At 53.7% G+C, this 41,617-nt stretch carries 36 protein-coding genes and 2 pseudogenes; 18 read left to right on the forward strand and 20 right to left on the reverse strand.

The window, feature by feature from the left end; genetic code table 11:
* Nucleotides 1-34: 34 nt before the first annotated feature.
* The 5 genes and pseudogenes from INT21_RS04495 to INT21_RS04515 form a co-directional block, all read left to right on the forward strand.
* Nucleotides 35-733 (forward strand): annotated as a pseudogene (locus tag INT21_RS04495) (BCCT family transporter); the annotation flags it as partial.
* 47 nt (nucleotides 734-780) lie between these two features.
* Entirely contained in the window at nucleotides 781-927 is a 147-nt protein-coding gene (locus INT21_RS04500) for a hypothetical protein (RefSeq protein WP_193061890.1), read from the forward strand.
* A gap of 192 nt (nucleotides 928-1,119) precedes the next feature.
* Complete coding sequence (locus INT21_RS04505; protein ID WP_193061891.1) at nucleotides 1,120-2,469, forward strand: MFS transporter; 1,350 nt, start codon at nucleotides 1,120-1,122, stop codon at nucleotides 2,467-2,469.
* Between the two features lie 14 nt (nucleotides 2,470-2,483).
* A complete protein-coding gene (locus tag INT21_RS04510; RefSeq protein ID WP_193061892.1) occupies nucleotides 2,484-2,999 on the forward strand; it encodes a retropepsin-like aspartic protease family protein in 516 nt (171 codons plus the stop codon).
* Nucleotides 3,000-3,070: 71 nt separating this feature from the next.
* Nucleotides 3,071-3,250 (forward strand): PLDc N-terminal domain-containing protein, encoded by a 180-nt coding sequence (locus tag INT21_RS04515; RefSeq protein WP_089039806.1) that lies wholly within the window; start codon nucleotides 3,071-3,073, stop codon nucleotides 3,248-3,250.
* A 118-nt stretch (nucleotides 3,251-3,368) separates the two neighbouring features.
* On the opposite strand, the gene INT21_RS20560 is transcribed toward INT21_RS04515, so the two are convergent.
* A complete protein-coding gene (locus INT21_RS20560) occupies nucleotides 3,369-3,491 on the reverse strand; it encodes a hypothetical protein (RefSeq protein ID WP_264298822.1) in 123 nt (40 codons plus the stop codon).
* A gap of 228 nt (nucleotides 3,492-3,719) precedes the next feature.
* Here INT21_RS20560 and INT21_RS04520 point away from each other — a divergent pair, with 228 nt between their 5' ends.
* Together INT21_RS04520 and INT21_RS04525 are read left to right on the forward strand one after the other, a co-directional pair.
* A complete protein-coding gene (locus tag INT21_RS04520; protein WP_038478158.1) occupies nucleotides 3,720-4,478 on the forward strand; it encodes a winged helix-turn-helix domain-containing protein in 759 nt (252 codons plus the stop codon).
* Between the two features lie 18 nt (nucleotides 4,479-4,496).
* The gene (locus INT21_RS04525; protein WP_193068052.1) at nucleotides 4,497-6,092 is read left to right on the forward strand and encodes an ATP-binding protein; all 1,596 of its coding nucleotides are present in this window, start codon (nucleotides 4,497-4,499) and stop codon (nucleotides 6,090-6,092) included.
* Here INT21_RS04525 and INT21_RS04530 read toward each other — a convergent pair.
* Entirely contained in the window at nucleotides 6,055-6,993 is a 939-nt protein-coding gene (locus INT21_RS04530) for a LysR family transcriptional regulator (RefSeq protein ID WP_193061894.1), read from the reverse strand. The two genes, INT21_RS04525 and INT21_RS04530, sit on opposite strands and share 38 nt — an antisense overlap.
* 99 nt (nucleotides 6,994-7,092) lie before the next feature.
* Between INT21_RS04530 and metE the strand changes: the two genes are divergently transcribed.
* Complete coding sequence (metE, locus tag INT21_RS04535) at nucleotides 7,093-9,390, forward strand: 5-methyltetrahydropteroyltriglutamate--homocysteine S-methyltransferase (protein WP_193084881.1); 2,298 nt, start codon at nucleotides 7,093-7,095, stop codon at nucleotides 9,388-9,390.
* Between the two features lie 155 nt (nucleotides 9,391-9,545).
* On the opposite strand, the gene ppk1 is transcribed toward metE, so the two are convergent.
* Together ppk1 and hemB are read right to left on the reverse strand one after the other, a co-directional pair.
* On the reverse strand, nucleotides 9,546-11,759 hold the full coding sequence (ppk1, locus tag INT21_RS04540) for a polyphosphate kinase 1 (protein WP_089039802.1): 2,214 nt from the start codon (nucleotides 11,757-11,759) through the stop codon (nucleotides 9,546-9,548).
* Between the two features lie 125 nt (nucleotides 11,760-11,884).
* Entirely contained in the window at nucleotides 11,885-12,892 is a 1,008-nt protein-coding gene (gene hemB, locus INT21_RS04545) for a porphobilinogen synthase (protein WP_193061896.1), read from the reverse strand.
* A gap of 208 nt (nucleotides 12,893-13,100) precedes the next feature.
* Here hemB and elbB point away from each other — a divergent pair, with 208 nt between their 5' ends.
* A complete protein-coding gene (gene elbB, locus INT21_RS04550) occupies nucleotides 13,101-13,760 on the forward strand; it encodes an isoprenoid biosynthesis glyoxalase ElbB (protein WP_089039800.1) in 660 nt (219 codons plus the stop codon).
* A 126-nt stretch (nucleotides 13,761-13,886) separates the two neighbouring features.
* On the opposite strand, the gene tatC is transcribed toward elbB, so the two are convergent.
* The 14 genes and pseudogenes from tatC to INT21_RS04615 form a co-directional block, all read right to left on the reverse strand.
* Nucleotides 13,887-14,669 carry a twin-arginine translocase subunit TatC gene (gene tatC / locus INT21_RS04555; RefSeq protein ID WP_193061897.1) on the reverse strand — a complete coding sequence of 261 codons (783 nt, stop codon included), beginning with the start codon at nucleotides 14,667-14,669 and terminating at the stop codon, nucleotides 13,887-13,889.
* Nucleotides 14,666-14,803 carry a pentapeptide repeat-containing protein gene (locus INT21_RS20715; protein ID WP_442311382.1) on the reverse strand — a complete coding sequence of 46 codons (138 nt, stop codon included), beginning with the start codon at nucleotides 14,801-14,803 and terminating at the stop codon, nucleotides 14,666-14,668. The genes tatC and INT21_RS20715 overlap by 4 nt, the downstream gene beginning before the upstream one ends.
* Nucleotides 14,804-14,839: 36 nt before the next feature.
* Nucleotides 14,840-15,229 (reverse strand): annotated as a pseudogene (tatB, locus tag INT21_RS04560) (Sec-independent protein translocase protein TatB); the annotation flags it as partial.
* A 3-nt stretch (nucleotides 15,230-15,232) separates the two neighbouring features.
* Nucleotides 15,233-15,517, reverse strand: a complete 285-nt coding sequence (gene tatA / locus INT21_RS04565; RefSeq protein ID WP_089039797.1) for a Sec-independent protein translocase subunit TatA — start codon at nucleotides 15,515-15,517, stop codon at nucleotides 15,233-15,235.
* 23 nt (nucleotides 15,518-15,540) lie between these two features.
* Nucleotides 15,541-15,897 carry a phosphoribosyl-ATP diphosphatase gene (locus INT21_RS04570; protein WP_038486243.1) on the reverse strand — a complete coding sequence of 119 codons (357 nt, stop codon included), beginning with the start codon at nucleotides 15,895-15,897 and terminating at the stop codon, nucleotides 15,541-15,543.
* 96 nt (nucleotides 15,898-15,993) lie between these two features.
* Nucleotides 15,994-17,616, reverse strand: coding sequence for a ubiquinone biosynthesis regulatory protein kinase UbiB (gene ubiB, locus INT21_RS04575; RefSeq protein ID WP_193061899.1), 1,623 nt, complete (start codon nucleotides 17,614-17,616; stop codon nucleotides 15,994-15,996).
* Complete coding sequence (locus INT21_RS04580) at nucleotides 17,616-18,293, reverse strand: ubiquinone biosynthesis accessory factor UbiJ (RefSeq protein ID WP_193061900.1); 678 nt, start codon at nucleotides 18,291-18,293, stop codon at nucleotides 17,616-17,618. Before INT21_RS04580 ends, ubiB begins: the two co-directional genes overlap by 1 nt.
* 22 nt (nucleotides 18,294-18,315) lie before the next feature.
* On the reverse strand, nucleotides 18,316-19,071 hold the full coding sequence (gene ubiE, locus INT21_RS04585) for a bifunctional demethylmenaquinone methyltransferase/2-methoxy-6-polyprenyl-1,4-benzoquinol methylase UbiE (RefSeq protein WP_193061901.1): 756 nt from the start codon (nucleotides 19,069-19,071) through the stop codon (nucleotides 18,316-18,318).
* A 121-nt stretch (nucleotides 19,072-19,192) separates the two neighbouring features.
* Nucleotides 19,193-19,594, reverse strand: coding sequence for a gamma-butyrobetaine hydroxylase-like domain-containing protein (locus tag INT21_RS04590; RefSeq protein WP_193061902.1), 402 nt, complete (start codon nucleotides 19,592-19,594; stop codon nucleotides 19,193-19,195).
* Nucleotides 19,595-19,831: 237 nt separating this feature from the next.
* Nucleotides 19,832-21,154: an ATP-dependent protease ATPase subunit HslU gene (hslU, locus tag INT21_RS04595; RefSeq protein WP_172421953.1), complete on the reverse strand. Its 1,323-nt coding sequence runs from the start codon at nucleotides 21,152-21,154 to the stop codon at nucleotides 19,832-19,834.
* 10 nt (nucleotides 21,155-21,164) lie between these two features.
* Nucleotides 21,165-21,698, reverse strand: coding sequence for an ATP-dependent protease subunit HslV (gene hslV, locus INT21_RS04600; RefSeq protein WP_193061903.1), 534 nt, complete (start codon nucleotides 21,696-21,698; stop codon nucleotides 21,165-21,167).
* Nucleotides 21,699-21,908: 210 nt separating this feature from the next.
* Nucleotides 21,909-22,658 (reverse strand): SPOR domain-containing protein, encoded by a 750-nt coding sequence (locus tag INT21_RS04605; protein ID WP_193061904.1) that lies wholly within the window; start codon nucleotides 22,656-22,658, stop codon nucleotides 21,909-21,911.
* A gap of 3 nt (nucleotides 22,659-22,661) precedes the next feature.
* Nucleotides 22,662-24,347, reverse strand: coding sequence for an arginine--tRNA ligase (argS, locus tag INT21_RS04610; RefSeq protein WP_193061905.1), 1,686 nt, complete (start codon nucleotides 24,345-24,347; stop codon nucleotides 22,662-22,664).
* Between the two features lie 144 nt (nucleotides 24,348-24,491).
* The gene (locus INT21_RS04615) at nucleotides 24,492-26,876 is read right to left on the reverse strand and encodes a primosomal protein N' (RefSeq protein ID WP_193084882.1); all 2,385 of its coding nucleotides are present in this window, start codon (nucleotides 26,874-26,876) and stop codon (nucleotides 24,492-24,494) included.
* Nucleotides 26,877-26,895: 19 nt separating this feature from the next.
* Between INT21_RS04615 and rpmE the strand changes: the two genes are divergently transcribed.
* On the forward strand, nucleotides 26,896-27,111 hold the full coding sequence (rpmE, locus tag INT21_RS04620; RefSeq protein WP_009724828.1) for a 50S ribosomal protein L31: 216 nt from the start codon (nucleotides 26,896-26,898) through the stop codon (nucleotides 27,109-27,111).
* Between the two features lie 483 nt (nucleotides 27,112-27,594).
* Nucleotides 27,595-28,866, forward strand: coding sequence for a malic enzyme-like NAD(P)-binding protein (locus tag INT21_RS04625; protein WP_089039788.1), 1,272 nt, complete (start codon nucleotides 27,595-27,597; stop codon nucleotides 28,864-28,866).
* A gap of 84 nt (nucleotides 28,867-28,950) precedes the next feature.
* On the opposite strand, the gene INT21_RS04630 is transcribed toward INT21_RS04625, so the two are convergent.
* The gene (locus INT21_RS04630) at nucleotides 28,951-29,775 is read right to left on the reverse strand and encodes an acyl-CoA thioesterase (protein ID WP_089039787.1); all 825 of its coding nucleotides are present in this window, start codon (nucleotides 29,773-29,775) and stop codon (nucleotides 28,951-28,953) included.
* Between the two features lie 110 nt (nucleotides 29,776-29,885).
* On the opposite strand from INT21_RS04630, the gene tadA reads away from it, so the two are divergent.
* Nucleotides 29,886-30,338 (forward strand): tRNA adenosine(34) deaminase TadA, encoded by a 453-nt coding sequence (gene tadA / locus INT21_RS04635; RefSeq protein WP_319022096.1) that lies wholly within the window; start codon nucleotides 29,886-29,888, stop codon nucleotides 30,336-30,338.
* Between the two features lie 46 nt (nucleotides 30,339-30,384).
* Here tadA and mltF read toward each other — a convergent pair whose 3' ends face one another.
* On the reverse strand, nucleotides 30,385-31,851 hold the full coding sequence (gene mltF, locus INT21_RS04640; protein WP_193061908.1) for a membrane-bound lytic murein transglycosylase MltF: 1,467 nt from the start codon (nucleotides 31,849-31,851) through the stop codon (nucleotides 30,385-30,387).
* A 165-nt stretch (nucleotides 31,852-32,016) separates the two neighbouring features.
* Between mltF and purL the strand changes: the two genes are divergently transcribed.
* From purL to rluB, 6 genes are all read left to right on the forward strand, one after another.
* On the forward strand, nucleotides 32,017-35,943 hold the full coding sequence (gene purL, locus INT21_RS04645) for a phosphoribosylformylglycinamidine synthase (RefSeq protein WP_193084883.1): 3,927 nt from the start codon (nucleotides 32,017-32,019) through the stop codon (nucleotides 35,941-35,943).
* A gap of 226 nt (nucleotides 35,944-36,169) precedes the next feature.
* The gene (locus INT21_RS04650) at nucleotides 36,170-36,961 is read left to right on the forward strand and encodes a crotonase/enoyl-CoA hydratase family protein (RefSeq protein ID WP_193061910.1); all 792 of its coding nucleotides are present in this window, start codon (nucleotides 36,170-36,172) and stop codon (nucleotides 36,959-36,961) included.
* Between the two features lies 1 nt (nucleotide 36,962).
* Nucleotides 36,963-38,792 carry a DEAD/DEAH box helicase gene (locus tag INT21_RS04655; protein WP_193061919.1) on the forward strand — a complete coding sequence of 610 codons (1,830 nt, stop codon included), beginning with the start codon at nucleotides 36,963-36,965 and terminating at the stop codon, nucleotides 38,790-38,792.
* 111 nt (nucleotides 38,793-38,903) lie between these two features.
* Nucleotides 38,904-39,878, forward strand: a complete 975-nt coding sequence (locus tag INT21_RS04660) for a segregation and condensation protein A (RefSeq protein ID WP_193061911.1) — start codon at nucleotides 38,904-38,906, stop codon at nucleotides 39,876-39,878.
* Nucleotides 39,875-40,675, forward strand: a complete 801-nt coding sequence (gene scpB / locus INT21_RS04665) for an SMC-Scp complex subunit ScpB (RefSeq protein WP_193084884.1) — start codon at nucleotides 39,875-39,877, stop codon at nucleotides 40,673-40,675. Before INT21_RS04660 ends, scpB begins: the two co-directional genes overlap by 4 nt.
* Nucleotides 40,662-41,534 (forward strand): 23S rRNA pseudouridine(2605) synthase RluB, encoded by an 873-nt coding sequence (gene rluB, locus INT21_RS04670; protein WP_089039779.1) that lies wholly within the window; start codon nucleotides 40,662-40,664, stop codon nucleotides 41,532-41,534. The genes scpB and rluB overlap by 14 nt, the downstream gene beginning before the upstream one ends.
* Nucleotides 41,535-41,617 lie beyond the last annotated feature (83 nt).

Consider the following 41,617-nt stretch of genomic DNA (forward strand, 5'->3'; position numbering starts at 1 on the left):
CCTACATACATTATGCACGAAAACTTTCGGTTAGGCACTTAGCTGGACCATTTTTTATTGGGCATGGGTCATTGCCTGGTCGCCGTTTGTGGGTACCTTTGTGGCGCGTGTTTCCCGCGGCCGCACGATCAAAGAGTATGTTTTTGGCGTACTGTTTGTGCCGCCACTATTAGCCTGTTTATGGATAGGTGTTTTTGGCGGTGCTGCGCTTAATTTGGAAATGTCGAGCAGTGATGCTGGATTGGCTGCCGCCACTGAAGCCAATATTACCGTGGCGTTGTTTGAGATGTTCGAGCTAATGCCCTTTACCGGTGCATTATCGGTAGTCGCCATGATGCTTATCTTCATTTTCCTGGTGACGTCGGCAGATTCTGCTTCCTACATCGTGGCGCAAATGACCGACAATGGCTCCATCAATCCGCCACTTTATAAGCGTATTATTTGGGGTGTCTTGATCGCCGCTATTTGTTTAACACTGATTGTGGCGGGTGGACTTTCTGGCCTGCAGTCAGCGGCGGTGCTTTCGGCATTACCGTTTACCTTTATTTTGTATATGATGATTGTAGTGCTGGTTCGTGAGCTGCGTGCTGATCGCAAGGCGATGCTAACGCAGCTATATCGTCGCCACGGGGAAACGCCGGTTGGTGCTGATGCGTTTGAAGCTGAGCAGTTAGGCGAGGAAGAACGCCTACGCCGTGCTCCAAGTGTCGTCAATCGCCGCATTAATAGTTAAATTATTCGCTGATTTATGGGGAATGCACACATGGATAAGGCGTGCTGATGGCCCGGCAAGGACACCACGGTGCCACGCGAAAACAGCCCAAAAGGGAGGTTTTTGATCGCTGGCTGGATCGAATCGTCACTGTTGCTGTTATAACAGCGATGGTGGTGGGTATTGCGGCCGTGGTAGCGCACTGGTTGCTATGATCCAGAAGGCCAAGGATGGCAAAAGCAACAATGTTCAGCGTATTACGCTCGGCTATGCCGAGCGTTTGCTTTTTTAAGGCCCCGTCCGCGGTTAAGCCGCTTTACTGAATAATCACCTGCCCTATTATCGTTATGAATTAGCTGTCGTTAATAGGGTAATGACGCTACTACACACTTTTTGAGAGAGCCTGCATGCTGACTGCTAACCCCGCCAAGGTTGCTCCCACCTACGCATCGCGACGTGAAATATTTGGTTGGGCAATGTTTGACTTTGCCAACCAGGCTTACACCTTGCTCATCATCACGGTCGTGTTTGGAGAACTGTTTACGACGGTAATCGTAGGTGATCGAGGCGATGGCTTTCGTCTAGCCAATTTTTTGTGGAGTCTCGCGCTAGCGTTGAGCTATCTAATGGTCGTATTAACTGCCCCGCTCTGCGGTGCCGTGATGGATTATCGAGCAGAAAAAAAACGCTTTTTATTAATCAGTTATCTCGCCACTGTGGCGACAACTGCCATGCTTTACTTTGTCGAGCCTGGTTACGTAGTCGTGGGGCTGCTGTTAATTATACTTTCAAACTATGCTTACTCGATGGGCGAGTCGTTTATTGCCGCTTTTCTACCGGAGCTAGGCCCTCCTGATGCGCTGGGTAAAATTTCTGGGTTTGGCTGGGCGCTTGGCTATATTGGTGGCCTTTTTGCCGCTGGTTTTACGCTGATGGTGCTAGGGGAGGCGACCGCCGATAACTTTGAACGCATACGTTGGGTAGGTCCTTTTGCAGCTGGCTTTTTCTTAGTAGCGGCGATTCCCACCTTCCTATGGATGAAAGAGCGAGGTGTGCCTCAACCCCATGCCGTTTCCTATCAACGTATTGCGTTACAGCGTGTTCGCTCAACATTTACTGAGCTGCGCTACTTTAAAGACTTAACTGTCTTTTTGGTGTCGCTGTTATTCTCAATGGCAGGTGTCTACATCATTATTGCGTTTGCTTTTATTTATGGTGCTCAGGTGATTGGCTGGGATGAGGGAGTGCGCAATATTATGTTTATTATTGTTCAAATAACGGCAGCGGCAGGCGCACTGGGATTTGGTTTTTTACAGGATAAATTGGGCGCCAAGCGCACGTATCAAATGACACTAGCGCTGTGGGTCATCGCTATTTTATCGATATGGGCGACGCCAGAGCTGACCGACTGGGTTAACAGCCGTTACGCCGTACAGTGGCAAGCACAGTACGTTTTTCTGGTGGTCGGTTGTCTGGCGGGTCTTAGTCTGGGGTCTAGCCAATCAGCTAGCCGGGCGCTGGTCGGCGTTTTTTCACCACTGGAGAAGTCTGCTGAGTTTTTTGGCTTCTGGGGGCTCGCTAATAAATTGGCCGGCGTGTTCGGGATTGTCATGCTGGGTGTTTTGCAAACGTTAATTGGTTTGCAAGCGTCTATCCTATTATGTGTAGGACTGTTTGTTATCGCGATGTTGATATGCGCTGGCGTGAATGAACAGCGTGGACGTGAGGCTGCACTTGCCTGGAAAAGGAGCGCTTAGTCTGGAGGTGGCGTATGAAAACCCTCGCTATGCAACGAGGTGGTATCGTCACAATGCTACTCTTTTGGGTGCTGCTATTGGCTGCTGGCACATGGCTATTAGATGGTGGTTTCGAGAAAGTAATGACGCCGAATGCCCATGTGATGTACGCCTCCGCCGATGACGGACCTGTCAATTTGACGCGTAATCGTGCTGGCCATTTTGAAGCGCCTGGGAAAATTAACGGGAAGCCGGTGACCTTCCTATTAGATACCGGGGCGACTTATGTTGCAGTGCCGCGCAACTTGGCTAGCGAGTTGGGGCTAAAGCCGGGACGCAGTGCTTGGTTTAATACCGCGAATGGTCGCGCAGAGGGCGCGCTGACACAGCTAGATGAGGTGGTGTTGGGCAACATACGTATGAATGGCGTACAAGGGTCTATAAGCCCTGGTATGGAAAACGATACCGTACTACTTGGCATGAGTTTTCTTAATTTATTGGTGATTGAAATACGTGGCGGGGAAATGGTGCTAAGCCTGCCTGCGGAGTGAATGTTACTTGTCTGTATCGAAACGGTGTGCTTAGCTAAAATTGATGGAAGCAAACCTGCTCAGGAGCAGTTATGGGCATTGAAGTAGGTGGATTACTAGGACTTATCTGGCTCATCATTGTTGTATGGGCCATTGTTAAAGTTGCTAAGAGTGCAGCAGGTGGGCTGGCAAAGCTGCTATGGATCTTGGCGCTATTGTTTTTTCCGTTAGTTGGACTGATCGCGTGGTTTCTATTTGGCCCCAAAGGGTAGCGAGCAACACGCTTTTTCTAAAAAATAAAGAGCGGACCACCTCTGTGGTCTGCCTTTTTAGTAACCTAGCGATCAGGCTACCTAACGGATCGTGAAACGGCTTATCACGCAAGCCGTTTTAGTCACTTGGTGGCGCTTTATAATGCCCCGGAATCGTCAGCTTCTCTCCATTAGGCAAATCGCGCACTTGAGTGGGTACGTAAACGCGCTTGATGACACTTTTTGTTTTGCTGATTCCCATAATGTCCTCCTTCTGCCAGATTATCGACAGTTAGCAACGCCACATTAGCGTTTGGCGGTGTAAGAATCAAGGTGTCTAGCAGGCGAACCATTACATAGGGTATGGGGAAAGAAGTAAGGGGGCAGGCGTTTGAACGGTTTTGAGGTATCCTGGAAGATATTGCAACCTGCGGTTACATAGGGTGAGCGGGTGATAACACAAACTGCCTAAGCGGAGTGAATATAAAGGATGGTAGACCACTTGGAACAGCAATTTCAGGCGCTTGGGGCTCAAGACGCCGCCACACTTGGCTATCCCGATCAAGATCACGTGTTGATTATTGAAGATGACCAGCGCTTGGCAGAGCTGACCCGCGAATATCTGGAGGCAAATGGCTTTCAAGTGACGCTAGAGGCGGATGGTGCAAAAGGCGTGGATCGTATTTTAACACTTCAGCCTGACTTGGTGATTTTGGACTTAATGTTACCGGGCGAAGATGGTTTGGCTATCTGCCGTCGTGTTAGGCCCAACTTTGCTGGTCCTATCATGATGCTAACGGCCCGCACGGATGATCTTGACCAGGTGCTGGGTTTGGAAATGGGGGCTGATGACTATGTTCCAAAACCGGTTCAACCCCGCGTCCTATTAGCACGTATGCGTGCGTTACTGCGTCGTGCCGATGCACCAGCGCCTGGTGGTGAGATGCGCCTGCGCTTCGAAAATCTAGAGATAGATAACGCAACGCGTGAAGCCTGGCTTTCCGGCGAGCGTATAGATCTTACCAGCGCGGAATTTGATCTGCTGTGGCTGTTGGCGAGCAACGCAGGGCGTGTATTAACCCGAGAAGAAATTTTCAATGAGCTGCGTGGCATTAAATACGATGGGCAGGATCGTTCAATTGACGTGCGGGTTTCACGTATTCGTCCCAAAGTAGGCGACGACCCTAACCAACCGCACCGGATCAAAACAGTGCGGAGCAAAGGCTATCTTTTTGTCAAAGACAGTTAACTAACAGAGGTTAACCGCATGCGGCGAGTGCTGGGCCACGGTTCTTTTTTAAGGTTTTATCTTCTGCTGGGGTTAGCACTATGCGTGGTATTTTTTATTGCATTGGGCGGGCGTTCTTTTATCGAGCAGATTCGTCGAGAAGATTATCGTGAACAGCTCGCCGCATTGCCGATGTCGTTAATGACGCAGCAGTTAGCGTCAAGTCCGGTGGCTGAAAGAGAAACCATGCTTGCCCGCTTTTCGGAACGGCTGGGTATGCAGCTCTCACTTAAGCGTATTGAAAGTGTGGGGCTTAACTACTTTGAACAAGCTCGCGTCGAGCGAGGCACGGTATTAGTTGCTGAAGAGCCCTGGCGGTTACGGCAACGCATACCCAACGATGAGTGGATGCTGGAAGCAACGTTTGCTGCCTGGAGCGAGCGCCAGTGGCAGGGCTGCATGATACTGCTCGGAGAGTGGCTTTCTAGCATGCCTCATGAGGCGAGGGCCGACGCCATCGCTTCGCTAGACGCGGGTGGCTGGCCACTTGTCCTGCTTTCAACGCCGCCCTCAGACCTTACTCCAGAACAGCAGTTTCAACTCGCTCAGGGAGGCGTGCTGACGCGGCTGGTGTCGGATAAGCTCTCGCTGATCCTGCTTTACCGGGTGCCTGGTGATAATCAGTGGTTGCAAGCGGGGCCGACCTCTCGTGGTGATACGCTGCCGGTCAATTTGCACTTACCTTTGTTGGTAGGCTTGATGGTCGTGCTTAGCCTGATTATTTACTTAATTATGCGCAGCATTGAATCGCGTATGGCGCGTTTAGAGCTTGCTGCGACTAGAATCGCTAGCGGGCGCTTAGAAACCCGGGTGAAAGTGGAAAGCGGAGACTTTTTAGGCCGCTTGGGTATGGCATTCAATGGGATGGCGAATCAAGTTCAGAGCTTGTTAAGAGGCCAGCAAGAGATGATTCGTGCGGTCTCTCATGAATTACGCACGCCGGTGGCCCGTATACGGTTTGCGGTGCAAATGGTCGAAGATATGACCGACCAACCTGCGATTCGCCGTCAGCTTCAGGGGATTGATGCTGATATTGCCGAACTAGACGAATTGGTAGACGAAATTCTCACCTATGCTCGCCTGGGGGGGGAGTCGAACAATGGCGTTGAATTAGAAATGGCGTTGGTTGAGTGCCGGGCAATGGCTGAGCGAGTCATCGACACGCTGTCACCTTTGCACCAAAGCTTATCGTTAACGCTGGATGGTAGTGCTGAAGTTGAGTTATACGCCGAACCTCGCTATTTACAACGAGCGTTGCAGAACCTTGTCAGCAATGCCTGTCGCTATGGCAAGTCGCAAGTAGTGATTCGCCTATGGGATGAGCCTCACCTTGTACGTATTGATATTGAGGATGATGGGCCCGGCATACCACCCGAAGCGCGTAGCGATATCTTCAAGCCGTTTGCCAGACTTGACGACAGTCGAGCCCGTAGCTCTGGGGGCTACGGGCTAGGTTTATCTATTGTGCAAAAAATTATCGCAGGCCATGGCGGTAGCGTCACTGTTGATACCAGCCCTACACTGGGCGGCGCGCGCTTTACGTTGCTGATTCCTCGTCGCGAGTTGCCGGTTTAATACCTGACAGCACCGCAAATGACGTCTCTTTAGCGGTGCGCAAAAAATCCTGCATCCAAGGCGCTTCTATATTTTCCTCCCGAATGGCAGCATAAAGTGTGCTCCAAATGCCGTTCTCGCCCAGTTTTACGGCGCTAACGTAATCCCGCTCTAAATACTCGGTGAGCGCCCAGTTGGGTAGCGCGCAGACGCCTCTACCGCTGGCAACAAGCTGCATCATCATGATGGTGAGCTCTGCGGTGCGAATTTCCTGTGGTCGTACATTGGCGGGAGACAAAAACTGGGTAAACACATCTAGCCGGGAGTGTTCGACTGGGTAGGTGATTAGCGTCTCCTCGGCTAACGCTTGTGGTTCGATAAATGGTCGGCCGGCAAAGGCATGCTGTCGAGCAACCGCTAGTAGTCCCTCATAACGAAACAGCGGCACGTAGTGAACCCCTTCCAGTGGCTGAGGATCGGCGGTAATCACCAAGTCTAACTGCTCTCTAGCAAGGGCAGGGAGTGGGTCGAAGTGGTGACCGCTGGGGATATCGATTTCCACCTCTGGCCAATGGTCGCGAAAATAATCCACCGTTGGCATCAGCCACTGGAAACAGCTGTGGCACTCGATCGCCATGTGTAATCGTCCCTGTTCGGTACCTGCTAAGCGAGCTAAGTCGCGCTCAGCTTTACGCACCTCAGGCAAAATCTCATCCGCCAGGGCCAATAGGCGAAGACCCGCCCGAGTGAATTCTACTGGGCGCGTTTTACGTACAAACAGCGCGCTGTCAACGCGACCTTCCAAGTCTTTTAGCTGATGGGAAAGTGCCGACTGCGTTAGGTGAACCCGCTCAGCAGCCTCCACTAAAGAACCGGTTTCCCGGAGGGCAAGCAGCGTGCGCAGGTGGCGTAATTCAATCATTGTGAGTATTTTTCATGATTAATATTAAAAACTTTAGTTTGATTCATCTTTGTAGGGTGAGCAGACTGTGCGAAATCATTCACGTTGAAAGGTTTCATCATGACAGTTTCTCATATTCTCGGCTATCCCCGAATTGGCGCTCAGCGCGAACTTAAAAAAGCCACCGAAGCCTATTGGAAAGGAGACATCACACGGGGAGACCTTGAAGCAACAGGTCAGGCGCTCAGGCTTTCTCATTGGCAGACCCAACAAAACGCGGGCCTCGACTTTATCAGTGTTGGCGATTTTGCATTTTACGACCAGGTACTTAATGTTTCCGTCATGCTGGGAGCGGTGCCCGCGCGTTTTAATGCCCAGCACGAAGTTAGCGCAGGCAACGTTGATTTGGATACCGCGTTTCGCATGGCCCGTGGCCGTGCCCCTAGCGGGACACCCGCAGCTGCTTGCGAAATGACCAAGTACTTTGATACCAACTACCACTACTTAGTACCTGAGCTGCATGAGGGGCAGACGTTTACGCTAGCGTCTGACCGCTTATTTAATGAAGTAGATGAAGCTTTACAGGCGGGCTTTACGCCGAAAGTGACGCTAACCGGCCCGCTTACTTGGCTATGGCTGGGTAAGACTAAAGGTAGTGAGTTTGACCGGCTGAGCCTGTTAGACAGCGTACTGGATGTGTATAGCGAAATTCTGGCACGCTTAGCCACTCAAGGTATTGAGTGGGTGCAGCTTGACGAGCCTGCTCTGGTGCAAGACTTGCCGTTGGCGTGGCAGCAAGCGTATGAGCGCGCCTATCATCGCCTGCAATCGGCGCCGCTGAAGCTACTCGTTGCCAGTTACTTTGGTGCGCTGGGTGATAACCTTTCGCTAACCACTCGCCTGCCAGTGGCTGGGTTGCATATTGATGCTGTGCGTGCGCCGGGCCAGGTAGAGAGCGTGATTGATCGTTTAAGCCCTCATCAAGTGCTCTCAATTGGCTTAGTCGATGGCCGTAATATCTGGCGTGCTGATTTGGCAGCCCTACGTGAGCGTTTGCTGCCCTTAAAAGTGCGTTTAGGGCAGCGGTTATGGCTGGCGCCCAGCTGCTCGTTGCTGCACGTGCCGGTAGACTTATCCCAAGAAACCGAGCTAGAGAGCGAGCTGGTCGGCTGGTTAGCATTTGCCCGGCAAAAACTGGATGAGGTGGTGACCCTCGCTCGGCTCATTGATAATCGCACAACGCCTGTCGATGAACAGCGGGTGAGCGAAGCAACGTATGCTTTGGATAAGCGTCGGGAATCAACCCGAATTCATCAGCCTGCTGTCAGCTCACGTCTAGCAGCAATAACGGCTCAAGATAGCCAACGCCAATCACCTTATGTTGCCCGCGCAGCAGCACAGCGCAGAGCGCTTGCGTTACCGCTGTTTCCCACCACCACCATTGGTTCTTTTCCGCAAACAGGTGAGATACGCGCTGCTCGTCGGGCATTTAAAGCCGGTGAACTGGGCCAAACGGATTATGAAGCCCGCATGCGAGAAGAAATTGCCTTCGTCGTAGAGCGCCAGCAAGCACTAGGTCTTGATGTGCCTGTCCATGGTGAGGCTGAACGTAATGACATGGTGGAGTACTTTGGTGAGCAGTTAGAAGGCTTTGCCTTTACGCGCTTTGGCTGGGTACAAAGTTATGGCTCTCGTTGTGTGAAACCGCCGATTATTTTTGGTGATGTCACCCGCCCAGAGCCAATGACAGTGAAGTGGAGCGAATATGCCCAATCGCTCACGGATAAGCCCATGAAAGGCATGCTGACAGGGCCTGTGACGATTTTGCAGTGGTCGTTTGTGCGTGATGATCAACCCCGCGCAACCACCTGCCGCCAGATCGCCCTGGCGCTGCGTGACGAAGTATTAGATTTGGAAAAAGCCGGTATTCGGATCATTCAAATTGATGAGCCCGCGCTACGTGAAGGCTTACCGCTGCGTCAGCACGAGTGGCAGTCCTATTTAGATTGGGCGGTAGAAAGCTACCAGCTAAGCGCTGCTGGCGTTAAGGATAGCACCCAAATTCATACCCATATGTGCTATTCGGAGTTCAACGACATCATTGGTGCCATCGCTGCACTAGACGCGGATGTGATTACTATTGAAACGTCGCGTTCCGATATGGAGTTGCTGGACGCTTTCCAGGATTTTGCATACCCGAACGAAATTGGGCCAGGGGTTTATGATATCCACACGCCCAATATTCCGGATGTTGCGTGGATGGTGGCGCTGATGGAAAAAGCGCTGGAGAAAATCCCTGCCGAGCGGCTGTGGGTGAACCCAGACTGTGGTCTAAAAACCCGTGGTTGGGCAGAAGTAGAGCCTGCATTGGCGAATATGGTGGAAGCGGCCAATCAACTACGTCAGCGTTATGCGTAATTAACGGATCACCCGCTAGACAAGTAAGTAAGGGTGATAAAAGTTAATTCTGAGCATAGGTAGTTCTAAATATAGGTAGTTCTGAACACAGCTATTTGTCATTTAAGCCCCGCTGCAACAGGCAGCGGGGCTTACTGTTTCTCTAGCGGTGATAGCTAGCTTTTAGAGGCGTAGGCATAGAGCAGTGTTTCCTGGGCGCTGATCGGGTCGCCATTGCCAGGGCTCTGCAGTTGATAGCTGCCGTCGCTTTGTAGTAGCCAGCTTTGGCAGTTATCGACCAGATAGGTTTCCAAATCTTTACGTACTCGGGTGGCCAGCTTTTTATCCAATAGCGGGAAACAGGTTTCTACGCGATGGAACATATTGCGTGACATAAAATCAGCGCTTGAACACCACGTTTCTGGCTTGCCGTCATTGTGGAAGTGGAAAACACGGGTATGTTCTAAAAAGCGCCCAATAATCGACCGCACGCGGATATTCTCTGAAACACCCTCGATACCGGGTTTCAAACAGCACATGCCGCGAATGATTAGGTCGCACTCTACGCCTGCTTGCGAGGCGCGATAAAGCGCTTTGATAAGCTTGGGCTCTGTTAACGAATTACACTTAATAATGATATGCCCACGCTTACCTTTAAGCGCCACCTGAGCTTCACGGTCAATCATTTCGACTAAGCGCTCGTGAAGCGTAAAGGGGGCGTGGAGCAGGGTATCGATCTTGCGCGCGCGGCCCATGCCAGAAAGCTGCTGGAACACTTTATGCACGTCCGCGCATAGCGCTGTATTGGCAGTCAGCAAGCTGTAATCGGTATATAGTTTGGCGGTTTTAGAGTGGTAGTTGCCGGTACCTAAATGTGCGTAGTGGCGCAGCTCGCCCTTCTCACGTCGCACGATATGCAGCATTTTGGCGTGGGTTTTATAGGCCATGATGCCGTAAATCACGATGGCACCGGCTTCTTGCAGGCGTGATGCTAACTGAAGATTGTCGGCCTCATCGAAACGCGCCCGCAGCTCGATAACAACGGTAACTTCTTTGCCTTGGCTAGCGGCATCGACCAGAGCACTCACTATCGTTGAGTCTGCGCCTGTACGGTACAGCGTCTGCTTGATTGCCAGTACGTCCGGATCACGTGCAGCCTCGCGCAGTAAATCTTCGATAGGTGAAAAGGACTGGAACGGGTGGTGAAGCAGAATATCGCTTTTGGCAATAGCGCTAAACAGGCTGCCACCTTTTAATGCTTTTGGCACGCTAGGTGAGTAAGGGCGGTAGAGTAGCTCTGGTCGGTCGACATCGCCGAGAACCGCCATCATGCGGGTCAAATTTACCGGCCCTTGAACACGGTATAAATCGCTGCTTTCTAGCTCAAACTGGCGCAGCAAGAAACTGATCAAGTCATCTGGACAATTATCAGCGACTTCAAGGCGAACACCGCTGCCATAGCGACGGGCTAATAGCTCGCCACGTAGCGCTGAGGCCAAGTCTGAGACCTCTTCTGGGTCGACGGTCATATCGGCATTGCGGGTCAGCCGGAACTGATAACAACCGCGCACACGCATGCCGGGGAAGAGTTCCTCTGCATGTGCGTGAATCATCGACGATAAGAAAATATACTCGGAGAAGCCTTCTGCACATAGCGCTTTAGGCAGCGCCATCAAACGAGGCAGTGAGCGGGGTGCTGGCAGTATTGCCATACCGCCAGCCCGGCCAAAGGCGTCCTTTCCCTCTAGCTCAACAATGAAGTTGAGGCTTTTATTAACCAAACGCGGGAACGGGTGGGAAGGATCTAAGCCAATGGGGCTGATGACCGGCATGATCTCGTTATCAAAAAAATCTTTCACCCAGGCTTTTTGCTCGTCGGTCCACTGATCGCGACGACGAAAGCGTAATCCCTGAGCTTCCAGCGCGGGCAGCAGTGTTTCGTTCAATATTTGATATTGGCGGGCAATTTGCTGATGCGCGATATCCGAAATTTCTGCCAACACAGCCTTGGGTAAGCGGCCATCAGCGGCGGTGGTATCGTCGCCTAGTGCCATTTGGTGTTTAAGCCCGGCGACTCTTATCTCAAAAAACTCATCCATGTTGGATGAAAAGATCAGCAGAAACATCAGCCGGTTAAGTAGCGGATGCGCATCGTCCAGGGCTTGTTCAAGCACCCGGATATTGAATTGCAGATGAGAAAGCTCGCGATTGAAGTAGAGCTGCGGATCGTCAAGATCCGCCTCCAAATGAGACTCTTTCGCGTGAACTCCGGTGGGGGTACGATTGATGCGCAATGGCAAAGCTTCTCCCTCGCCACTTACTGTCTCGTTTGCAGCGTTCGTTGACTCGCTAGAAAATACTGGCGTGGAATCTGCTGATTGATCGTCCATGGTTGCCCCCCCGGTGGTGGTTCATACTCATCATAGCGTGATAATTGCTGTTGATAGGAGTATGCCGGGAAAAGATGACAAACTAGTGTCACTGGTTTGTCATCTTTACGGACTGATCTACTAAACTAACGCTGCAATAAGCGTGCTGCTTCTAACGCAAAATAGGTTAAAATTCCATCAGCTCCTGCGCGCTTGAAGCACATCAGTGACTCAAGAATCACCGGTTCGGCCTCAAGCCAGCCGTTATCGAAAGCAGCGCGATGCATGGCGTATTCACCGCTGACTTGGTAGGCAAATGTCGGTACTTGGAGTTCGCTTTTTACACGGCGTACGATATCCAAGTAAGGCATACCGGGTTTCACCATCACCATATCGGCGCCTTCGGCGATATCCATAGCCACTTCATGCAGCGCTTCATCGCTATTGGCAGGATCCATCTGATAGGTGCGTTTATCTGCTTTGCCAAGGTTAGTGGCAGACCCGACTGCATCACGGAAGGGGCCGTAATACTTAGAGGCATACTTAGCGCTATACGCCATAATACGCACATTATGCAGGTGTTCTTGCTCTAACACTTGGCGGATGGCGCCGATGCGGCCATCCATCATATCGGAGGGGGCTACGACATCGGCGCCTGCTTCGGCGTGAGAGAGCGCTTGTTTGAGCAGCGTATCCACTGTGCGGTCATTTTGCACATAGCCGTGCTCATCAAGAATGCCGTCCTGCCCGTGGCTAGTATAGGGGTCAAGGGCGACATCGGTAATAATGCCAAGCTCTGGTAGTGCTTCTTTTAGCGCCCGCACACTACGCTGGACAAGACCATTCGAGTTGTAAGCCTCTTCTGCTAACTCGCTTTTTTGCTCAGCGCCGACAACGGGGAAGAGAGCTAAGGCAGGAATACCCAGCGCGTAGGCCTCACGTGCCTGCTCTATCAGCAGGTCGATGGAAAGACGCTCAACACCGGGCATTGAGGCAATTGCTTCGCGTTGATTTTCGCCTTCCAGTACAAAAACCGGCAAAATCAAATCACTGGGTGTTAGCGTCGACTCCTGCATTAAGCGACGGGAGAAATCGTCGCGACGCATACGGCGAAGTCGGGTAGCAGGGAAGTGACGGGGAGCAGAGGTGTTCAACGGCTTTCTCCAAACAATCGCATAGTCAATCGAATAGTAGGTGCCTTAAAAGGCCTAACGTGAGTATATCAGTCCTGCACTGCAGCGAAAGCAGGCTTGTGGTAGCTGGCTTGTAGTGGCTTTATAGACTGACTAAAGTGAGCCACTCAGCGACGCTAAGTGGCGACGATTTAACAGCGATAATAAGCGCTACGATAAGGAGATAAGCATGACCAAACAGGTAGCAATCGTATTAGCAGGCTGCGGCGTTTTTGATGGTTCTGAAATCTATGAAACAACGCTAACGCTGCTGCGCCTTGATCAGTTGGGGATTGGCTATCGCTGCTTTGCGCCAGATGTCGCTCAGCATCATGTGATTAACCACTTAACCCAAGAGCCTGTTGAGGGTGAGCAGCGCAATGTGTTGCAGGAGTCTGCGCGCCTTGCCCGGGGTGATATTAGCCCGATTACTGAGCTAGATGCTGACGACTTTGATGCGGTCATTGTTCCTGGTGGCTTTGGTGTCGCTAAAAACCTGTCTGATTTTGCCGACAAGGGCGACAGTATGCAGGTACTTGAGAGCGTAAAAGAGGCGCTGGTAGGCTTTAAGGAAGAGGCAAAACCCATTGGCCTGATGTGTATTTCTCCTGTTTTGGTCCCGCGCCTACTTGGCGAAGGGGTGGCCGTGACCATTGGTCATGATCCGAGTGTTTCTGGCGCCATTAGTGCGATGGGTGGCCTGCACCGCAGCTGTGGCGTAGAAGACATTGTGGTGGATCATGAGCACCGGGTGGTAACGACGCCTGCTTATATGCTGGCGACCCGTATCAGTGAGGCCGCAACAGGTATCTTTAAGTTGGTAGACCGCATTGATGAAATGATGGGCTAATATTTTCTAGGTAATCGGCTATGCGTATGAGGGGCAAAAAGCCTCTCGTATGAAGAGTAAAAAGCCTCTGTCATGCTCCCATGGCAGAGGCTTTTTTTGAGCGGTGTATCGCCTTTAATAGTGCTTTTAGGTCTCTTGTTCCTCAGCGTCATCCGCCTTTGCCTTACGGCGTACCAACCGGCCAAACAGTAGGCCCACCTCATAAAGTAGATACATCGGTATCGCTAACAGGCTTTGAGAAATAATGTCGGGAGGGGTAAGCAGCATGCCCACCACAAAGCAGCCTAAAATAATGTAGGGGCGCTTTTTAGAAAGGCTTTCGACCGTGGTCGCACCAGACAGGATCAACAGAAATGTTGCGATGGGGATTTCAAACGCAACACCAAAGGCGAAAAACAGCTTCAGTACAAAGTTCAGATACTGATTAATATCGGTCATTACCGCCACGTTTTCCGGCCCGGTCTGGGTGAAAAACTCAAAGAGCAGCGGAAAAACCACGTAATAAGCGAAGGCCGCCCCAGCGTAAAATAGCGCTATGCTGGAGACCAGAATGGGTATCGCCAGCGCTTTTTCGTTATCGTAAAGCCCAGGTGCTACAAACGCCCATGCTTGGTGCAGTACGAAGGGGATAGCGATAAAGACGGCGACTACCAGGGTTAGTTTGAAGGGCGCCAAGAAGGGCGAGGCTACCTCGGTGGCGATCATCTGTGAGCCTTCTGGCAACAGTGCCATTAATGGCTCAGCCACAAAGCTGTAGATGTCATTAGCAAAGGCATAAAGGCCAAGAAATATGACTAATACAACCACGACCGCTTTCATAAGCCGCGAGCGTAGTTCGATCAGGTGCTCAATAAGAGGCGCTTGGCCTTGGTCTTTACGTGGCTCCTGGGAATCGCCAGACATGCTCATTGGTGATTACTATCCTTTGTAAGATCTGCCTTTGTAAGATCCGCCTTTGTAAGATCCGCTTTTTTAATATCGGCATTTTCCACATCCGCTTGCTTAGCATTATTGCTAGGCTCACTCTTGCCGCTAGGATTCACCGCGCGCAGTTCATCGGTAGCACGTTGATGAGACGTTGAGGAAGAGGCTGCTGGCGTGTCTTCGCGTACTGTTTGCAGGGCATCATCTAGCCGAGCACTCGCGTTGGCAACCCGCTGCTCGGTCTCGTTTTGGGTCGCTTGTGCCGAAGTGCTGGAAGAAGAGGGGGCGTCGGCAATGCTCTCAACATCCTGCTTGGCTTTTTTGAGACTGTCATCGAGCTTTTTCTGCTGCTCGTTGAGCTTTTGACGCAGCTCCTCTGCTTCCAACTGAGCGCTGATTTCGCGCTGCATACCGGATACCGTACGCTTGATTTTGCCAATCCACATGCCTGCAGTGCGAGCGGCTCTAGGCAGGCGCTCTGGGCCAAGCACCAGAAGCCCGACGATACCAATCAGCATCAGTTCAAGAAAGCCGATATCCAGCATGGGTTATTTGCGCTCTTCGTTACGTTCTGTGGGGCGTTCTTCGGCGGCACGCTTCTCTTCTGCTTGAACATCATAGGTGTTACCAGCCTCTTCGTGGCTTACCTTCGCCTGAGGTTGGTCAGCATCCTTTTTGTCGCCGTCTTTCTCTTCTTCGTTAATGGCCTTCTTAAAGCCTTTGACTGCACCGCCTAAGTCGGTGCCCACATTACGCAGTTTCTTAGTGCCGAAAATTAGGATGATAATGCCCAGAACAATCAGCAACTGCCAAATACTGATACCACCTAACATATGCATTTCCTCATCAGTGCAGGTTAACGTTGTGTGCGGGACGCTTTTTCGTCATGACCAGAAATACCAAACCGCCGTGCTAGCTCATCTAAAACGCGCTGATGATCCAGTTCAAGGTGCGACAGCATCACCAAACTATGAAACCACAGGTCAGCGGTTTCAGCGATCACAGCTTGATGCGCCTGTTCGCCGCCGTGCTCGGCATCTTTAGCAGCCAAAATTGTTTCGGTCGCCTCTTCGCCGACTTTTTCGAGTATCTTGTTCAAACCCTTATGATGCAAGGAGGCAACATAAGAATCTTCTGCACAAGCATGTCGACGCTGCTTTAAGACCTCCGCGAGTGCATCTAGCACCTGCGTCGTCTGGGTAGAATCAGTCATAGGCATCCTTTTATCAATCATCACAGCGCTTTCGCCAAAGATCAGTGCTTTCGCCAAGGGCGACACTGAGACGCTTTATCTTACTGCCAGAATGTTTCATTGCCATAGCAGCAGCAACAAACCTACTCCCGCAGCTACTAAGACAGGCCACTCTTGAGCCGATGCCCAGCTGCTCAGCGGCTGCCAAGCCAGGGCAATAGCAAGCAAGATAAGGCCGATACGCAGTCGGTAATGACGCTTATGCTGGCGCGTCAGTTGCTGCTGAACGTCACTAATTGAGGCCACTTGCTGATGACGCTGGCGGTGTTCATGCTCCATTCGACTCAGCGCTTGATGCGCTAGCACGGGTAGCTCAGGCAACTGATGAGAAAGCTCCGGCGCTTGGCGTTTGAGCGATTCCCAAAGGCCGCCGATACCAGCGCGCTGTTTCATCCACTTTTCTAGATATGGTTTCGCAGTGCTCCACAGATCCAGTTCAGGGTAAAGCTGACGACCCAGTCCTTCGATGTTAAGCAGCGTTTTTTGCAACAATACTAACTGTGGCTGTACTTCCATATTAAAGCGTCGTGCTGTTTGAAACAGTCCTAACAGCACCTGCCCAAACGAAATATCTTTTAGCGGCTTTTCAAGAATGGGCTCGCATACGGTACGAATAGCGGCTGCAAACTCGTTAGCGCGCGTGTTTTCGCCCACCCAGCCGGACTCAATATGTAACGCCGCTACTTCGTAATAATCTTGATGGAAAAAGGCCAGCAGGTTGCGCGCTAGGTAGTCTTGATCTTCTCGGGTAAGGCTCCCCACGATGCCGCAGTCGATGGCGATATACTGTGGATCTTCAGGATCATCGCAGTTAACAAAGATATTGCCGGGGTGCATATCGGCATGGAAGAAGTTATCTCGGAAGACCTGGGTGAAGAAGATTTCTACGCCGCGTTCAGCCAGCTTCTTAAGGTTGGTTCCACGCGCCTTGAGGGTGTCTAAATCAGCCACAGGCACGCCGCGAATGCGCTCCTGAACCATGACATGGCGGCGGGTGTATGACCAATAGATTGTCGGTACAAACAGCAGCGGTGAGTCTTTGAAGTTACGTTTAAGTTGCGATGTGTTTGCCGCTTCTTTGTAGAGATCAAGTTCGTCAAATAAGGTGGCTTCGTAATCACGAATCACTTCTACGGGGCGTAAGCGTTTCGCGTCAGGCACTTTACCCAGCAACTTAGCGATTTGATACATCAGCGCCATATCTTGGCGCATAATGCGCTCGATGCCGGGGCGAATAATTTTGACGACGACATCTTCACCGCTATGCAGCGTTGCCGCATGCACCTGGGCAATCGATGCTGACGCTAAAGGCACTCGGTCAAAGGCGGCAAATGCCTCTACAAGCGACATTTCAAGCTCTTTTTCGACCCGTGCAGCGGCTAGTTCGCCGGGGAAGGGCGGCACTTGGTCTTGCAGCCGTTTTAATTCATCGGCGATGTCTTCGGGCAATAGGTCTCGACGGGTCGAGAGCATTTGGCCAAATTTAATAAAAATCGGCCCCAGCGCTTCCAAGGCCAGGCGCAGTCGCTCGCCGCGACTGCGCTGCCCGACAGGAAACAGTTTTAGAGGCGAAAGCGTCATTAAGGCACGTAGCCAGAACGGTAGCCGCTCAACGGGTATCAACGTATCCAAGCGATGGCGAGCCACTATCCAAGAGATCTTCAATAACCGCAGGCTCATCAGTGCGGCTCCTCGAGGTGTGGCTGCTTGTTTGGCGACTGGCTGGCCGTCAACTGTGTCAAACGCTTATGCAGGCGATTGAGCTTGGCTTCCAGGCGGTCGGTGGAGATCTCTAGTTCGGTCAAATGATCGCGGAGCACATCGCGCTGTTGGCGGCCGGGGAGTATGCGGGCTTCTTCAAATACGTATTCAGAAACGTCTTGCAGCAGCTCATCTTTCGCTCTTAGCCCCCAGCGCGCGGCGCGTCGGACACCTTCGGCCAGTGAATGAGCGGGCATATCTCCCAGCCAGCGAGCTAGCTCGCCTTCCCAGTCGATATCCAGATCAAAGAGTAGGTCTCGGGTGGCTTCCAGAAGGTGGATGCGGCCACGCACAGAAAGCTTGCCATCAAACATCAACCGCTCAATGGAGGAGCCACTTAACCACTCAGAGAGTGTTTCAGGAGTGAGTTCGACGATGGCATCGACGTCAGTTTCGTCTAAATCATCGCCACGCAGCAGATCAATACCTGCATGGTGGTAGTGCAGCACCAGCTGAAGGTGAGGCTTTTCAAGCCTTACCAGTAGTCGACTTCCTGCTAACGCGGACAAACGCGCAGGCGCAGCCGGATCACGGGCAAGCAAGGCGTTCAACGTGCGTTCACATCCGGCCAGCAACAGGGTCGGGGTGACTAGCATGCTGACCTCATTGTCGGTGAGTTCATAATTTAATGCCGCGGTGAAGGGCAACGATGCCGCCGGTCAGGTTGGTATATTCAACCCGATCAAGCCCTGCCGTTTCCATCATGCCTTTCAGGGTTTCCTGGTCGGGATGCATGCGAATAGATTCGGCGAGGTAGCGATAACTCTCACCGTCCCCGGCTACTAGTTCGCCCATTTTAGGCAGCAGGCGGAAGGAGTACTCATCGTAGGCTTTCGACAGCAGCGCACTATTTGGCTTTGAAAACTCCAGCACTAGCAACCGTCCGCCGGGCTTTAGCACGCGTGTCATAGAGCGCAGTGCAGCGTCTTTGTCGGTGACGTTACGCAGTCCGAAGGCAATCGTAATGCAGTCAAAACTGTTGTCCGGAAATGGCAGGCACTCGGCGTTGGCTTGTACAAACTCAACGTTACCTCCGACGCCATTATCCATCAGTTTGTCGCGGCCAACGTTGAGCATAGAGGCGTTAATGTCGGCCAATACCACTTTGCCACGCGGGCCAACCAAGCGAGAGAACTTGAGCGTTAAATCGCCAGTGCCGCCAGCAATATCCAGCACGTGGTGCCCAGGACGAACACCTGCGCGCTCAATAGCAAGGCGCTTCCAGATGCGGTGGATGCCCATAGACATCAAGTCATTCATGATGTCATAGCGCGCGGCTACCGAGTGAAAGACATCGGCAACACGAGACGCTTTCTCGTCAACCGCGACTTCCTGGTAACCAAAATGGGTGGTGCGTTTTTCAGAGGGGCTCATGGGGCTCTAGCTCCCGAGTTCGAGGCGGTAATAATCGACCAAAAGGTCGTCGCAATAAATGGTTAGCGACATTGTAGCCTTCTCACCCCCAGCTTGTCTGCGCTTCAACTGAGGTCAAGCGTCACAGCTGTTTGAATTGGATACCAGTTGGTTCGCGGGAGGCGCCAGCCTCTTCTAGGCGTTGTAGGTAGTTTTGCCAATACTCTGTTTGATGCTGAGCTAAGTCGTAAAGATAGTTCCAGCTGTAAAGGCCGCTGTCGTGGCCGTCGTCAAAGTGCAATTTCAGAGCGTAATTACCTGCTTGGGTAATGTTTTGCAGGCCGACATCTTTTTTACCCACTTGCAGTACGGCAGTATCGCCGCCGTGGCCACGCACTTCGGCTGAAGGTGAGTAGACCCGTAAAAATTCGACAGGCAGCCGAAAGTTTTCACCCGTGGCGTAGCCAAGTTCTAGTTCGCGAGCCTGTTTATGGTAGTGAACCCGCGTTGGGGTGGGGGCATTCGTAGAAGTAGGGGCATTCATGGATGACGTCACCTTTAACGATACTGAGCTAAAGCGGATTGACCGACTATTTGCGCTTTAGCAAATGCGTGAAGGCAAGCGCCACGGCTAACGTTTGATCGACAGGGCGTCGATCGAGCACGGGCAACAGGGATGTTGTTCGCGTGCGTAACGTTAGACGCAGCGCAGCCTGAACAGCAGCATTTGCGAGCGTAAAAAGCGGGCAAGCTGCTGCGGGCTATACCGATATAAGCGCGTTTACAAAATATAGCGCGATAGGTCTTCGTCTACTGCTAGCTCACCCAGTTGGGCATTGACGTAATCGGCATCGATGACCAGCGGGCTATCCATGTCGCCGCCTTTGAAGGAGGCTTCTTCAAGCAGTCGTTCCAGCACTGTATGTAAACGGCGAGCACCAATATTCTCGGTGCCTTCGTTTACTTGCCAGGAAATTTCGGCAATACGCTCGATACCGTCTGGAGTGAACTCGATATCCAACCCTTCGGTAGCCAGCAGTGCTTGATACTGCTTAGTGAGCGAGGCGGAGGGCTCGGTGAGAATCCGCTGGAAATCGCCGGGGGTCAGCGCATCCAGCTCAACACGGATCGGCAAGCGTCCTTGTAGCTCTGGAATAAGGTCCGAGGGACGCGATAGGTGGAAGGCACCCGAGGCAATAAACAGGATATGATCGGTTTTGACCATGCCGTATTTGGTTGACACGGTAGAGCCTTCGATTAACGGCAGCAGATCACGCTGAACGCCTTCGCGGGAGACTTCGCCACCGCTAGACTGGCCGCTACCCTTGGCAACTTTGTCGATTTCATCCAAGAAGACAATCCCATGCTGCTCGACGGCTTCGACAGCGCGAGCTTTGATCTCTTCTTCATTGACCAGCTTGCCCGCTTCTTCATCGCGCAGCAGAACCAGTGCTTCTTTGACCGTTACACGGCGCTGTTCGCGCTTTTGCTGGCCCATGTTGGAGAACAGGCTCTGTAGCTGGTTGGTCATCTCCTCCATGCCTGGCGGCGTCATTATGTCGATGCCTTGCCCGTGGGAGGAAACTTCGATATCGATCTCTTTATCATCCAGTTGGCCTTCCCGAAGCTTTTTGCGGAAGGTTTGACGCGTACCACTATCTTCCCGAGGCTTATCTTCCTGACCGCGGGGCGGTGGTAGCAGTGCATCTAGAACGCGATCTTCAGCGGCATCTTCAGCGCGATGGCCGACTTCTTCCTTCGCGTATTCACGCACCATTTTGATGGCGGCTTCCATCAAGTCGCGAATAATCGACTCAACGTCTCGGCCTACATAGCCCACTTCGGTAAATTTAGTCGCCTCGACCTTGATGAAGGGCGCTCTGGCTAGCTTGGCGAGGCGGCGAGCAATTTCAGTTTTACCCACGCCGGTAGGGCCAATCATCAGAATATTCTTTGGAGTCACTTCCGGGCGCAACTCATCGTCTAGTTGCATGCGACGCCAGCGGTTACGCAGGGCAATGGCCACGGCGCGCTTGGCATCTTGTTGACCAATGATGTATTGATCCAGGGCGTGGACGATTTCGCGGGGTGTCATCTGAGTCATAAAAAGGGCCTCAACGGTCGTTGATGTTCAGCTCTTCGAGCGTCACGTGGTGATTGGTAAATACGCAGATGTCGCCGGCGATTTCGAGAGACTTTTCAGTGATTTCACGAGCAGAAAGCTCGGTGTTTTCCAATAGTGCGCGGGCACTTGCTTGGGCAAAGTTGCCGCCAGAGCCAATAGCAATAATGCCGCGTTCAGGCTCAACCACATCACCGTTACCGGTAATAATCAGCGAGGCACTGTGGTCCGCCACGGCCAGTAGCGCTTCCAGGCGGCGCAGCGCTCGATCGGTGCGCCAATCTTTGGCCAACTCAACCGCTGCTTTGGTGAGGTGTCCTTGGTGTTTTTCTAACTGCGCTTCAAAACGCTCAAACAGGGTGAAGGCATCGGCGGTGCCGCCAGCAAAACCAGCGAGTACTTTGCCACGATACAGGCGGCGTACTTTACTCGCGTTGCCTTTCATTACGGTGTTGCCCAGTGATACTTGGCCGTCGCCTGCAAGGGCAACCTGATTACCGCGGCGTACGGATACAATAGTGGTCATGGAGATAACTCCTTGGGGGAGACACATGCTCCCGATGACTGATCGGCCATTTTAAAAGACCGTATAAAAAGCGATTCACAACAAAATGCGGGCGGCTGATAAAAAATCAACCGCCCGCTAAATAAAGCTGTTAGATAAACTGTTTTTTTAACGGGGCTTATGACGATGAAAGCCTGTCTAGCCCTTGGGTTAAAATAGTCTGTGGTTAGACTAGTTCTGCAGTTGGATCAGCAGTGGCTCAATGCCTTGTGTGGCCATTAAGTCTTGGGCGCGGTTAAGCTCACGAGTATCTTCGTAAGGGCCTACTTGAACACGGTGCCAAGTATCGCCATTAGCCTTTACTTCGCTAACTTGGGCCAGCAGGCTTAAGTTGCGCAGACGGCCACGCAACTGCTCGGCATCGCTTAGCTCCCGAAACGACGCGGCCTGTAGCATGTAGCGGTTAGGCGTGTTGCTGGCAGGCGCTTGCTGGGCAGCGGCCACTTGCTCTTCAGGGCGCATATTAGCTGCAATAACCTGAGCAATAGGGTCATCGTTCTGACGCGCACTTGCGTTGCTTGTCGTTGTTTCGTTACTTGCCGTCGTTTGTTCCTGCTGTGCTGCTTCAGGGCGGTTCACGGTTGATGGCAGTGACACGCCTGGAGCAATGACTTCTGTGTCTGGCAGCAGCGTGTAGAACTCAAACGTTGGCATTGATGGCTCGGCGACGGTTTCTGTTTGACGCGCAGCGCTGCGCTCATCGCTGTCAGCAGGCTTAGGCAAGACAGTCGCTTGGGGCGTGTCTTCCTGCTCTTGCCAAGGAGCTGTGCCATGTTGATGCTGCGCTAGGAAGAAGCCTGCCGCTAAACCTGCTATCCCCCAAAGCCAGCCAGGGATTTTGAATCCGCCACCTGAGCTTTTGCTGGCTTTGCGCTGAGAGGTTGCGCCTCGGCGGGCGGGCTTCTCTTTTGGGCTGGCCATCGCTTACATCTCCTCTGGGGCGCTAACCCCCATAAGATCAAGGCCGTTGCGAAGCACCTGCTTGGTTGCTAGTCCAAGAGCTAAGCGTGTGTTGCGCAGGGTATCGTCTTCGACCATGACTTTAACGGCGTTGTAGCAGGTGTGGAAATCACCTGAAAGATCCAATAGATACTGAGCAACCTGCTGAGGCTCGCGATTTTTAGCGGCGTTTTCAACCACTTCTGGGTAGCGTGCCAAGCGATTAAGCACGGCCTTTTCCTGGTCGCTATCGAGCAGTGCGAGGTTAGCTAGAGCGACGCTGTGGTTGAATGGCTGGTCTGCATCTTCGGCTTTGCGCAGCATGCTGGATACCCGCGCATGAGCGTATTGAATGTAATACACCGGGTTATCGTTCGACTGCGAGCGTGCCAAGTCGATGTCAAAAGTAAGCTGCGAGTCCGCCCGGCGTGCGGCCAGGAAGAAGCGGGTAGCATCACGGCCAACTTCATCAATCAGGTCGCGCACGGTGACATAGCTGCCAGCACGTTTGGACAGTTTTACCTCTACGCCTGAGCGGGTCACCATTACCATTTGATGCAGAACGTAGTCGGGCCAGCCTTTGGGGATGCCGACCTCCAGTGCCTGCAAGCCAGCACGAACACGGGTAACCGTGGAGTGGTGGTCAGCGCCTTGCTCATTAATCACGGTTTTAAAGCCGCGTTGCCACTTATTCAGGTGGTAGGCCACATCCGGTAAGAAGTAGGTGTAGCCACCTTCGCGTTTGCGCATCACGCGGTCTTTGTCATCGCCAAAGTCAGTGGTGCGCAGCCACATGGCACCGTCTTCTTCGTACGTATGGCCATTCGCAACGAGCTTCTCAACGGCCGCGTCTACTTTGCCGTCTTGATAAAGCGATGACTCAAGGAAGTAGACGTCAAACTCAACGCCAAACGCTTTCAGGTCTAAATCCTGTTCTCGGCGTAGCCAAGCGACAGCGAAAGCCTGAATGGCATCTAGGTCATTAGCATCTGCTTTAGCGGTGACTTCACGGTCATCGGCTGCCACCGTTTTGCCTGCCATGTAGTCATTGGCCACATCAACGATGTACTCGCCGCGGTAGCCGTCTTCTGGCCAGCTGGGGTCATCTGGCCCAAGGCCCTTGGCGCGAGCTTGAACAGAAAGCGCCAGATTTTTGATCTGGGCGCCGGCATCGTTGTAATAAAATTCGCGCGTCACATCGTAGCCGGTGGCTTCTAACAGGCGGCAAATACAGTCGCCTATTGCTGCGCCACGGCCATGGCCAACATGAAGAGGTCCTGTCGGGTTGGCAGAAACAAACTCCACTTGGACTTTCTCGCCCTTGCCAATCAGGCTGCGGCCAAAGGCATCGCCGCTATCGAGCACCTGAGCAACAATTTGAGCGGCCGCATCTGTGGCAGCAAAAAAATTAATAAAGCCGGGGCCAGCAATCTCGGTTTTTTGAATGGCATCGCTCGCAGGGAGGGCGGCGACCAGTAGGTCGGCTAGCTCGCGCGGCTTCTTTGCTGCGGGCTTCGCCAGCATAAGGGCTAGGTTGGTGGCGTAGTCGCCGTGTGCTTTATCTTTAGTGGGGTCAACTTTAATCGTCGGCTGTAGATCGTCGGGCAGCACGCCTTGGTGCTTAAGCGCGTCAATCGCGCCTTCTAGCAAAGTAACAATTGTGTCTTTCATTTAAATATCCGAATGTCGTCAGTGGCGGCGTGTGCATGCGCTCATGTTAGGCAGCGGCAAAGCGGCCATTATCGGCAATTGGCGCGCAGTTTCAAAGCCGTATTACATTACAGGGCGAGCCAATGGCCCGTGATATCCCTGTCTCTACGCGAGCGTTTGCGGGTCAATGTCGATTGACCAACGGACTTTGCGCGCCTCACGATTGGCCTCTAACCACTGTACCAGCCAGTTAGCGGCGGTATGGCGCTGGCTACGTTTGTCTGCTGCCAGCATGATATGCACATGATAACGGTTTTGTCGGCGCTCCATGGGAGCTGGAACGGGGCCCAAACAGCGCACCGGCAATTTTACAATTGTTAACCATTGGCGGAGCGCTTGAGCAGCCTGCTGGCCCAAAGCGGTGGCAGCTTCTTCATGGGGGCTTTCAATGCGTAGCAATGCCATAAAGCAAAAAGGCGGCAGCATAGCGAGGCGGCGCTCTTCCAAAAGGCTGCGGGCGAGTGCGCCATAACCGTGCTCCGCAAGTTGGCCCAAGTGCGGGTCATCTGGGTGCAGCGTTTGTACCAGTACTCGCCCTGGATGAGCGGCACGCCCAGCGCGACCGGCGACCTGCTCCAGCAACTGCGCGCTGTGTTCCAGCGCGCGAAAATCAGCAGCGTAAAGTCCACCGTCGGCATTAACGACGACGACCAGCGTGACATGGGGCAGGTGATGGCCTTTCGCCAGCATTTGGGTGCCGACGAGCAAGCATGGCTCGCCTCGTTGGATCTCTTTGAGTATCTGCTCAAAACTCTCTTTTTTACGCGTACTGTCGCGGTCAATACGGTGAACGGTGACGTTTGGGAACAATCCCTGCAATGTCTCTTCCGTTCGTTCGGTGCCGCTGCCCAGGGCGCGCAGGTCGCCGCTGCCACACTCGGGGCAAGCGTCTGGTAGCGCGCGCCGACTATCGCAATGGTGGCAGGCCAAAAGGGGAGGCTGGCGGTGCAGCGTCATGCGCGAGTCGCACTGTCCGCACTCGGCGATCCACCCACAGCTATGGCAAGCCAGCGTTGGTGCGAATCCCCGTCGGTTAATAAAAACCAGCGCCTGCTTGCCTGACGCTAAGGTGTTTTTGATAGCGGTGATGGCGCCGGGCAGCAGCCCCCCCTGGCGTCGCTGATGACGTAGGTCAATCAATTCAAGCTTGGCTGGTGGGTGTCGGCTGGGACGTTGGGTGAGGCGCAGATGGCGATAGTGGCCAGAAAGCGCTTGCTGCAAACTCTCAAAAGAAGGCGTGGCGCTGCCTAACAGCAGGGGGATGTTGTGGTAATGAGCCCTGGCAACGGCTAAATCCCGGGCGTGGTAGCGAAGCCCGTCGTGCTGTTTATAGGAGCCATCATGCTCTTCGTCGACGATAATGGCGCCTGGGTTTTTGAGTGGCGTAAAAATAGCCGAACGGGTGCCGATAATGACTAGCGCGCGGCCATTGGCTGCGGCTTCCCATACATCCAGGCGCTCCAGGTCGGTAAGCCCTGAGTGTAGCGCCACTACCGGTACCCTAAAGCGACTCTTAAAGCGCGCCAGGGTTTGAGGCGTGAGGCCTATTTCAGGCACCAACACCAGAGACTGCTTGCCCTTAGCGGCGAGGGCTTCAATTAGCTGAAGGTAGATTTCGGTTTTACCGCTTCCGGTTACGCCTTCAAGTAAGCAAGGATGGTAGCTATCGAGCTTTTCATGCAATACGGCAAGTGCCGAGGCCTGCTCTCTGTTCAGCGGCAGTGATGGTGAGGCCAGCAGGTTGCCGCCAGCGTGCGGTGTGGCGGTTAGCGTGGTTTCCTGGGCACGGGCGAAGCCCTTTTTTTGCAAGGCTAGAAGCTGTTCACGGGTGAAACCATGAGCAGTGATGGCTCGACCAGCCAGCCCATGTGGATGCTGACGCAGCAGGGCATACAGCTCGGCTTGTTTCGGTGCTCGCTGAAGCGGCAGGTCGTCCCCAGGTGATAGCGGCAGCCACAGGGTCTGCGTTCGCCCTCCCATTGGGTGGCCCTGGCGCAGCCGAGCGGGCATGGCCAGCTGCATTGTGTCGCCTAAACTGTGCTGATAATAACGGGCCGCGAAATGGCATAGCCACTGCCAGTCGTTGGGCAGGGGGGCGTCATCGAGCACCTCGCTAATAGCGCGTAGCTTCCCGTGAGGCAGTTCGCTGCCATTGGCAAGTTCTGTCACCACGCCGACCACTTCTCTGCGGCCAAAGGGGACGCGCACTCTAAGGCCTATCTGCCAGCCACAAGCGGGTGGTTGGCGTGTTGGTAAATAGTCAAATAAACGCCGCAGCGGTGATGGTAGAGCGACTTTTAGCACTTGAAAAGGTGCTGTGGACCCGCCTTGAGGGCGTGCCTGGTTAGAAACAGAGTCGGACAATTGGCCTCCGGCGTTTAGTTTGCTAGAATGCGCGGCCGCTCTGAATCTATAGGATGGAGCGGTTAACCGGTTAGCAGTTTTTTCAAACCCGTATGCGGTGCTTGGCAACGGATCAGGTGGCGGCATACAGCTCATGAGGCTCAAGATGAAACAAGGTATCCACCCGAATTACAACACGGTCACCGCTAGCTGTTCTTGCGGTGCAAGCTTCCAGGTTGGTTCTACCTCTGGTCAGGACTTCTCTCTGGACGTGTGCTCCAACTGCCACCCGTTCTACACTGGTAAGCAGAAGCAAGCGACCACTGGTGGCCGTGTAGAACGCTTTAACAAGCGTTTCGGCGCTGCCGTTAAGCGCGGCTAATCCTAACGGATTTGCGCTGCTGCAAACACACAATGTGTTTGCAATATAAGCCCACGCTACGGCGTGGGCTTTTTATTCTCAGAGGCACGCTTTTTCCATTTTCCTTTCCCTTCCTTACCTGATAGGCCTTTTGAAGGCTTATTCTACCTAGTAATGATGCATCCATGGATGCTTCTAGCAGATGCTTAAAATAGATACTTGTCCACAGCCGCTTCTGCACAGGCAGGCCTGTGGAAAAATTGGTTTTTTATAATTTTTAATGGAATTTATTTTCATAAATGCCGCATTGCATCAATAAGCAAACCTTTATGGCTATCGCGTTCATTTATAAGTTGCAGCAAATGGTGTTGAAAAGTTACGAACATGTTGGAAACGGGGTTGAAACAACTGTTTTTCTGCAAAGTTTACTACGTGCTTGAGGCGCATGGGTTTTTTCTATATTCTGGAGTGACTTTTCTACTTTAGGCTGATTGGACCTTGACCATGATGGATGCAAATAAGCAAGCGGCTTTGGATTATCACGCTAAACCGATTCCCGGTAAGCTGTCTGTGGAGTTAACCAAACCCACAGCTACCGCGCGTGATCTGGCGCTGGCGTATAGCCCTGGCGTTGCTGAGCCGGTTCGCGAAATCGCCCGTGAGGCGGAAAACGCGTATCGCTACACTGGTAAAGGGAATCTGGTCGCTGTCATTTCTGACGGAACTGCCATTCTAGGTCTTGGTAACCTTGGTCCGCTGGCCAGTAAGCCGGTTATGGAAGGTAAGGGCGTACTGTTTAAGTGCTTTGCAGGCATTAACTCAGTCGATATTGAAGTGGATGCTGAAAGCCCTCAGGCGTTTATCGATACGGTGGCGCGTATTGCGGATACCTGGGGTGGTATTAACCTGGAAGATATCAAAGCACCCGAGTGCTTTGAAATCGAAAAAGCCTTGATTGATCGCTGCAGTATTCCAGTATTTCACGATGATCAGCATGGTACGGCCATTGTGACCGCTGCCGGTATGCTTAATGCGCTGGATATTGCCAATAAGCGCATTGAAGATGTGAAGATTGTTTGCATGGGCGCGGGGGCAGCAGCGATTGCCTGCATGCGTTTGCTAGTGTCTTGTGGCGCGAGTAAAAAGAATTTGGTGATGCTTGATCGTCGCGGTGTTATTCACGCTGATCGCGATGGCATTAACGAGTATAAAGCTGAATTCGCCCGCCATACCAATATGCGCACGTTAGACGATGCCATCGACGGTGCTGATGTGTTTATTGGTCTTTCAGGCCCAGGGCTGCTTTCTGCCGAGCAAGTGAAAAAAATGGCCGCAGACCCGGTTATTTTCGCCTGTACTAACCCAGATCCGGAAATTCACCCGGCTGTGGCCCGCGAGGCACGTCCTGATGTGATCATGGCCACCGGTCGTTCGGATTTCCCGAATCAGGTAAATAACGTATTGGGTTTCCCGTTTATTTTCCGAGGTGCTTTGGATGTTCGGGCGACACGCATTAATGAAGCCATGAAGCTGGCTGCTGTCCACGCCCTGAAGGATCTAGCTCGAGAGCCGGTACCCCAAGAAGTGTTAGACGCCTACGAGCGCACTGAGATGAGCTTTGGGCGTGAGTACATTATCCCGACGCCGGTCGATATTCGCCTGCTTGAGCGAGTTTCTTCGGCGGTGGCTCAGGCAGCCGTAGACTCAGGTGTGGCGCGTAAGCCTTATCCCGCGCACTATCCGCTCAAAACTATTAATGACGTTTACGGTGCGTAAACTTTTTAGCGCACGTTGATGTATCCTCCGACGCCCGCTGATAGCGGGCGTCGGTGTTTTTGCGAATCGGTTGATTGATGTGCTTTAGTGCTGTTGCGGGTAGCGCACCAGTCCTTCTTGAGCGGTAGAGGCCACCAAGCGACCATCGCGTCGGTAAATATGACCGCGCGCTAAACCGCGGGCGCCGCCTGCCCAGGGAGAGTCAATCACGTAGAGTAGCCAGTCATCCAGACGGGGATCTTCGTGTAGCCACAGGGCATGGTCCAGGCTGGCGATGCGCAGTTTAGGATCGGTAAACTTGATACCGTGGGGAACCAGTCCGGTCGTTAGTAGGTTGAAGTCCGATGCGTAGGAAAGCAGATGGCGATGCAGGGCTGGGTCATCGGGCAGCGTTCCGCCCGCTAGGCGAAACCATAGACACTGCCCTGCAGGCGATGCATTGTCTGGATTGCCTTTTAAATGCAAAAACTCGATAGGATGACCCGGGAAACGCGCATGCTTTACATCTCCACTTTCGATTAACGCTTCTGGCGTAGGCACGTGGGGCATGGTGCGCTGGTGGCTAATGCTCTCTTCGGCGCTTTGAAACGAAGCGCTACAGAAGAAGATCGGGCGCCCTTTTTGAATAGCGGTAACGCGCCGAGTAGTAAAGCTACCACCATCGCGAATCGTGTCTACTTGGTAGACGACGGGGCGGTGAGGGTCGCCGGGACGCAGAAAATAGCCATGCTGGGAGTGTGGGCGGCGATCATCGGGCACGGTGCGTGCCGCCGCTGCTAATGCTTGGCCTAATACCTGGCCGCCGTAGAGCTGTGGGAAGCCGAGGTCTTGGCTTTGGCCACGAAATAGCGTCTCTTCAAGTGTTTCCAGCTCTAGTAAGCTTACCAGTAACTTCAGCGCATCGTTCATTCTCGGTATCCTTAGTGCTGTCCGTTTGGCCGCTAATGTTTGCCAGGGTATCTTTGCGGCTATGGCACAATTAAAACGATCGTTTTGCTACCTTAGCGGAGTTTGTCTTGATACGCAGCGACGAATTTTACATGCACCGAGCGCTTGACCAAGCACACCTTGCCTTTAAAGAGGGTGAGGTGCCGGTGGGGGCCGTAGTGGTGGATGCTTTGGGTACCATTATAGGAGCAGGGCGAAACTCACCGGTAGCGAGTTGTGACCCTAGCGGTCACGCGGAAATTCGCGCGCTGAGAGCGGCTGGGCAGCAGGTAGGTAACTACCGCTTAGAGGGCTGCACACTATTTGTGACGCTTGAGCCATGCATGATGTGTGCGGGTGCCATGGTTCATGCCCGCTTAGCGCGCTTGGTGTATGGTGCGGCAGAGCCGCGCACGGGGATGGTCGAGTCAAAAGCTAACCTGCTTGCTCAGCCGTGGTTCAATCATCAAGTAGTTGTCACCAGTGGCGTGCTGGCAGCGCCGGCAAAAAAATTGCTAAAACAGTTTTTTGCTACGAAACGCTAGCCCGCTACTATCGTCAACGAGTGGCGGTATTGTGGGTAGCAGCCAATCATTGCTCCACGGGTGGAATAATATCAAAGAGTAACAGAGGCTCATCGCTAACCAGCGTTTGTCCCAACTGGAAAAACTGCTGGCGACTGCGTTCGACGTACTCAATCATCTCGTAGTAGCGGCGAATGTTGCGTACGTAGATCACCGGCTCACCGCCGCGTGCATAGCCATGGCGAGTTTGGCTATGCCATTCCCGTTGCTGAAGTAAGGGCAGCGCTGCACGGACATCTTGCCAGCTGTCTGGGTTGCCGCCGCGCATTTCGGCGATCTTGCGGGCATCGTATAGGTGTCCAAGTCCCACGTTATAGGCCGCCATCGCCATGTAGAGCCGGTCATTACCGACAATGCTCTCTGGCAGACGATCTTTAATACTGCGTAAATAGCGGGCGCCACCATCAATGCTCTGGGCAGGATTAGTGCGGTCAGCGACGCCCATCTCGCTGGCGGTTGGGTTGGTGAGCATCATTAGGCCGCGCACCCCGGTGGGAGACACTGCGTTAGGGTCCCAGTGAGATTCCTGATAGCCCACGGCAGCCAGCAGTTTCCAATCAAACCCCGTGTCTCGAGCAGCCTTTTTGAAAAGCTCGCTATAGGTTGGCAGGCGTTCATCAAGATGGGCTAAAAACGTGCGTGTTCCCACGTACTCCAAATAATCATCATGGCCAAAATAGCGGCTGACGAGCTGCTCCAGCGTGCCACTTTCCTGCAGTTCTTGAAGAAACTGATTGGCAGTTTCCAATAGCCCCAGTCCGCGCCCGCTGGGCACCGCCCAGGCTAATGATAGCGGCTCTCCTAGCAAGAAGCCGCGCTCGACGTTAGGAAAAAAAAGCCGATTGAGACGAAACTGATGATCAAAAATAATTGCGGCATCCAGCGTGCCGTTTTCCACCCGAGCCAGCAGTTCTGCTACTTCAAGCTCGTGAGACTCTTTCCAGCTTAAGCTTGGGTAGTCGCGCTGAAGGGCGAGGAGTGATTGGCTGGTGCCTGCTTCGCTAAGCGTGCCTAATTCCAAACCAACTAAATTTTTTGGCTCGTTTATGCCGTTCAAGCCGCGACGATAAACCACCAGTGGCTGCATCTGGATTATTGAGCGGGTGTAATGAATGCCGGGTGAATCTGGCAGCAAGGGTAGCGCCGCAGCACCTAGGTCTCCTTGTCCTCGTACTGCTGGCAGCACGCTTTCAGGATGGTGGCTTGCATTGAGATTTAAGCTAACCCCCAAATAGTCAGCAAACCGATGCATCAGCTCATATTCAAAGCCAGTGGGGCCTTGGCGGCCTTCATAGTAAGTGGTTGGTGTGTTACGGGTATGAATCGTAATAAATTCTTTCGCGATGATCTGAGCGAGGTGCTCACCTTGCGGTACCGGCGTGGCGCGCGGAATTAACGCTAAGAAAAGCGTAACAATGACTGCAAAATAAGCGCGATAACGCGTTATAAAATGTCGGCAAATCAACGTCAGCATGGCGTCTTGTCGGCATGAAACAAGCTGCCACGATACCCAGCCTGAGAGATGCTGTCACCTTGTTGATTTCGTGTGACCGCCGCTTTCCAGTATCATAGTGAGATTGCCGCGCTGCGGCCCACTGATTTCCCGCACGAACTCTTCCTGCTTTAGAGGCTCCCAGATATGCTCGAACTGCGAGGCGCACCTGCCCTTTCTGCCTTCCGCCATGAACGGCTGTTAACGGTGTTGCGTGAACGTGTTCCCGAGGTGGAGGCGTTGTCCGCCCATTATGTCCACTTCATAGACCACCGCGAGACACTGGATGATGCTGCCCAGGAGTGTTTGGCCAAGCTGCTTGATTATGGCAGCCACGCGAGCCAAGACATTCCTGAAAACGCCCAGCGCTTCCTGGTTGTGCCGCGTTTAGGCACCCAGTCGCCATGGTCTTCTAAAGCAACTGATATTGCTCATAACTGTGGGCTGCACCAGATTGATCGCATCGAACGCGGTGTCGATTATCGGGTAGCACTGCGCGGAGCGCCTAGCGCAGAACAGTTAGGTGTGATCAGCGCGCTACTGCACGATCGTATGACGGAGAACGTGCTGGCTGACGTTGCTGACGCGGTCAAACTGTTTGCTCATCATACCCCTGCGCCACTGGGCAGTGTCGATATCTTGGAAGGCGGCCACGAAGCGCTGGCGACAGCCAACCGAGAATTAGGGCTGGCGCTTGCCGACGATGAAATCGACTATCTGGTGGCTGCGTTTATTGAGCTTGGTCGCAACCCTAGCGATGTCGAGCTGATGATGTTTGCCCAGGCGAACTCGGAGCACTGCCGCCACAAAATCTTCAACGCGGACTGGGTTATCGATGGCGAGGCCCAGAGCCATTCGCTGTTTAAGATGATAAAGAACACCTTTGCGACCTCGCCGGATAACGTACTCTCGGCTTATAGCGATAACGCGGCGGTGATCAAGGGTAGCCAGGGGGGGCGCTTCTTCCCCACGCCACTGACTGGCGCTGGGGGGGAGCGGGCCAGCTACGACGCCCACCAAGAGCCCATCCATATTCTGATGAAGGTGGAAACCCACAACCACCCTACAGCGATTGCACCATTCCCAGGCGCGGCAACCGGTTCTGGCGGTGAAATTCGTGATGAGGGGGCGACCGGTATCGGTGGCAAGCCGAAGGCAGGCCTGTCGGGCTTTACCGTATCCAACCTGCGTATCCCCGAGTTCGTACAGCCCTGGGAAGCGTTTGATTACGGCAAACCAGAGCGTATGCAGTCAGCGCTGCAAATTATGCTGGACGGCCCCATCGGTGGTGCGGCGTTTAACAATGAATTTGGCCGGCCTAATCTGACGGGCTACTTCCGTACCTACGAGCAGGATACGCTGAGCGACGATGGTATCGAGCGTCGCGGCTTCCACAAGCCGATTATGCTGGCCGGTGGTTTTGGCAATATTCGTGCTCACCATGTGCAGAAAGGCGAAATTCCCGTTGGTGGCAAGCTAATCGTGATGGGCGGCCCAGCCATGCTGATCGGCCTGGGTGGTGGTGCAGCGTCTAGCATGGCGTCAGGCGAGTCTAGCGCGGACTTGGATTTTGCCTCGGTACAGCGGGAAAATCCGGAAATTGAACGTCGCGCCCAGGAGGTCATCGACCGCTGTTGGGCACTGGGCGATAAAAACCCGATTCGCTTTATTCACGACGTGGGCGCAGGCGGGCTTTCCAACGCCTTACCGGAGCTGGTCAAAGACGGTAATCGCGGTGGCCTGTTCAATCTGCGTGCAGTGCCTAATGCTGAACCGGGTATGAGTCCGCTGGAAATTTGGTGTAACGAAGCCCAAGAACGTTATGTGCTGGCCGTTGCCCCCGAAGACCTGGATACCTTTGACGCACTGTGCAAGCGCGAACGCTGCCCCTATGCGGTGGTCGGCGAGGCCATGGAGCATCATCATCTGGAAGTTCGCGACGGTCATTTTGATACCAAGCCGGTCGATCTGCCGATGAGCGTGTTGTTTGGCAAGCCGCCGAAGATGACGCGCTCGTTTGAACGTCAAACCCCTGAGCTATCTGGCGTTATGCTCGACAACCTGGATCTGCGCGAAGCGATGGATCGGGTGTTGCGCCTGCCAACCGTGGCATCGAAGAGCTTTTTGATTACCATTGGTGACCGTTCAATTACCGGCCAAGTCGCCCGCGATCAGATGGTTGGCCCTTGGCAGGTACCGGTGGCCGATGTGGCCGTGACCACTGCTAGCTTCGACACCCACGCTGGTGAAGCCATGGCGATGGGCGAGCGCCCGCCAGTGGCGCTGATTAACCCTGCTGCCAGCGCCCGCTTAGCGGTTGCCGAAGCGATTACTAACTTAGCTGCGGCGCCAATTGCCAAACTGTCGGATATTAAGCTTTCAGCTAACTGGATGAGCGCTGCCGACCATCCCGGTGAAAATCAGGCGCTCTATGATGCTGTACATGCCGTAGGTATGGAGCTGTGTCCGGCACTCGGCATTGCCATTCCGGTGGGTAAGGATTCCATGTCAATGCGTACCGCTTGGCAGGAAGGTAATGAGGCTGACGAAAAGAGCATTACATCGCCGCTTTCGCTGGTGGTGACGGGGTTTGCGCCAGTGACCGATGCAATGGCGACGTTGACACCGCAAATCAATCTGGAGCAGGACGAATCAGATCTGATTCTGATCGACCTGGGAAATGGACAAAACCGCTTAGGTGGTTCTGCGCTGGCGCAAGTCTATGGTCAAGTCGGTAATGACTGTCCTGATGTTGATGACCCAGAAGACCTGAAGGCGTTTTTTGAGGTCATTCAGGGGCTCAACCGCGATGGCAAGCTGCTGGCCTACCACGACCGTAGCGATGGTGGCCTGCTGGTCACGCTGTTGGAAATGGCCTTTGCTGCCCATGCGGGCCTTGAGATTAAGCTGGACTGGCTGATTGATGAGCCGGTGGAAGCGTTCAATGCGCTGTTCTCTGAAGAGCTGGGTGCGGTGATTCAGGTGAGCCGTGAGCACACTGAAGAAGTGCTCACCCAGTTTGCCGTTGCAGGTATCGAAACATGCGGTGTTATTGCGCGTCCCCGTTATGACGACCAGGTGCGGGTAACGCTGTTTGAAGAGCCGCTGCTGGAAACTACTCGCCAACTGACTCAGCGCACCTGGGCGGAAACCAGTTACCGCATGCAGGCGCTGCGTGATAACCCCGAATGCGCTAAGAACGAATTCGATAACCTGCTGGATGTTCGTGATCCTGGCCTAAGCGCCGCGCCTAGCTTTGATATCAACGATGATATCAGCGCGCCGTTTATCAACACGGCCAAGCCTGCTGTTGCCGTGCTGCGCGAACAAGGTGTTAATGGTCAGGTCGAGATGGCTTGGGCATTCCATAAAGCGGGCTTTGACGCAGTGGATGTGCACATGAGTGACATCCTGGAAGGGCGTGTTTCGCTTGATGAGTTCAAAGGGCTAGTCGCCTGCGGCGGTTTCTCTTATGGCGATGTGCTGGGCGCAGGTGGCGGTTGGGCGAAGTCGGTACTGTTCAATGAGCGTGCCCGTGAGCAGTTTGCCAACTTCTTCACCCGTGATGACAGCTTCTCGCTGGGCGTGTGCAATGGTTGTCAGATGCTCTCGCAGCTTAAGACACTGATTCCGGGGGCTGAAAGCTGGCCTGCGTTTGAGCGTAACGAATCTGAGCAGTTTGAAGCACGTGTGGCGATGGTGCGGGTAGAGAAAAGCCCGTCGATTCTGCTGGCGGGTATGGAAGGCTCTAAATTACCGATTGCTGTGGCCCACGGCGAAGGACGTGCTGAGTTCCGTGATACCGCGCATCTGCGCAGTATGCAGTCCAGCAGCCAGATAGCGCTGCGTTATATCGACAACTACGGTCAAGTAACAACCCGCTACCCAGCTAACCCTAATGGCTCGCCGTCAGGAATCACCGGCCTCACCACACCGGATGGCCGTGTGACCATTATGATGCCTCACCCAGAGCGGGTGACTCGCGCGGTTACCAACTCCTGGCGTCCGGCCGAGTGGACTGAGGATGGCGCTTGGCTGCGTTTATTCCGTAACGCCCGTGTATGGCTGGGCTGATACGCCCTGCCATGCTAAAGAAAAGCGGCCTGCGGGCCGCTTTTTTCCTGTGGTGGAGAAGTGATCTTGGCGGTGGTTGCGATAGAATGAAACGTGTGTTTGAAAATGCTTCATCTTCGCGCCACACTCAGTTCACAAGCGCTTTTATCACGTCATAAGCGCACTACTTCACAAGCTCAGCTATCGCCCATCGATGGCGAGCCAAAGGAATCTTCTGGGAGCTCGAATGCATCAAATCCTCAATGAACGTGTGACCCTAACCTTCGCTGACCACGTGGCTGAGGTCATGTTGTCGCGACCTGACCACCATAATGGCCTGGATTGGGCCATGATTGATGGTCTGTTGGCAGCCCAACAGTGCCTGACCCAGCTCGCTGGGCTGCGTGCGGTGGTCTTGAGCGGCGATGGTGACAGCTTTTGCGCGGGGCTCGATATGGCGTCGATCATGAGCGAGGCGGAGCGGCTGCCCACCCTGCTGGCGTCCGATGAAGCGGGCATCAACCCGGTTCAGCGCTTGGCTCTAGGCTGGCGCGAGGCGGGCGTTCCCGTGGTGGCTGCTCTGCACGGGCATGTTTACGGCGGCGGCTTGCAGATAGCCTTGGGCGCCGATATCCGCATTCTCCACCCCCGCGCACGTCTGGCGCTGCTTGAGATCGACTGGGGGATCATCCCTGATATGGCCATTAGCGTGACTGGAGCGGGGCTGCGTCAGGATGTACTCCAGGAATTGGCGATAAGTGGGCGCAAGGTATCAGGTGAAGAGGCCTATCAGTTGGGCTTGGGCAGCCGCCTGAGCGATACGCCCCAGGAAGCCGCCCGGGAAACCGCTGCGCTTATTGCCTCGCGCTCACCTCGTGCCGTCGCTGCGGCTCGTGAACTGTTTGCATGCAGTCCGGATTTAGCCCCTCGTGATCGACTAGCCCTCGAAGCGCATTTGCAGCAGCAGCTTTTAGCCGGTGCCGAGCAGCGTGAGGCGGTGAGTGCACGAATGGAGCGTCGCGCCCCGCGTTTCGACTGACATGCCTCAATTCAGCCCTTCCAGCGATCCCATTTCTGGCCCACCACCCCGTTTACGCCCCTACCAAACGGAGGCTGTAAAGCGCGTGGTGGGCCACTTCCGTGCCAGCAGCGCGCCTGCAGTGGTGGTATTGCCCACTGGGAGCGGTAAGTCGTTAGTGATTGCTGAGCTGGCCAGGCTAGCCCGTGGCCGTGTGCTGGTGCTGGCCCACGTGCGTGAGCTGGTTGAGCAAAATCATGCCAAGTACCAAGCCTACGGGCTTCAGGCAGATATTTTCAGTGCAGGTCTTAAGCGTAAAGAAGCCAGCCGACAAGTGGTGTTTGGCTCGGTGCAGTCGGTGGTGCGTAATCTGGAGCGCTTCAGTGACGCCAGTTTTACGTTACTGGTGATTGATGAATGCCACCGAGTATCGCTAGAAAAAGATGCCAGCTATCGCCAAGTGATTGAGCATCTGCAGCGTCAGAACCCACAGCTAAAAATTCTCGGCTTAACCGCTACGCCGTTTCGGTTAGGGCAGGGATTTATCTACCACCGCCATCACCATGGCATGGTGCGTGGCGATGAAGCGTGCTTCTTTGCCGACTGCGTCTTTGAACAGCCGCTACGATTGATGGTGAAACAAGGTTTTTTGGCGGCGCCTAAACGGCTGGATATGGCCATTGAAGGCTACGATTTTTCTGCCTTGGCCCCTGCGCCCAGTGGGTTGTTTCGTGAGGAAGAGCTCAATCGCGTTGTTGCCGGTAGCCGTGCTACGCCAAGGATTATTCAGCAGGTGGTTGAGTACGCTGAAGAACGTCAAGGGGTAATGGTTTTTTCCGCAACGGTCGCTCATGCTGAAGAAATCATCAGCTACTTACCTGCGGACCAAGCGGCGTTGATTACCGGCGCGACGGCCTCCCAAGAGCGCGCCTCTCTGATTGAAGCGTTCAAGGCGCGTGAGCTTAAATTCCTGGTCAACGTCGCCGTGCTGACGACCGGATTTGATGCGCCCCATGTGGATTTAATCGCTATTCTGCGGCCCACGGAATCGGTGAGCCTTTATCAGCAGATTGTTGGTCGAGGGCTGCGTTTATCGCCGGACAAAACCAACTGCCTAGTGTTGGATTTCGCCGGCAATCCCTGGGACCTTTATGCGCCAGAAGTCGGCGAGCCAAAACCAGACAGCGACAGCGAACCGGTCCAGGTTGAGTGCCCGGCGTGTGGCCATGCCAATCTGTTCTGGGGCAAACGAGATGGAGAGCTGGTGATTGAGCATTTTGGCCGCCGCTGCCAGGGGCTGGTAGACAACCCCAATCCGCCCGCTAAGCCGGGCAAGGGCAGGCAGGGCACCGATCAAAAACAGTGTGATTTTCGTTTTCGCTTTAAAGTTTGTGAGCAGTGTGGCGCTGAGAATGATATTGCCGCCCGCCGATGTCATGGTTGCGAGCAACTGCTGGTGGATGCCGACGATAAGCTCAAAGACGCACTCAAATTAAAAGATGCCAAAGTGCTGCGAGTCAGCGGTATGCAGTTAGAGGCCACGACCAATGGGCGGGGGCTGCCGCGTTTAAAAGTGACTTACTACGATGAAGATGGCGCGAGCTTGGCGGAGTGGTTTGCGCTGGAAACGCCTGCTCAGCGGCGGGCATTTTATGCTGTTTTTTTACGTAACCACCTGCGTGCCCCAGGCGCTAAGTGGCAGCCTGCTTCGCCGGCCGAAGTGGTCGAAGAGCAGCGCCGCCTGCGCCATCCTGATTTTGTTGTGGGGCGTAAAGTCGGGCGGCACTGGCAGCTTCGCGATAAGCTGTTTGACTACCAAGGGCGTTATCGCAAGGCGGCTGAGGCAGGCTAGCGATAATGCCTCGATAGGTGACACGCTGTTACACTGGCGAGCATAGCCATTTAACTAACCATGGGCGCTTAACTAACCATGGATGTTTAACTAAAAAGGAACACGCCCCGCGTGAGCGAGACGCCAAACGCCCCCGTTGATCACGAACTTATTGCGCCAACTGCCGAACCGGCAGCGGAAGCGCTTGGGCGTCTGTTTGATGAGCCCATCATGCAGTTGCCGGAGGATCTCTATATACCTCCGGAGGCGCTACGCGTGTTTCTAGAGGCCTTCGAAGGGCCGCTTGATCTGCTGCTCTATCTTATTCGCCGTCAGAACCTGGATATTTTGACGATCAATGTGGCGACCATTACTCATCAATACATTGAGTATGTGGAACTGATGAAAGCCATGGAGATTGAGCTGGCCGGAGAGTACTTATTAATGGCGGCTATGCTGGCGGAAATTAAATCCCGCACACTACTGCCGCGCCCACCGAAGGCAGAAGGCGAAGAGGAAGAAGATCCCAGGGCTGAGCTGATTCGCCGTCTGCAAGAGTATGAGCGCTTAAAGGAAGCCGCCGAAACGTTGGACACGCTGCCTCGGGTAGGGCGTGACTGGTTTAGTGTACAGGCGGGCCTGCCCCCGTTAGAGGCGCGGGTAATTCATCCCGATGTAGGGCTAGATGAACTGCTGGGGGCGCTGTCGGATATTCTGAAACGCGCTGAGTTGGCGCAAGCCCACCAAATCAGCCGCGAGGTACTCTCTACCCGCGAACGCATGCTGAAAATTATGGAGCAGTTAAGTCACGACGGGGACCATCAGCGCTATACCCCGTTTGAAGCGTTGTTTACGCTGGAAGAGGGGCGTGCTGGAGTCGTTGTTACGTTTATGGCCATTTTAGAATTAGCCAAAGAAGCCATGATCGAAATTGTTCAGAACGCGCCACTGTCGCCCATTCATGTGCGTGCGCGACGTGCAGCCCTCACGGATGGAGAAGAGAGCGCATTTGAAGAGGCTGACTCAGACGATGACGCCTCAGAGTCTGCGTTTGAAGAGTACGCGTTTGAGGAGTCAGCATTTGAACCTGACGAGGAGTCGCCGTGAGAGACACCACGTTAGACGATATTATTGAAGCGGCGTTGCTCGCCGCTGGCGAGCCGCTTTCTCTAGAGCGGCTTGAAACGCTGTTTTTAGAAGACGAGTGTCCGTCTAAAAAAGCGCTGCGCGATACTTTGTCCCGCCTTGTCCTGCGCCATGAAGAAGGAGCGCTGGAGCTAGTAGAGACCGCGTCAGGGTTTCAGCTGCGTATTCGCCCACGGCTCTCTCATTGGGTATCGCGCCTATGGGATGAGCGGCCACAGCGATACTCCCGGGCATTGTTGGAAACATTGGCGCTGATTGCTTATCGACAGCCGGTGACGCGGGGTGATATCGAAGACGTACGCGGTGTAAGTGTTAGCAGCTCTATTATCCGTACGCTAATGGAGCGGGGATGGATTCGCGTGGTAGGCCATCGAGATGTACCAGGGCGACCAGCCGTTTATGCCACCACCCGCAACTTTTTAGATGATTTTGGCTTGAAAACCTTGGATGCATTGCCGCCGATGCATGAATTGGTCAATACCGATGATAGCGATACGGTTATTGAGCAAGATGAAGCACAACCAGCACTGGACGAAACGCCAGAAACCGTGCAAGGTGCGCCACCCCAGAGTGAAGAGATAGCTTCAGCTGAGACTGCTGCAGCAGAGATAGCTGATAAACACGCCGAGACGGCGTTAACCCAGCCGCTGAGTTTTGCCGATTTAGAGGCGCGCTTAGCGGCACGTGCGCAGCGTAACGATGATGATGCGCGCACGCAGACTAACGATGTGAGGTCAGACGACCATGAGTCAGAGTAATAACACCACGCCCCCCGCCAGTGAAAAGCTGCAAAAAGTACTGGCCCGGGCAGGGCTGGGGTCACGCCGTGAAATGGAAACTGCCATTTCCGACGGCCGGGTAAAGGTTAATAGCCAGGTAGCCAAGTTAGGCGACCGAGTAGAAGCCCGCGACAAGGTCAGTTTTGATGATCGCCCTGTGTCGCTGCGCCCCGAAGAGGAAGTGCCCCGCCGTGTGATTATGTACAACAAGCCGGAAGGAGAGTTGTGCACGCGCAAAGACCCAGAAGGGCGTCGCACGGTGTTTGAGCGTCTCCCGCGCCTGAAAGGCGAGCGCTGGGTTGCCATTGGCCGTTTGGATATTAACACTAGCGGCTTGTTGCTATTCACCACAGACGGCGAGCTTGCAAACCGGCTAATGCACCCTTCGACCCAGGTAGAGCGTGAGTACGCGGTTCGAGTGATGGGTGAAGTCAAGCGCGAGCATATTGTCGCCATGGTTGATGGCGTCATGTTAGAAGATGGTCCTGCGCGCTTTACTGACGTACAAGAGTTTGGTGGCGAAGGCATTAATACCTGGTTCCACGTGGTGATTTTAGAAGGTCGTAACCGTGAAGTACGCCGCCTGTGGGAATCTCAGGGGCTAACGGTTAGCCGTCTGAAGCGGGTGCGCTACGGCAACATATTCCTTGATAAGCGCGCTAAAGCAGGCGAGTGGGTTGAACTCTCCCAGGATGAGGTCGACGACCTAGCTACGTTAGCAAACCTGGAAACTCGCAAGGTACCTGCACTAACACCCGACGAGAAAAACCGCTGGAGCCGTGATAAGCACAAACGCCGTCCGGTTCAAGCTATGCGCAAGCCTAAGCGTCGCGAATAACTATTAACACAGTCGGTGCTATTACAAATAGTGCCTCTTTGATAAGTGCCTAACCGAAAGTTTTCGTGCATAATGTATGTAGG

Source organism: Halomonas sp. 3F2F, assembly GCF_014897805.1.
GTDB lineage: Bacteria > Pseudomonadota > Gammaproteobacteria > Pseudomonadales > Halomonadaceae > Vreelandella.

Coding starts and splice junctions, on each gene's coding strand:
- mltF (WP_193061908.1), bottom strand. CDS start 31,851: ATGCTGACGTTGATTTGCCGACATTTTATAACGCGTTATCGCGCTTAT.
- metE (WP_193084881.1), top strand. CDS start 7,093: ATGACAGTTTCTCATATTCTCGGCTATCCCCGAATTGGCGCTCAGCGC.
- INT21_RS04650 (WP_193061910.1), top strand. CDS start 36,170: ATGCATCAAATCCTCAATGAACGTGTGACCCTAACCTTCGCTGACCAC.
- purL (WP_193084883.1), top strand. CDS start 32,017: ATGCTCGAACTGCGAGGCGCACCTGCCCTTTCTGCCTTCCGCCATGAA.
- INT21_RS04525 (WP_193068052.1), top strand. CDS start 4,497: ATGCGGCGAGTGCTGGGCCACGGTTCTTTTTTAAGGTTTTATCTTCTG.
- hslU (WP_172421953.1), bottom strand. CDS start 21,154: ATGACTCAGATGACACCCCGCGAAATCGTCCACGCCCTGGATCAATAC.
- INT21_RS04605 (WP_193061904.1), bottom strand. CDS start 22,658: ATGGCCAGCCCAAAAGAGAAGCCCGCCCGCCGAGGCGCAACCTCTCAG.
- INT21_RS04615 (WP_193084882.1), bottom strand. CDS start 26,876: ATGCCGCCACCTGATCCGTTGCCAAGCACCGCATACGGGTTTGAAAAA.
- INT21_RS04530 (WP_193061894.1), bottom strand. CDS start 6,993: ATGATTGAATTACGCCACCTGCGCACGCTGCTTGCCCTCCGGGAAACC.
- rluB (WP_089039779.1), top strand. CDS start 40,662: ATGAGTCAGAGTAATAACACCACGCCCCCCGCCAGTGAAAAGCTGCAA.
- argS (WP_193061905.1), bottom strand. CDS start 24,347: ATGAAAGACACAATTGTTACTTTGCTAGAAGGCGCGATTGACGCGCTT.
- INT21_RS04590 (WP_193061902.1), bottom strand. CDS start 19,594: ATGAATGCCCCTACTTCTACGAATGCCCCCACCCCAACGCGGGTTCAC.
- tatA (WP_089039797.1), bottom strand. CDS start 15,517: ATGTTAGGTGGTATCAGTATTTGGCAGTTGCTGATTGTTCTGGGCATT.
- INT21_RS04505 (WP_193061891.1), top strand. CDS start 1,120: ATGCTGACTGCTAACCCCGCCAAGGTTGCTCCCACCTACGCATCGCGA.
- tatC (WP_193061897.1), bottom strand. CDS start 14,669: ATGAGCATGTCTGGCGATTCCCAGGAGCCACGTAAAGACCAAGGCCAA.
- INT21_RS04580 (WP_193061900.1), bottom strand. CDS start 18,293: ATGCTAGTCACCCCGACCCTGTTGCTGGCCGGATGTGAACGCACGTTG.
- INT21_RS04510 (WP_193061892.1), top strand. CDS start 2,484: ATGAAAACCCTCGCTATGCAACGAGGTGGTATCGTCACAATGCTACTC.
- ppk1 (WP_089039802.1), bottom strand. CDS start 11,759: ATGGACGATCAATCAGCAGATTCCACGCCAGTATTTTCTAGCGAGTCA.
- INT21_RS04655 (WP_193061919.1), top strand. CDS start 36,963: ATGCCTCAATTCAGCCCTTCCAGCGATCCCATTTCTGGCCCACCACCC.
- ubiE (WP_193061901.1), bottom strand. CDS start 19,071: ATGAGCCCCTCTGAAAAACGCACCACCCATTTTGGTTACCAGGAAGTC.
- INT21_RS04570 (WP_038486243.1), bottom strand. CDS start 15,897: ATGACTGATTCTACCCAGACGACGCAGGTGCTAGATGCACTCGCGGAG.
- INT21_RS04625 (WP_089039788.1), top strand. CDS start 27,595: ATGATGGATGCAAATAAGCAAGCGGCTTTGGATTATCACGCTAAACCG.
- INT21_RS04500 (WP_193061890.1), top strand. CDS start 781: ATGGCCCGGCAAGGACACCACGGTGCCACGCGAAAACAGCCCAAAAGG.
- rpmE (WP_009724828.1), top strand. CDS start 26,896: ATGAAACAAGGTATCCACCCGAATTACAACACGGTCACCGCTAGCTGT.
- hslV (WP_193061903.1), bottom strand. CDS start 21,698: ATGACCACTATTGTATCCGTACGCCGCGGTAATCAGGTTGCCCTTGCA.
- elbB (WP_089039800.1), top strand. CDS start 13,101: ATGACCAAACAGGTAGCAATCGTATTAGCAGGCTGCGGCGTTTTTGAT.
- INT21_RS04520 (WP_038478158.1), top strand. CDS start 3,720: ATGGTAGACCACTTGGAACAGCAATTTCAGGCGCTTGGGGCTCAAGAC.
- INT21_RS04515 (WP_089039806.1), top strand. CDS start 3,071: ATGGGCATTGAAGTAGGTGGATTACTAGGACTTATCTGGCTCATCATT.
- INT21_RS20560 (WP_264298822.1), bottom strand. CDS start 3,491: ATGGGAATCAGCAAAACAAAAAGTGTCATCAAGCGCGTTTACGTACCC.
- INT21_RS04630 (WP_089039787.1), bottom strand. CDS start 29,775: ATGAACGATGCGCTGAAGTTACTGGTAAGCTTACTAGAGCTGGAAACA.
- ubiB (WP_193061899.1), bottom strand. CDS start 17,616: ATGAGCCTGCGGTTATTGAAGATCTCTTGGATAGTGGCTCGCCATCGC.